The sequence below is a fragment of the Cupriavidus sp. SZY C1 genome (assembly GCF_032190535.1).
Classification (GTDB): Bacteria; Pseudomonadota; Gammaproteobacteria; order Burkholderiales; family Burkholderiaceae; genus Cupriavidus; species Cupriavidus pauculus_C.
In genome coordinates, this window is sequence record NZ_JAUANU010000022.1 from 1 (window position 1) to 45971 (window position 45971).

General features: G+C 69.1%; 44 protein-coding genes and 1 pseudogene. 18 read left to right on the top strand and 27 right to left on the bottom strand.

Annotated elements, in window-relative coordinates; translation table 11 throughout:
* Positions 1 to 224: 224 nt before the first annotated feature.
* Together QTN24_RS23900 and QTN24_RS23905 are read right to left on the bottom strand one after the other, a co-directional pair.
* Entirely contained in the window at positions 225 to 2564 is a 2340-nt protein-coding gene (locus QTN24_RS23900) for a cytochrome P450/oxidoreductase (RefSeq protein WP_313840102.1), read from the bottom strand.
* Positions 2565 to 2591: 27 nt separating this feature from the next.
* The gene (locus tag QTN24_RS23905) at positions 2592 to 3572 is read right to left on the bottom strand and encodes a tripartite tricarboxylate transporter substrate binding protein (RefSeq protein WP_313840103.1); all 981 of its coding nucleotides are present in this window, start codon (positions 3570 to 3572) and stop codon (positions 2592 to 2594) included.
* A 101-nt stretch (positions 3573 to 3673) separates the two neighbouring features.
* Between QTN24_RS23905 and QTN24_RS23910 the strand changes: the two genes are divergently transcribed.
* A complete protein-coding gene (locus QTN24_RS23910) occupies positions 3674 to 4480 on the top strand; it encodes an IclR family transcriptional regulator (RefSeq protein WP_313840104.1) in 807 nt (268 codons plus the stop codon).
* A gap of 3 nt (positions 4481 to 4483) precedes the next feature.
* Here the strand turns inward: QTN24_RS23910 and QTN24_RS23915 are convergent, their stop codons facing one another.
* Together QTN24_RS23915 and QTN24_RS23920 are read right to left on the bottom strand one after the other, a co-directional pair.
* Positions 4484 to 5191, bottom strand: coding sequence for a glutathione S-transferase N-terminal domain-containing protein (locus tag QTN24_RS23915; protein WP_313840105.1), 708 nt, complete (start codon positions 5189 to 5191; stop codon positions 4484 to 4486).
* A 161-nt stretch (positions 5192 to 5352) separates the two neighbouring features.
* A complete protein-coding gene (locus QTN24_RS23920; RefSeq protein WP_313840106.1) occupies positions 5353 to 6237 on the bottom strand; it encodes a LysR family transcriptional regulator in 885 nt (294 codons plus the stop codon).
* Between the two features lie 98 nt (positions 6238 to 6335).
* On the opposite strand from QTN24_RS23920, the gene QTN24_RS23925 reads away from it, so the two are divergent.
* Positions 6336 to 7085, top strand: a complete 750-nt coding sequence (locus tag QTN24_RS23925; RefSeq protein ID WP_313840107.1) for an SDR family NAD(P)-dependent oxidoreductase — start codon at positions 6336 to 6338, stop codon at positions 7083 to 7085.
* 152 nt (positions 7086 to 7237) lie between these two features.
* Complete coding sequence (locus tag QTN24_RS23930; protein WP_313840108.1) at positions 7238 to 8251, top strand: hypothetical protein; 1014 nt, start codon at positions 7238 to 7240, stop codon at positions 8249 to 8251.
* Here the strand turns inward: QTN24_RS23930 and QTN24_RS23935 are convergent.
* Positions 8211 to 9185, bottom strand: coding sequence for a glycoside hydrolase family protein (locus QTN24_RS23935; protein ID WP_313840109.1), 975 nt, complete (start codon positions 9183 to 9185; stop codon positions 8211 to 8213). The genes QTN24_RS23930 and QTN24_RS23935 overlap by 41 nt on opposite strands.
* A gap of 79 nt (positions 9186 to 9264) precedes the next feature.
* Positions 9265 to 11391, bottom strand: a complete 2127-nt coding sequence (locus QTN24_RS23940) for a di-heme oxidoredictase family protein (RefSeq protein WP_124686295.1) — start codon at positions 11389 to 11391, stop codon at positions 9265 to 9267.
* Between the two features lie 608 nt (positions 11392 to 11999).
* Between QTN24_RS23940 and QTN24_RS23945 the strand changes: the two genes are divergently transcribed.
* Positions 12000 to 12272 carry a hypothetical protein gene (locus tag QTN24_RS23945; protein WP_313840110.1) on the top strand — a complete coding sequence of 91 codons (273 nt, stop codon included), beginning with the start codon at positions 12000 to 12002 and terminating at the stop codon, positions 12270 to 12272.
* Positions 12273 to 12385: 113 nt separating this feature from the next.
* Here QTN24_RS23945 and QTN24_RS23950 read toward each other — a convergent pair whose 3' ends face one another.
* Positions 12386 to 13861: a sensor histidine kinase gene (locus QTN24_RS23950; RefSeq protein ID WP_313840111.1), complete on the bottom strand. Its 1476-nt coding sequence runs from the start codon at positions 13859 to 13861 to the stop codon at positions 12386 to 12388.
* A gap of 241 nt (positions 13862 to 14102) precedes the next feature.
* On the opposite strand from QTN24_RS23950, the gene QTN24_RS23955 reads away from it, so the two are divergent.
* The 3 genes from QTN24_RS23955 (at position 14103) to QTN24_RS23965 (ending at position 15649) form a co-directional block, all read left to right on the top strand.
* Entirely contained in the window at positions 14103 to 14576 is a 474-nt protein-coding gene (locus QTN24_RS23955; RefSeq protein ID WP_313840112.1) for a DNA starvation/stationary phase protection protein, read from the top strand.
* A 195-nt stretch (positions 14577 to 14771) separates the two neighbouring features.
* On the top strand, positions 14772 to 15212 hold the full coding sequence (locus QTN24_RS23960) for an Hsp20/alpha crystallin family protein (RefSeq protein ID WP_313840113.1): 441 nt from the start codon (positions 14772 to 14774) through the stop codon (positions 15210 to 15212).
* A 32-nt stretch (positions 15213 to 15244) separates the two neighbouring features.
* Positions 15245 to 15649, top strand: coding sequence for an Hsp20/alpha crystallin family protein (locus QTN24_RS23965; protein ID WP_313840114.1), 405 nt, complete (start codon positions 15245 to 15247; stop codon positions 15647 to 15649).
* A gap of 20 nt (positions 15650 to 15669) precedes the next feature.
* On the opposite strand, the gene QTN24_RS23970 is transcribed toward QTN24_RS23965, so the two are convergent.
* The 3 genes from QTN24_RS23970 to QTN24_RS23980 all read right to left on the bottom strand — a co-directional run bounded on the left by QTN24_RS23970 (position 15670) and on the right by QTN24_RS23980 (position 17432).
* Entirely contained in the window at positions 15670 to 16125 is a 456-nt protein-coding gene (locus tag QTN24_RS23970) for a DUF3331 domain-containing protein (RefSeq protein WP_313840115.1), read from the bottom strand.
* Entirely contained in the window at positions 16118 to 17128 is a 1011-nt protein-coding gene (locus QTN24_RS23975) for an AraC family transcriptional regulator (RefSeq protein WP_313840116.1), read from the bottom strand. Before QTN24_RS23975 ends, QTN24_RS23970 begins: the two co-directional genes overlap by 8 nt.
* A 148-nt stretch (positions 17129 to 17276) precedes the next feature.
* Positions 17277 to 17432, bottom strand: coding sequence for a hypothetical protein (locus tag QTN24_RS23980; RefSeq protein ID WP_172966176.1), 156 nt, complete (start codon positions 17430 to 17432; stop codon positions 17277 to 17279).
* Between the two features lie 665 nt (positions 17433 to 18097).
* Between QTN24_RS23980 and QTN24_RS23985 the strand changes: the two genes are divergently transcribed.
* Positions 18098 to 18499, top strand: a complete 402-nt coding sequence (locus QTN24_RS23985) for a response regulator transcription factor (RefSeq protein ID WP_313840117.1) — start codon at positions 18098 to 18100, stop codon at positions 18497 to 18499.
* A gap of 9 nt (positions 18500 to 18508) precedes the next feature.
* A complete protein-coding gene (locus QTN24_RS23990; protein ID WP_313840118.1) occupies positions 18509 to 19168 on the top strand; it encodes a response regulator transcription factor in 660 nt (219 codons plus the stop codon).
* Between the two features lie 22 nt (positions 19169 to 19190).
* Here QTN24_RS23990 and QTN24_RS23995 read toward each other — a convergent pair whose 3' ends face one another.
* A complete protein-coding gene (locus tag QTN24_RS23995) occupies positions 19191 to 20123 on the bottom strand; it encodes a LysR family transcriptional regulator (RefSeq protein WP_313840119.1) in 933 nt (310 codons plus the stop codon).
* A gap of 133 nt (positions 20124 to 20256) precedes the next feature.
* Here QTN24_RS23995 and QTN24_RS24000 point away from each other — a divergent pair, with 133 nt between their 5' ends.
* Both QTN24_RS24000 and nfsB read left to right on the top strand, forming a co-directional pair.
* Positions 20257 to 21264 (top strand): zinc-binding alcohol dehydrogenase family protein, encoded by a 1008-nt coding sequence (locus tag QTN24_RS24000; protein WP_313840120.1) that lies wholly within the window; start codon positions 20257 to 20259, stop codon positions 21262 to 21264.
* A gap of 69 nt (positions 21265 to 21333) precedes the next feature.
* Positions 21334 to 21987, top strand: coding sequence for an oxygen-insensitive NAD(P)H nitroreductase (gene nfsB / locus QTN24_RS24005; protein ID WP_313840121.1), 654 nt, complete (start codon positions 21334 to 21336; stop codon positions 21985 to 21987).
* Positions 21988 to 22008: 21 nt separating this feature from the next.
* On the opposite strand, the gene QTN24_RS24010 is transcribed toward nfsB, so the two are convergent.
* The 4 genes from QTN24_RS24010 to QTN24_RS24025 form a co-directional block, all read right to left on the bottom strand.
* Positions 22009 to 22737 carry a hypothetical protein gene (locus tag QTN24_RS24010; protein ID WP_313840122.1) on the bottom strand — a complete coding sequence of 243 codons (729 nt, stop codon included), beginning with the start codon at positions 22735 to 22737 and terminating at the stop codon, positions 22009 to 22011.
* Positions 22738 to 22820: 83 nt separating this feature from the next.
* On the bottom strand, positions 22821 to 22958 hold the full coding sequence (locus QTN24_RS24015) for a hypothetical protein (protein WP_172966177.1): 138 nt from the start codon (positions 22956 to 22958) through the stop codon (positions 22821 to 22823).
* Positions 22959 to 23049: 91 nt separating this feature from the next.
* The gene (locus tag QTN24_RS24020; protein WP_313840123.1) at positions 23050 to 24159 is read right to left on the bottom strand and encodes a copper resistance protein B; all 1110 of its coding nucleotides are present in this window, start codon (positions 24157 to 24159) and stop codon (positions 23050 to 23052) included.
* Complete coding sequence (locus QTN24_RS24025; protein ID WP_313840124.1) at positions 24156 to 25979, bottom strand: copper resistance system multicopper oxidase; 1824 nt, start codon at positions 25977 to 25979, stop codon at positions 24156 to 24158. The genes QTN24_RS24020 and QTN24_RS24025 overlap by 4 nt, the downstream gene beginning before the upstream one ends.
* 178 nt (positions 25980 to 26157) lie before the next feature.
* Here QTN24_RS24025 and QTN24_RS24030 point away from each other — a divergent pair, with 178 nt between their 5' ends.
* Together QTN24_RS24030 and QTN24_RS24035 are read left to right on the top strand one after the other, a co-directional pair.
* Positions 26158 to 26847, top strand: a complete 690-nt coding sequence (locus QTN24_RS24030) for a heavy metal response regulator transcription factor (protein WP_313840125.1) — start codon at positions 26158 to 26160, stop codon at positions 26845 to 26847.
* A complete protein-coding gene (locus tag QTN24_RS24035; RefSeq protein WP_313840126.1) occupies positions 26844 to 28229 on the top strand; it encodes a heavy metal sensor histidine kinase in 1386 nt (461 codons plus the stop codon). The genes QTN24_RS24030 and QTN24_RS24035 overlap by 4 nt, the downstream gene beginning before the upstream one ends.
* On the opposite strand, the gene QTN24_RS24040 is transcribed toward QTN24_RS24035, so the two are convergent.
* The 4 genes from QTN24_RS24040 to hppD all read right to left on the bottom strand — a co-directional run bounded on the left by QTN24_RS24040 (position 28204) and on the right by hppD (position 33495).
* On the bottom strand, positions 28204 to 29385 hold the full coding sequence (locus QTN24_RS24040) for a Fic family protein (RefSeq protein ID WP_313840127.1): 1182 nt from the start codon (positions 29383 to 29385) through the stop codon (positions 28204 to 28206). The genes QTN24_RS24035 and QTN24_RS24040 overlap by 26 nt on opposite strands.
* 171 nt (positions 29386 to 29556) lie before the next feature.
* Positions 29557 to 30753, bottom strand: a complete 1197-nt coding sequence (locus QTN24_RS24045; protein WP_313840128.1) for an amino acid aminotransferase — start codon at positions 30751 to 30753, stop codon at positions 29557 to 29559.
* A gap of 66 nt (positions 30754 to 30819) precedes the next feature.
* Positions 30820 to 32208: an amino acid permease gene (locus QTN24_RS24050; protein WP_313840129.1), complete on the bottom strand. Its 1389-nt coding sequence runs from the start codon at positions 32206 to 32208 to the stop codon at positions 30820 to 30822.
* 213 nt (positions 32209 to 32421) lie between these two features.
* Positions 32422 to 33495, bottom strand: coding sequence for a 4-hydroxyphenylpyruvate dioxygenase (gene hppD / locus QTN24_RS24055; RefSeq protein WP_124686316.1), 1074 nt, complete (start codon positions 33493 to 33495; stop codon positions 32422 to 32424).
* 206 nt (positions 33496 to 33701) lie between these two features.
* Here hppD and QTN24_RS24060 point away from each other — a divergent pair, with 206 nt between their 5' ends.
* Positions 33702 to 34175, top strand: a complete 474-nt coding sequence (locus QTN24_RS24060; RefSeq protein WP_313840130.1) for an Lrp/AsnC family transcriptional regulator — start codon at positions 33702 to 33704, stop codon at positions 34173 to 34175.
* Between the two features lie 136 nt (positions 34176 to 34311).
* A complete protein-coding gene (locus tag QTN24_RS24065; RefSeq protein WP_313840131.1) occupies positions 34312 to 34905 on the top strand; it encodes a hypothetical protein in 594 nt (197 codons plus the stop codon).
* A 9-nt stretch (positions 34906 to 34914) separates the two neighbouring features.
* On the opposite strand, the gene QTN24_RS24070 is transcribed toward QTN24_RS24065, so the two are convergent.
* Both QTN24_RS24070 and QTN24_RS24075 read right to left on the bottom strand, forming a co-directional pair.
* Positions 34915 to 35241: a thioredoxin family protein gene (locus QTN24_RS24070; RefSeq protein WP_124686319.1), complete on the bottom strand. Its 327-nt coding sequence runs from the start codon at positions 35239 to 35241 to the stop codon at positions 34915 to 34917.
* A 71-nt stretch (positions 35242 to 35312) separates the two neighbouring features.
* On the bottom strand, positions 35313 to 37646 hold the full coding sequence (locus QTN24_RS24075; RefSeq protein ID WP_313840132.1) for an ATP-dependent DNA helicase: 2334 nt from the start codon (positions 37644 to 37646) through the stop codon (positions 35313 to 35315).
* A 118-nt stretch (positions 37647 to 37764) separates the two neighbouring features.
* Here QTN24_RS24075 and xth point away from each other — a divergent pair.
* Positions 37765 to 38547: pseudogene (gene xth, locus QTN24_RS24080) on the top strand (exodeoxyribonuclease III); the annotation flags it as partial.
* A 303-nt stretch (positions 38548 to 38850) separates the two neighbouring features.
* Here the strand turns inward: xth and QTN24_RS24085 are convergent.
* The 4 genes from QTN24_RS24085 to QTN24_RS24100 all read right to left on the bottom strand — a co-directional run bounded on the left by QTN24_RS24085 (position 38851) and on the right by QTN24_RS24100 (position 41843).
* On the bottom strand, positions 38851 to 39456 hold the full coding sequence (locus tag QTN24_RS24085; protein WP_313840133.1) for a TetR/AcrR family transcriptional regulator: 606 nt from the start codon (positions 39454 to 39456) through the stop codon (positions 38851 to 38853).
* Positions 39457 to 39698: 242 nt separating this feature from the next.
* Positions 39699 to 40283, bottom strand: a complete 585-nt coding sequence (locus QTN24_RS24090; protein ID WP_124686323.1) for a copper resistance protein CopQ — start codon at positions 40281 to 40283, stop codon at positions 39699 to 39701.
* Between the two features lie 399 nt (positions 40284 to 40682).
* Positions 40683 to 41378: a fumarylacetoacetate hydrolase family protein gene (locus tag QTN24_RS24095; RefSeq protein ID WP_313840134.1), complete on the bottom strand. Its 696-nt coding sequence runs from the start codon at positions 41376 to 41378 to the stop codon at positions 40683 to 40685.
* Positions 41379 to 41417: 39 nt separating this feature from the next.
* Positions 41418 to 41843, bottom strand: a complete 426-nt coding sequence (locus QTN24_RS24100) for a VOC family protein (RefSeq protein ID WP_124686325.1) — start codon at positions 41841 to 41843, stop codon at positions 41418 to 41420.
* Between the two features lie 148 nt (positions 41844 to 41991).
* Between QTN24_RS24100 and QTN24_RS24105 the strand changes: the two genes are divergently transcribed.
* The gene (locus tag QTN24_RS24105; RefSeq protein ID WP_313840135.1) at positions 41992 to 42858 is read left to right on the top strand and encodes a LysR family transcriptional regulator; all 867 of its coding nucleotides are present in this window, start codon (positions 41992 to 41994) and stop codon (positions 42856 to 42858) included.
* A 3-nt stretch (positions 42859 to 42861) separates the two neighbouring features.
* On the opposite strand, the gene QTN24_RS24110 is transcribed toward QTN24_RS24105, so the two are convergent.
* Both QTN24_RS24110 and QTN24_RS24115 read right to left on the bottom strand, forming a co-directional pair.
* Positions 42862 to 44166 carry an MFS transporter gene (locus tag QTN24_RS24110; RefSeq protein WP_313840136.1) on the bottom strand — a complete coding sequence of 435 codons (1305 nt, stop codon included), beginning with the start codon at positions 44164 to 44166 and terminating at the stop codon, positions 42862 to 42864.
* A gap of 37 nt (positions 44167 to 44203) precedes the next feature.
* On the bottom strand, positions 44204 to 44812 hold the full coding sequence (locus tag QTN24_RS24115; RefSeq protein WP_313840137.1) for a TetR/AcrR family transcriptional regulator: 609 nt from the start codon (positions 44810 to 44812) through the stop codon (positions 44204 to 44206).
* A 174-nt stretch (positions 44813 to 44986) separates the two neighbouring features.
* Here QTN24_RS24115 and QTN24_RS24120 point away from each other — a divergent pair, with 174 nt between their 5' ends.
* Positions 44987 to 45751 carry an SDR family NAD(P)-dependent oxidoreductase gene (locus QTN24_RS24120; protein ID WP_313840138.1) on the top strand — a complete coding sequence of 255 codons (765 nt, stop codon included), beginning with the start codon at positions 44987 to 44989 and terminating at the stop codon, positions 45749 to 45751.
* Positions 45752 to 45971: the final 220 nt, after the last annotated feature.

Sequence of the window (45971 nt, forward strand, 5' to 3'; positions counted from 1 at the left end):
GGGGGGGGGGGGGGGGGGGGGGGGGGGGGGGGGGGGGGGGGGGGGGGGGGGTGCCGCCCCCCCCCCGGGGGGGGGGGGGGGGGGGGGGGGGGGGGGCCCCCCCCCGCGACGCAAGACGCGACCATCGCAGTTTGAACCGCTGGCCCTCACCCCCAGCCCCTCTCCCGCGATGCGGGAGAGGGGAGCAGGCACTGAGGATTTGGCAGGCCGTCAGGTTTGCGCCCTCACAACGCCAACACAATCCTCCCACCCGTCTTCGCCCGCGAGCAGCACGACATCATGCGGTCGTTGGCCTCGCGTTCGGTGCGCGTGAGCACCACGTCGCGATGGTCGATGTCGCCGGCCAGCACGCGGACTTCGCACGATCCGCACAGCCCTTCCTCGCAGTCGCTCTGCACGTCGATGTTGGCGCAGCGCAGGGCCGTCAGCAGTGTCTGGTCGGCCGGCACTTCCAGCGTCAGGCCCGAGTCCTTCAGCTCCACCGTGAACGGCTGTTCCTTTGACGGGTCCAGCGTGCCGAGCTGCGAGCTGAAATGTTCCACGCGCAGCGTGTCGGGGGGCCAGGCGGCGCAGGCGGCTTCCAGCCCCTCGATCATGCGGGCCGGGCCGCAGGCGTAGACCTGCGTGATGCCGTCGGGCGCGCCGACGATCGCGGCAAGGTCGGCGCGGCTGCCCGCGTCGCGGGCGTGTACGTGCAGGCGGCTGCCATGCAGCGCGGCCAGTTCGTCGAGCATGGCCATGGCCGCGCGCGAGCGGCCGCAGTAGTGGATCGCGTAGTCGATGCCCAGCTCGCGCGCGCGGCGCGCCATCGCGCTGACCGGCGTGATGCCGATGCCGCCGGCGATGAAGAGCGCCCGGCGGCAGCCTTCGTCGAGCCGGAAGTGGTTGCGCGGGCCCCGCACCTTGAGCCGGTCGCCAGCGCGCAGGCTGGCGTGGATCCAGGCCGAGCCGCCGCGGCTTTCCGCTTCGCGCAGCACGGCAATCTCGAACGCGCCGGCATCGGCCGGATCGCCGCACAGCGAATACTGGCGCGAGATGCCGGTGCTGCCGCATTCCACGTCGATGTGCGAGCCGGGCGACCAGCGCGGCAGCGGGCGGCCGTCGGGCGCCACCAGGCGGATGCGCAGCACGTCCTGCGCGGCCGGCGTCACCGATGCCACCACCAGCGTGCGGCCGATGTTGCCGGTGGGCTCGCCGATGCGCACCGCGTCGCGCGGCGCCAGCACGGCCGGGTTGGCGCGTTCCGGATTGCGCGCCGGGTCCCATTCGACCCACAGGTGCTCCGGCCCGCGGAACGACGTGTTCGGCACGTAGGTGAAGGTCTGCTCGGCCAGCCGCAGGTGAGGCAGGCGGCTGGTCAGTTCCTCCAGGAAGACCTGCATCTCCATGCGCGCCAGGTTCTTGCCCATGCACTGGTGCGCGCCGTAGCCAAACGTCAGCTGGTCGCTGGCGTTATCACGGTGGATGTCGAACAGGTCGGCATCGGCAAAGTGCCGCTCGTCATGGTTGGCCGACGCGGTCACGATCAGCAGCTTGCTGCCGGCCGCGAGCGGGATGCCGCCAACCTCGGTGTCCTGCGTCACCACGCGGCGCCACGCGGCCACCGAGCCGTTGTGGCGCAGGCATTCCTCTACCGCGTTCGGGATCAGCGCGGGGTCGTCGCAGATCTCGCGCCAGACGTCGGGATGCTGCAGCAGCAGCTTGATCGCATTGGCCGACGCATTGGCCGTGGTCTCGTGCGCGGCCACGATGCCGGCCATCATCATCGAGTGCAGGTAGGAATCGGTGACCACGTCGGGCAGTTCCTGCTGCTTGCGGATGCCGTACTGCATCCAGCCGGGGCCCGACGGGTCCGCGCGCATCTTGTCGAGGATGCGGCCCGCGAGCTGCCAGAAGTTGCCCACGGCATGGGCCACGGCCACCTGTTCCTCGGGCCTGGGCCGGCCCCAGGTGTTGACCGTGTGGGCGATGGAGTACTGGCGCAGCAGGTCCATGTCTTCCTCGGGCACGCCCAGGAAGTGCAGGGCCACGGTCAGCGGTACCTCCCAGAGCATCTGGTCGACCAGGTCGGCGCGGCCGTCGTCGATGAAGCGGTCGACGTACTCGCGCGCCAGCCGCCGCACCAGAGGCTCGTGGTGCATCAGCTCGGCCGGCGTGAACGGCTCCATCAGCGCGCGGCGGCGCGGCATGTGCGCGGGCTCGTCCTCGTTGACCAGCGTGCGGTTCATCGCATAGCCGTACGACGCCAGCACCGCGTTGGCGGCGTCGCCGGTGGGCGTGATTTTCTCCAGCGCGATGGCGGGGCTGAACGTGAGGTTGTCGCGGAAGATGGCCTTGATGTCGTCGTAGCGCGTGACCACCCAGTAGCCCAGCCGCGGGCTGTAGAACACGGGCTCCTGCTCGCGCGACCAGCGCACGTAGTCGGGCGGGTCCTGCTGGTAGCCGTCCTCGAACGGGTCGAACGCGGCGGCGTTGTGGCTGACCGGGCAGCCGTTGGGCGCGCGCAGCGCGGTGTGGTCGATCGGGCAGCCGGCGCGCGGCGCCGGCGGGGTGGGCTGGGTCATGCGGTACTCCAACGGCAATGCGGGGCGTCAGTCGAGCGAGATCTTCAGGTCGTGGATCAGGCGGGTCCAGCGCGCGGTCTCGCTGCGCAGCAGGTCGGCAAACTGGGCCGGCGTGTTGCCCACCGGCTCCACGCCAAAGTCCACCAGCTTCTTGTTGATGGCCGGGTCCCTGACCGCCGCCACCACCTGCCGGTTCAGCGTGCCGATCACGTCCGGCGGCGTGGCGGCCGGCACCACCATGCCGACCAGCGCCGCCGCTTCCACGTTCTTGTAGCCCAGTTCGGCAAAGGTCGGCACGTCGGGCAACTGCGGCAGGCGTGTGGCATTGGCCACGGCCAGCGGGCGCACCTTGGCGCCCTTGATGAAGCCGGCACCGGCCGCGTAGTCGACCATCATCGCGGGAATCTGGCCGGCGGCCACGTCGGACAGCGCCGGCGCGGCGCCGCGATAGGGCGCGTGCGTCATCGTCAGGTGCGCCTCGGTCTTCAGCAGTTCCATGGCCAGGTGGTGCGGGCTGCCGGCGCCGGCCGAGCCGTAGTTCACGCCGCCCGGCGTCGCCTTGACCTGCGTGATGAACTCCTGCGCGGTCCTGGCCTGCGTACCGGGGCCGACCACGAGGATCATCGGAAAGCGGCCCAGCAGCGTCACGGGCGCCAGATCGCGCGTGGGGTTGTAGGACAGGCTCTTGTACAGCGCGGGATTGAAGACCAGCGTGCCGTTGTCGGCCGACAGCACGGTGTAGCCATCGGCGGCGGCGCGCGCGGTTTCCGAGGCGCCGATGGCGGTGTTGCCGCCCGGCTTGTTGTCCACCACCACGGGCTGGCCCACGCGGGCGGACAGCCCCTGGCCGATCGTGCGCGCCAGGAAGTCGGAGCCGCCGCCGGCCGGATACGGCACGATCCAGCGGATGGGCTTGGCGGGATAGGCATCGGCGGCCACGGCTGGCGCGGCGCCCAGCGCCGTGGCAAGGGTTACGGCCAGCAGCGCGGCGGGCTGGTAGCGGGGCATCGGGTTGTCTCCTTGGTATTTGGCCGGATGGTGGTCGGCCCGTTTTGCGTAAATCATATACGCATTGCGTAATCCAGGAATGAGGGTTAACCTCCAGCCCCATGTCTACGTCCGCCGCCTCCACCCCCCGTCCCCGCGAGCGCCGCCAGCGCGTGCAGGCCGCCGAAACCGGCATGGCCGTGCTCAAGGCGCTGTCCCGCCTGGGCGGGCGCGCCAGCCTGACGGCCATCGCGGCCGAGATCGACGAAAGCCCGGCCAAGGTCCACCGCTACCTGGTGAGCCTGGTCGAGCAGGGCTTTGTGGCGCAGGAGGCCAATACGCAGCAGTACCACCTGGGTATCGAAGCGCTGCAGATCGGGCTGGCCGCGATGCGCCAGGCCGACCCGATCCGGCTGGCCGAGGCGCCGCTGGTACGCCTGCGCGAGCGGCTGGAAGTGACGTGCTTCATCACGGTGATGGGCAACAAGGGGCCGACCATCGTGCGAATCGAGGAACCGGGCCTGCCGGTGACGGTGAATGTGCGGGTGGGATCGGTAATGCCGCTGCTGTGGTCGGCCACGGGCCGCGTCTTCCTGGGCCTGCTCGACGACTCGAACGTGCAGGCGCTGGCACGGGCCGAACTGGATGCGCTGCCGCCAGCGCAGCGCGCCGACCTGGACGCCGACGACCCGCTCGGCGTGCTGCGCGAGCCCGTGCGCGCGCAGGGCTGCGCGGCGGTGCGCGATACCAACCTGAAGGGGATCAGCGCCGTGGCGGCGCCGGTGCGCGACTACACGGGCCGCGTCTGCGCGGTGCTGACCGCGCTGGGCGCCACGGGCGGCTTCGATGCGTCGCTGGACGGGCCCATCGGCCGCGCCGTGCGCGAAGAGGCGGCGGCCATCAGCACGTTGCTGGGCTACGCCGCCTAGGCGTCATTCCGGACGCTTGGGGATGTTGACCGCGCGCTGCACGGCCGGGCGCGCCTCGAAGGCCGCCAGCACGCGCGACACCTCGGGGAAGTCCTGGATGCCGACGAGTTCGCCTGCCTCGTAGAACCCCAGCAGGTTGCGCACCCACGGGAACGTGGCGATATCGGCAATCGTGTAGTCGTCGCCCATGATCCACTGGCGGCCCTTGAGGCGGTCATTCAGCACGTTCAGCAGCCGCTTCGACTCCGCCACGTAGCGGTCACGCGGACGCTTGTCCTCGTAGTCCTTGCCGGCGAACTTGTGGAAGAAGCCGACCTGGCCAAACATCGGCCCGATGCCGCCCATCTGCCACATGACCCACTGGATCGTCTCGTAGCGCAGCGCCGGATCGGCGGCCATGAACTTGCCGGTCTTCTCGGCCAGGTACACCAGGATCGCACCCGATTCCCACAGCGCCAGCGGCTGGCCGCCCGGGCCATTGGGATCGATGATCGCCGGGATCTTGTTGTTCGGGTTCAGCGACAGGAATTCCGGCGAGGTCTGGTCGTTCTTGTCGAACCGCACAAGCTGCGGCTCATACGGCAGCCCCGTTTCCTCCAGCATTAGCGAGACCTTGATGCCGTTGGGCGTGTTCAGCGAATAGAGCTGCAGGCGGTCGGGGTGTTGCGCCGGCCATTTGCCGGTGATCGGGAAATCGGACAGGGCAGTCATGTGGCGGTGTCGTTTGGGCGAAAGGGGCCATGGTAATGCAGGGTGGCGTTGTTTGCTGGGTTGGGGGGCCAAGCCACGGCGTGGCACTGCATCCGGGGTTGCTCCCCTCTCCCGCGGGCGGGAGAGGGGAGCAAAAACACCCCATTTCCTGCTGCGCCGTATTACCTTGTGCCGCCCAGTTCGGCCGCCACGAAATCCACGAAGACCCTGGCGCGCGTGGGCAGGCGGCGGCCGAAGCCGTGCAGCACTTGCAGCGGCACCGCGCGCAGCGGGGCGTCGGGCAGTACCTGGCGCAGGCGGCCGGCGGCGAGGTCGTCCTGCACGATGGTGCGCAGCAGTTGCGCGATGCCAAGCCCGTTGACGGCGGCCACGCGCATGGCTTCGCCGCTGTCGGTGTCGAATGTGCCGTCCACGGGTAGCCGCAGCCCGTCGGCGAACGTGATCGGCAGCGGCTGGCCGGCCAGCCGGTAGCGCACGTGGCGGTGGCGGGACAGGTCGGCCACCGTGCGCGGCTCGCCGTGGCTGGCCAGGTAGGCCGGAGACGCCACCAGCACCAGCGGCAGGTCTGCCAGCGGGCGCGCGTACAGGCCGCTGTCGCCGGGGTGCCCGGCGCGCAGGGCCAGGTCGAAGCCTTCGCGGATCAGGTCGACGTGCTGGTCGGTCACGCTGACATCGAGCGACAGGCGCGGATGGCGCGGCAGCAGCGTCGCCGTGATGGGCCCCAGCAGCGTCCGCCCCAGGTCGCTTGGCATGCTCACGCGCAGCCGGCCCACGGCCGCCGTCGGGCGGGCCAGCACCTCGGTGGCTTCTTCCAGCCCGCGCACCAGCGGCGCCACGCGGCCGTAGTAGGCGTTGCCTTCGTCGGTCAGCACGAACGCGCGCGTGGAGCGGTGGAACAGCCTGGCGCCCAGCCGCGCCTCCAGCCGCGAGATGCTCTTCGACACGGCCGAAGGCGTGGTACCGAGCAGCCGGGCGGCAGCGGTGAACGATCCGGCTTCCACGGCGCGGACAAAGGCAGACAGGCCGTGCAGGCGTTCCATCGACATGGATGACAAATTGGCACAAGTGATCGGTGCATTGTAGGGCTGCCCGGGCCCGGCGCGCTGCCGTAGAGTCGGCACCGTACCCAACACGGAGCAGCATCATGAGCAAGCTGGCAGGAAAGGTCGCCGTCGTCACGGGCGGCAACAGTGGCATCGGACTGGCGATGGCGCGGCGTTTTGTCGACGAGGGCGCACAGGTGGTCATCGTCGGGCGCCGCGCCGACGCGGTGGCAGCGGCGGTGGACGGGCTGGGCCCGCAGGCCGTTGGCCTGACCGGCGACATCGCCGACCTGGCCACGCACGACCGCGTGGCGGCGCTGGTGGCGGAGAAGTTCGGCGGCGCCGACATCTACGTGGCCAACGCCGGCATGAACCAGATCACGGCATCGAACCAGGTGAGCGTGGACGAGTACGACGCGCATTTCGCCACCAACACGCGGGCGGCGTTCTTCGGCGTGCAGAAGATTGCGCCGGTGCTGCGCGATGGCGGGGCGATCCTGCTGGTCAGTTCGATCGCCACCGCCAAGGTGCTGGACGGCCACGCGGTCTACGCCGGCAGCAAGGCCGCGATCGAGGCGTTTGCGCAGAGCTGGGCGCTGGAGTTCAAGGCGCGCGGCATCCGCGTCAACGTCATCAGCCCCGGCCCGGTCGATACGCCGATCCTTGGCAAGCTGGGCGTGTCGGCGGCCGACCGCCCCGCCTTCGAGGCCGCCGTGGCGGGCGCCATTCCGCTCGGCCGCCTGGGACGCGCCGAGGAGATCGCGGCGGCGGCGCTGCTGCTGGCCGGCAGCGAGGGCAGCTTCATCACCGGCGTGAACCTGCGCGTCGACGGCGGTATCGCGCTGACCTGACGCGGGGTGACGTGCGGTGACGTGGCATGACGTGCGGCGCTGGCACGATTCAACCCGCGTGACCACCCTCCATTTGGCTGTTCAATCATCTGGAGGGTAGGCGCGGCACGCCGGCGCCTTCTATCCTCAAGCTTCTTCGAACGGAGGGCAGCATGAGGATCACCACGGGGCTCTTCGGGCTCCTCGCCGGCTGCACGCTCGTGGCCGGCTGCAGCACGTCGGCACCCAAAGCGCCGACCGTGCCCGCCTTTCAGGCCGACGCGCGCAGCGGCAAGCCCAAGCGCGCCATGCAGGGCTGGATTGCCGCCAACCGGGCGTGGGGGTCGGACAAGGAGCTTGCCGCGATCCTGGCGCAGCCGGAGCAGCGCGGCGCGCGCGACGTGCTGGCCTCTGCGCAATGCTCGGAGCCCGCGCCCCGCACGGCTGCGGCGCGCGCGGCGGCGGCCAATGCATCGTCCCCGGCATTCCTGGTGAGCGGCACGCGGCTGGTCACCGATCTCTATACCAATCCCGACGACAGCCGGCCCGAACAGCGCAAGCGCGACGCGATCGACGCCAGCGGGGTGGACGTGGGCTTCTCCGCGGCGGGCTTCCGGGGCGTGCGATGCGTGGTGCTGGCACGTTACGCCGAGGGCGACGCACCAGCGCAGCCGGGCCTGCTGGCCGTGCTGGCGATCGAACAGAAACTGCAGGACGGCAAGTTCACCGACTACTTCCGCTTCCGCCCGCTGCATGTGCGCGCGGCCAACGCCACGGCCAAGACGGCGGCTGGCGGCGGCGGGCAACCGGCGCAGGTAACGCTGGCGTTCGCGCTGGTGGCGCGGCAACTGGTCGTCGACAACCAGGGCGCGGCGCGGTTTGCCGAACTTGGCTCGGCGGCAACGACCGTCGCGCGTGTGCGGCTGGACGGCGAAGCCACGACATGCGCGCCGGGCCAGTGCAGCGGCATGTCGCCGCCGGTGCCCGTGCCGGTGGCCAAGGGCACGGTGGTCGTCGCGCTGGGCGTGAGCGAGGCGGGCAATGTCGGCGACGTGGGTGCCGATATCGACCAGGCCCGGCTGGAGCAGGAAGCCATCCAGGCGGCACGCGGCACGCCGGCGGCCGCGCCGGCGACGCCGCCACCCCTCAAAACGGCAGGCTCAGGTAGTAACGCCCCAGCTCGGTGAGTTCGCCGTCGGCGCCCAGCAGGCTCGTGAAATGCGGGTCGGGGCGCCAGCGGCCCGTGAACCACGCATAGCGGAACACGTCGGGCCGCTGCTCGCAGGTGGCCACCATCTCGCGCATCTGCGCCTTCTGCTTGTCCAGCGTGTCGATCTGCGCGCCGTCGGCATTGGCGTGCCAGTTGGCAAACTCGGTCACCCAGAACGGCTTGCCGTACTTCGCCAGCCGGTCGAGCTGGCCGCCCAGCCCGTAGTCGTACCAGTGGAAGGCCAGGTAGTCGATGCGTGGGTCGCGGTTGCCGTTGGCGGCGCGGTAGGCCGTGTAGAACGCATCGAGCCAGACCACGGGATCGCTGTAGCCGGGCATCGTGCCCCAGGTGATGGCCGGGCCCACGAGCTTGACGCCGGTGCGCGCGGCGATGGCCTCGAACTGCGGCCACGCGGCGGCGGCCACGGCTGGCGTCAGGTTGGCCTGGTCGGTCAGGTTCGGCTCGTTCACCAGCAGCAGGTACTTGACCTCCGGATGCGCCAGCAGCCACGCCTGCACCGCGGTGGCGTCGAACGCGTAGTCGTTCCACAGCATCGGGATGAAGTCCATGCCGTAGGCTGCGCGCGTGTCCGTGGGCGCGGCCGGGTTCGGCCGGGGCGACCAGTTGTACCACCACGATACGCCTGGGGCCAGCGCGGCAAAGTCGGCCTGGCTGCCAAGGTCATAGGCAATGCCGCGCTTGGCGCTCTTGGTCACGCCGGGCGTGGCCGAGGGCGGCGGGGCGGGGCTGGCCGGCGGCGTGGTGGGCACCAGCGTGCCGCCATTGTTGCTGTTGCCGCCGCCGGAGTTGCCGGCCGACGTGCCGCCATCGCCGCCGCCACCGCAGGCGGCCAGCGCAAAGGCAAGGAGCAGCGGCGCGAAGAAGCGGCTGCGGAAGGGGTGGAGGTGCATGGTGGATGCGGTTGATTGACGGGTTGCGTGGCGCCCCTCGCCCGCACACGGGAGAGGGGCGCGCACAGCGCGGTGGCGATCAGAGCGACTGCAGGAACGCGCTGATGGCGTCGCGGTCGGCCTTGGGCAGGGCCTCGTAGCGGGTGCGGCTGTCGGTGGCCTCGCCGCCGTGCCAGAGCACGGCCTCGGTGATGGTGCGCGCGCGGCCGTCGTGCAGCAGGCGGACGTTGGCGTCGGCGCCCTGGACGAAGCGCAGCGAGCCCAGCCCCCACAGCGGGGCCGTGCGCCACTGGCTGGGGTAGGCGCGGCCTTCGGCCAGCGTGTCGGCCAGGCCCGGACCCATGTCGTGCAGCAGCAGGTCGCTGTACGGATGGATGGTCTGCTCGCGCAGCTCGGCAAACGGGTGCGTGTTGCCGGTCTTCATGGTCGGCGTGTGGCAGGCCACGCAACGCACCTGGGCAAACAGGTCGCTGCCGCGCGCAATCTGGGCCGGGTTCACGTCATGCTCGGGCGATACGCGCACGCCGTCCGGAAAGCCGCTGCGCAGCTTGCGCTGGGCCGGCACCGCGATCAGCGACAGGTAATGCGTCATCCGCTCCAGCTCGAACTCGCTGACCGACGTCGGCGTGGTCACGCTGTGGCAGTTGGCGGCGCCGCGCTGGCAGCCCGCGTCCGGGAACATCGGCGACGTCACGCCCAGGTCCTTGATCAGCGCGTCGGCCACCTGCTGGCGGATGCTGCCCTTCGACGCCTTCCAGCCAAAGCGGCCCACGTGCGTCTTGCCGGTCTGCGGATCGACCACGAGGTTGGCCACGCCCTTGATGCCGTCGCCGTTCGCGTCGTTCGGATCGGCCTGCGCCAGGATCGTGGTCTCGGGCACCGCCTCCAGCAGGCCCATGCCGATCACCTGCGCCGCCTGCCGCGCCGAGTAGCGCGCCGGCGCGGGGCCCTTGAACGCGAACACGGGCTTGACCAGCTCGACCTTCTCGCCATCGGGCAGCGTGCGCACCGTGGTGTCGAACGACGCCACGCTGACGTCGAAGGCCGGCGCCTTGGCGTCCTGCGCGTGCTGCTGGATGTTGTGGCCGTAGGTGGGGTCGGCGCCGGTGCCGTCGGCGTTGGCCGTCAGGAACGACATCGTGTCCAGCTTCGCGCCCAGCGCCAGCGGCTTGCTGCGGCCGTTGTTGGTGTGGCACTCGATGCAGCGCGGCTGGTTGTAGCGCGCGCCGAGCTGGCCGATGTGGGCGGTGAACACGGGGTTGTCGCGGTCGTGTTCGGAGTGCGTGCCGTCGGCAAACGACGTGTGGAACAGCCGCCGGCCCTCCACGAAGCGCTGGGTGTTGGCGATGCCGATGTTGTTGGCCATCTGCTGGAAGACGCGCATCGGCTCTTCCGAGTAGTTGTACGAGAGGCTGGCCTGGCCGCCCAGCAGCGCGTCGTCGGGCAGCGGCTCCGAGTCCAGGTTCGGCGCGATGCCGTACCAGGGCCGCATGCCCACGCCCACGACGTAGAGCTGCTCGAACGAGTAGTAGCGGCTGCCGCCGCCGTCCACCACCGGGTCGCGCTTGAGGCGCGGCGCGGGCGCCAGTTCCACCTTGTCGCCGATCTTGAGCGGGCTGTGCGGGTCGGTGCGCCAGTTCGAGTCGAACGTCATCATGCAGTCTTCGCGCGGCTGGTTCTCGCGGCAGATCGGCAGGCCGCCTTCCTTCGGGTTGTTGAACCCGTAGTTCAGGGACCAGCCGTAGTCGCGCACCGTGGGGTCCAGCACGTTGCGGAACAGGCTGAACGTGGTGCCGTCGAAGATGCCCTGGTTCACGCGCAGGTAGACCTCGATCAGCTGCTTGCCGGCCGGCACGTGGTCGCGGATCTCCAGCCCGAACGTGCGGTTCTGGAAGTAGAACGTCGGGAAGGTCAGGTAGCGGCCCGGGCCGGCGTCTGGGGCGTCCCACGCCTCGCCGCGCTCGCGCGCGTGGCGCTCGGTCGGGCGCGAGCCCATCAGCGTGACCAGCGTGCCGTCGGCCTCGCGGTACTGGATCTGCTCCATGACCGGCGTGTCGGCGCCGTAGAGCGGTTCGTAGAGCGACGGCGTGACGGTCGGGGGCGGCGGCGCGCTGGCGCTGTCGCCACCGCCGCCGCCACACGCGGCAACCGCCAGGACTGCGGCCAGCAGCAACGCCGGGCCGCGATAGTGCGCGACTTGTTTCATCGTTATTGACCCTTCTTTTTATGGGAACCTCGGGGCTCCGCTCTTGCGATGTCTTTGCCTCCCGGCCGGCTGCCCGCACGCTGGCGGTGCCGGAAAAAAGGCGCATTCCCTGAAAGCCGCGGCGATTATCGGGAGGGGGTCAAATAGATGTCAATTGTCATTATGTGGCGCCCCGGGTGACAAAATTTGCGCCCTGCGGTGACGAGGATCGTCACTGCCTTGTGCCATGCGGGCTGCAGCGCCGTCCGTGTCAGGTACATGACAGCCGGCGGTCGAAATCGGCCGGGGCGGGGCAGCGGTGACGCGCGAATTTTTTTGTACAGGGCCGTGGCGATGGCCGCGACCGTTGCGCGGATGCCGCAGGCACGCATGCACCAAAACGGGCCCACGTCACGCATGGTGGCCGGAATCGCGGGATTTGCGTCCGCCGGCGCGCGGGACAAACCAAAGGATGAGACGCCGCTACGAATCGACTAGCGGCAGGCCCCCGAGGCACGAATGCGCCGCGCGGGCGCGCGGCCTACGATGCAAAGCACGGGCCGGCAATGCGGCCCCGGCGGCCGGCCACGATGGTCCGGCCCTCCAGGCAAGTCCAACAGGAGCAGATCATGATCCGCAGACACATGGTTCCCGTCATCGTGGCAGCCGCGCTGGGCGTCGCCGGTGCGTTCGGCGCCGGCACCGCGAGCGCGGCCAGCGCGAACGACGGCGGCCGGCATCCGGCCAAGCCGTCGCATCCGTCGTACAACATCGACCAGCCGCGCGACCCGTTTACGCAGGGCGCGCGCTTCGAGGTAACGCCCGCCACGCAGGGCCGGATGATCCTGACCGGCCGCGACCTGACCGGTGTATCCGCGCCTCCGGGCGGCGCGCCGGCATGATCGCGGCATCGTTCGACGGCATCCAGGCCACGCTGGCGTGGCTTGGCGTCTGCGCCACCAGCGTCGGCATGGCGCTGGTCACGGCGCTGTGGGGCTGCGTGTGAGCGCGCGGTTCAGGCGGCTTGCACGCCGGCCTGTTCGGCCTGCGCCGCATGCTGCGGCAGGCGGACGATCATCCGGGCCCCGCCTTCCGGCGGCGACTCCGCGGCAATGCTGCCACCATGCGATTCCACGATATTCCGGCAGATCGACAGCCCCATGCCCATGCCGTCCGGCTTGGTGGTGTAGAACGCGTTGAACAGGCGGTCCATGTCCTTCGGCGCGATGCCCGGGCCGGTATCGCTGACCACCACGACCACCGATTGGTCGGGCAGGACGCGGCTGGCCAGCGTCAGCCGGCGCCGGCCGGACATCTGCGCCATGGCCTGCGCGGCGTTGACCATCAGGTTGACCAGTACCTGCTGCAGCTGCGTCCAGTCGCCGTGAATCTGCGTGGTGCCGGCGTCCAGGTCCAGCACGGCCGACACCTGGTGGTCCTGCAGCTCGCGGCGCACCAGTTCCAGCGAATCGGTCACGAGCTTGTCGACCGCAATCTCCACGTACTTGGGTTCCGATTTCTGCGCCATGGCGCGGATCTGGCGGATGATGTCGTTCGCGCGGCTGGCGTCGCGGATCACCTGCTCGATGGATTCCGTGGCCTCGCCGATGTCGGGCGTCTCGCGCCGCAGCCAGCGCAGCGCCGAGCTGCCGCAGGTGACGATGGCCGCCATCGGCTGCGTCACCTCGTGCGCGATGGACGCCGCGAGCTGGCCCAGCGTGGTCACGCGCGACACGTGCGCCAGTTCGGTCAGCGTGCGGTGCAGCGTCTGCTGCATCTCGGTGGCCTCGGTGGTGTCCATCAGCGCGCCCACGTACTCGTGCTGGTCGCCGGCCGATGCGCTGCGGCGCGCCACCACGTGCACGTGGCGGATGGCGCCGTCCGGCATCTGCAGCCGGTAGCGCAGGTCGACGCTGTCGGTGCCGCCCAGCATGGCGGCGTGCATGCGCTGCACCTCGGCCAGGTCGTCGGGGTGCACGCGCGTCAGCATCATGCCGAAGTGGGGCGGCTCGCCGCGCGGATAGCCCAGGATGCGGAACGCCTCGTCGGACCACGTCATGGCGTTGCCCGGCAGGCGCAGCGCGATACTGCCGGTGCGGCTCAGGCGCTGCGCCTCGGCCAGAAAGGCTTCGCTGCGGGCCAGCGCGGCCTCGGTGCGGCGGCGGCGCTCCATGTCGGCCAGGTTGCGCAGCGCCAGCAGCGTGGTGGTGCCGATGGCCAGCAGCGCGAAGATGAAGCGGGCCACCTGCCCATGATCGGGCTCGGCCGGGTTGGGCGACGCCACGTAGGCCACCACGGTCAACACCATGGCGGAGGCGGCCGTCACGCGGGTGGCGCCGATCGAGCCGGTCAGCGCCACCAGCAGGATCACCAGCACGTAGACCACGGCAATGGCGAAGTCCAGCGGCGTGAAGGCGTCGATCACGAACACGCACAAGGCCAGGACGCCCGCGGCGCCCATCAACAGCCGGTTCGATGCTGGGTTGTACATGCCCTTCCGCCTCTCTTTGTTGTTCTGGTTGCCATGCGCCCGGCCGGCGGCATGGATCGACGATGATACTAGCCCTGCATGACTGGTCGAGGAATCATATGAAGGTATAGGAGAACGTATGGATCATGGGGCCGCCGGGCCGGCGCGGGCGTATCTGAAACCGGTCGGCCCGCCGCGGAAACCGCCGCGCGCGGCCCGGGGCATAGTCGGCGTGTCGCCCTATCGTTCCCAAGGAGCCGTGATGACCCCATCCCCCATCGACGACGCCGGCCTGGCCGTCACCGAGATTGCCGACCACCTGAACCGCCTGCTGGCCGACGTCTTTGCGCTGTACCTGAAGACCAAGAACTTCCACTGGCACATGTCCGGCCCGCACTTCCGCGACTACCACCTGATGCTTGACGAGCAGGCGGCGCAGATCTTCGCCATCACCGACGACGTGGCCGAGCGCGTGCGCAAGCTGGGTGGCACCACGCTGCGCTCGATTGGCGCCATCGCCCGCCTGCAGCGCGTGCGCGACAACGACGCCGAGGACGTGTCGCCCAAGGCCATGCTGCGCGAGCTGCACGCCGACAACCTGCAACTCGTGGAAGCCATGCTGGACGCCCACGCGATCTGCGACGACCACGCCGACGTGGCCACCGCCAGCCTGCTGGAAAACTGGATCGACGAGGCCCAGCGCCGCGCCTGGTTCCTGGCGGAATCGATCCGGTAACGCAGCACCGGGACGGGCACCCGCCCGTCCGATGTCGGGGCGCCCGCGCGGGTCTTCAAGGGCCGCGCGCACCCCGTCTTTCTCCCTCTTGAAAACCGGCGCGGCGCCAATAGTTTGGAGTCGATCCGGCAAGGCCGGAGGCTGGCATGTGAACGGATTTGCACATGCCCTCCAATGCTGACTGGGAGAACAGACATGAACGACTTCCTCTTCGGGAACGCCCTTTTTTCCGAGATCGACCGCGTCCAGCGGCAGATGGCCGGCCTGATGGGCGGCTTCCCCTCCAGCCTCAGGGCCTCGCGCCAGGGGGCCTTTCCGCAGCTCAACATGGGCGCCACCGACGACTCGGTGGAAATCGTCGCCTTTGCGCCGGGCATGCAGGCGTCCGACTTCAACGTGTCCATCGACAAGGGCCTGCTGACGGTCAGCGGCGAGCGCAAGCCGGTGCAGGACGCCGCCGCCGAGGGCACGCGCACCTACGCGCAGGAGCGTTTTGCCGGCAGCTTCCGGCGGGTGATCGAGCTGCCGCAGAACGCCGACCCCGAGAAGGTCACGGCGCGATACACCAACGGCTGCCTGGTCGTGTCGGTGGCCAAGCGCGAGGCGTCGAAGCCGCGCGCGATCCAGGTCCAGTAACCATGTGGCGCAGTCAACGTCAGGAGAACATCATGAGCAACGCGAACCAGCTGACCCAGGCCAATCCGCAACAGCCGGCGCCGTCGCAGGAGACCGCCGCGCGGCGCGCCACGGTGACGCCGCCCGTCGACATCTACGAGGACGCGCTGGGCGTGACCGTCTGGGCCGACCTGCCCGGCGTGGCGCTGGAGAACCTGGAAGTCAAGGTGCATGACGGCACGCTGTCGATCGAGGGCGAGGCATCGGTGCCGGTGCCGCCGAACCTGCGCGTCCAGTACCTGGAGCTGCAGCAGCCGCGCTTTTCCCGCGCGTTCGCTGTGAGCCCGGACTTCGACACGTCGCGGATCTCGGCCAACCTGCACGACGGCGTGCTGAAGGTGTTCGTGCCGCGCCGCGAGGAAGCCCGTCCGCGCCGCATCGAGGTCAGCGCGGGCTGATTCTCCGCGCACGGGCCGGCTCAGCGCGCGTTCGAGCGGTAGTGGAACGCGTGGCGCGGGGCCGGCTCGGCGGCCGGCAGCTCGGGCGCCGAGGCGTCGTCCATGGCCGAGGCCAGGATCATCGCGTCGGCATTGAGCGCGGGCGGCCGGCTGCGCTGCGGCCGGAACACAAGGTCGTTGCGATCGATCGGGGCGCCGCTCAGCGCGCACTGGCCGGGGTCGCGCGCGGTGCCGATGGTCCACACCTGGGCGCCGTAGCGGCAGTGCGTGGCATCGCGCCAGCTCACCACGGCCATGGCCGTGCTGAGGCGCTCGATGATCGTCACGATCGGGGCGTGCGCGCGCGGCGCGTAGGGCTGCGGCTGCCCGCTGGGGGTGGGGTGCTGCGGGCCGAGCAGCGCGATGGTGCGCAGCCAGGTGTCGCAGGCGCTGTCGCGGACGTCTTCGGCCCGCGCGGATTGCAGCAGTTCAGCCATGGGAGCTCCCGGGAATCGAGGTGACCTTGACGCGCCAGCAGTGCGGTGTGTCGCCGACAAAGCGCTTGAAGACGGTGGTGAAGTGGGCCTGCGAGCGAAAGCCGCAGCGCATGGCCACTTCCAGCACGCTGCCGTCGCCGCTGCGCAGCAGGTCCTGCGCGTGCTCGATGCGGCGCCGGACCAGGTATTCGTGCGGGCGCATGCCCGTCGTGCGGCGGAACTGCGCCGCAAAGTACATGCGCGTCAGGCCCGTGCTGCGCGCGATGTCGGCCAGCCCGATCGGCGCGGCCAGGTTGTCGTCGATGAACGCGATGGCCCGGCGCAGGCGCCATTGCGGCAGCATGGTGACGGCCCGCGTGTTCGATTCGATCCGCTGGAAGTGGTTGGCAACCACGCGCGCCACGATGGCCAGCGCGACGCTGTCGGCAAAGATCCGGCCCAGGCCGGGGTCCTGCGAATGCGCCACGGCCAGCGCCTGGCCCAGCCGTTCGAGCGCCGGATCGGCGTGGAAGAACGGGTCGTCGAGCCGCAGGTCGCCTTCGTACGGGTGGCCGAACTGGTCGGCGTAGCAGGCGGCCAGCACCGGCTGCGGCACGAACAGGTGCAGCACGTCGGCGGCCGACGCGTAGACCGCGGCCGTGGGCGTGCCGGGCGCCGCCACGTGCACCGCCCCGGCACCGAGCCGGCCGTCGAACACCGGCATCCCGCCGCACAGGAAGCGTACCGAGCTGGAGCGCAGGTTGATCGAGATGCAGTGGCGGGTGTCATCGCCCGGGTGCGACACCATGTCGGGCGGCTCGCCCTCGCACGTCCAGCGCGATACGACGATGGTGTCCGGCCGCTGGCCGGCGGCCTCGGCATCCGGGGCCTCGCGCCAGCGCGTCTCGCGGCGCACGAACGCGGGCGCCTGCGCGGCGGCCACGCGGCACTGCAGCCGCTGCGCGGGGCGCGTGGCGTCGGCGCGGGCGGGCGCCTCCAGAACGTTGGTCGATACCTCTTTCATGGCGATGCTCCCGGATACGGAAATCGGTGGGCGGGCGTTCATCCGGCGTACTGGATGAAGGCGGTGGCGATCAGAATCAGGTTCAGCACGGCGAGGACGATCCAGCCGTACATCAGCAGCAGGCTTTCCTGGTCGTTCATGGCGGGCCTCATGCAGGAGAATGGGTGCGCCCGGCCGGCGCCGTGGCGTGGACCGGGGCGATGGCCTGCGCCCACATGCGATACACCGTCGCGCCGGCCACGCCTACCGTGGCGAAGGCAAGGACGACGGCTAGGGCCGGTATCCAGCGTTGATGGCGGTTCATGTCGGTGGCTCCCAGGGAAGCAGTCGGTGCGTTGAACGAATCCTAGGAGCCGGGCACGGATGCCCACAATCGCCGCGTAGGAGGTACGCAATCAAACGAAGGTATAGGTCTGGCCACCCGGGTGCACCGGGATGGGGCGGGGGAGAGGGCCGGCGGTTGCGATTCGGACAGGTCGGGTCTTGAGACGCCTTGCCCTCACCCCCGACCCCTCTCCCGCAGGCGGGAGAGGGGAGAAAACCACGGGCATGGAGAATCAGCCGGGGGCATGGAACTCGCCACCGGGCCTGGAACGATCGCGATGGTTTTTCTCCCCTCTCCCGCGACGCGGGAGAGGGGAGAAAAACTTCGGGATATCGAACGCGAAGCCTGATTCTGCCGATTGTGGTCTCCCCTCTCCCGCGACGCGGGAGAGGGGCTGGGGGTGAGGGCCGGCGGTTGTGATCCGGACAGGTCGGGTCTTGAGACGCCTTGCCCTCTCCCCCGACCGCTTTCCCGCAGTGCCGGAGCGCGACGAAAAACAAGCCGAGCCACCGCTCGGCGGCGCCCCGAAAACCGCCGCCGCGGCCCCGCCGCAACGCCGCCCGTCCGCCTATACGAAGGCATAGTGTTGGCGGCAGGGGTAGCTCGTTACCATGGCGCCATGAGATTGTTGTGAGGTACCGGCCTTGGCCAAGAAACAGGTAGTCGCCATCATTGACGACGATGAATCGATCCGCGCGGCGACTTCCCGGCTGGTGCGCTCGCTGGGATGGGACGCGCACACTTACGATTCGGCGCAGGCCTTTCTGGACACCGGCGGCGCGTCGCTGGTGCAGTGCATCCTTTCCGATGTGCAGATGCCCCGCACCAGCGGGCTGGAGCTGCTGCGTATCCTGAATGCCCAGGGCAGCCGGGTTCCGGTAGTATTCATCACCGCGTTTTGCACGGAAGCGATCCGCCGGGAGGCCCTGCGTGCCGGCGCGCAGGCATGCCTGAGCAAGCCTGTCGACGAGGCGGCCGTCCAGCGGTTCCTGGACGACGTGGCGTCCGGGCGGCTTCCCGCCGTTCCCCCGGCTGCCACGGAATAAAGTGAATCCATGAACAAACCGATTGCGTCGGGCGACGCGCCATCGATGGTCTACGTGGTCGACGACGACGAGTCGATGCGCCGCGCGGTGTCGATGCTGCTGCGCTCGGTCGGCTACCAGGTGAAGACCTTCGCGTCGGCCACGGACTTCCTGGCCGCGCCGCGCCCGGATGTGCCGAGCTGCCTGATCCTGGACGTGCGGCTCAAGGGCCAGAGCGGGCTGGCCGTGCAGGAGCAGTTCGCGGCCAGCAAGATGCCGATCCCGATCATCTTCATGACCGCTCACGGCGACATCGCCATGTCGGTCAAGGCCATGAAGGCCGGGGCGATGGACTTCCTGGCCAAGCCGTTCCGCGACCAGGACATGCTCGACGCCGTGGAAAGCGCGCTGGCGCGCGACGCGGCGCGGCGGCAGTCAGACGCCACCGAGGCCGGCCTGCGCCAGTGCTACGACGAGTTGACGCCGCGCGAGAAGGAAGTCATGGCCTACGTGGTGCGCGGCCTGCTGAACAAGCAGATTGCCGCCGAACTGGCGCTCAGCGAGATCACGGTGAAGATCCACCGCGCCCAGGCCATGAAGAAGATGGGCGCCAAGTCGCTGGCCGACTTTGTGCTGAAGGCCGAGGCGCTGGGCATCATCGATGCCGCGCGCAGCGGCGCCGGCGCCTAGCCGCCATCCACCGTCCGGGCCGTCAGTGCCCGGCGAACCGCGTGTGGTCCAGCATCCGGGCGCTGATGGGCAGCAGGTGCGCGCGCAGCGCCGCGTGCAGGTAGCGCACCGCCGGCGAGAACTGCTTGCGGTGCGGGCAGACCAGGTTCAGCGGCACCGGCTCGCCGGGCTGGTCGGGCAGCAGCAGTTCCAGCCGGCCCTGCGCCACGTCGTCGCTGACGTCGATCCATGACTTGTAGGCGATGCCCCGCCCGTCCAGCGCCCAGCGCCGGGCAATCTCCGCGTCGTCGCACAGCAGCGTGCCCTTGACCGTGATCTGGCGCCGCATGCCGGCGGTGGGAAAGATCCAGCGGTCGTAGACGCGCCCGCCCAGCACGTACGGCAGGCAGCGGTGCATCAGCAGGTCGTCGAGCATGGCCGGGCGGCCGTGCCGCGCCAGGTAGTCGGGCGAGGCCACGAGCACGCGGCGGTTGTTCTCGGCCAGCGGCAGCGCCACGTAGCTGGCGCCCTCGTTCACGCCGTAGCGGATGGCGATGTCCACCGGATCGCGGAACACATCGGTCACCTGGTCTGACAACGACAGCCGCAGCACCAGCTTCGGATGCGACGCCTGGAAGTCGGTCAGCACCGGCAGCAGCACGTTGCGGCCCAGGTCGGACGGCGCCGCGATCTTCAGCGTGCCCTGCAGCGCCGTGGGCTCGCCATGCATCCGCTCCCGCCCCTCCTTGAGCATCGACAGCACCTCGTCCGCATAGGGCAGGTACTGCTCGCCCTCGGCGGTCAGCCGCAGGCTGCGCGTGGACCGCGCGAACAGGCGGATATCGAGCTCCCGTTCCAGCCGCTGGATGGCCGCGCTGACCTGGCCGGGCAGCAGGTCGGCCTCGCGGGCGGCGTTCGAGAAACTGCCCAGCGCGGCCGTGCGGACGAAAAGGTGGAGGTCGTCGAGTCTGATCATTTTCACTCTGGCAGTGAAAGTCCTGCCGGATTCTCCCAGTTTTTCGGACGCGGCGCAGTGGCGATCATGCAACCCGTACCCCGCCGCCGTGCATCGGCCTGGGCGGGCGGAAAACACTATCGGAGTTGCGGAAATGAAAGCCGTTGTCTATAGCCAGCACGGATTGCCGATTGCAGACCCCGCGTCGCTCTACGACGCCGACGTCGCCCGGCCCACGCCGGGCCCGCGCGACCTGCTCGTGAAGATCGAGGCGATCGCGGTCAATCCCGTCGACACCAAGGTGCGCGCCGGCTCTCCGGCCGACCAGCCGCGCATCCTGGGCTGGGACGCGGTGGGCACGGTCGAGGCCGTGGGCGCCGGCGTGACGCTGTTCCGCCCGGGCGACGCGGTCTACTACGCCGGCTCGATTGCCCGGCCGGGCGCCTATGCCGAATACGGGCTCGTCGACGAGCGCATCGCGGGCCGCAAGCCGGCGTCGCTGTCGGCCGCCGATGCCGCCGCGCTGCCGCTGACGTCGCTGACCGCCTGGGAGCTGCTGTTCGATCGGCTGGGCGTGGCCGAAGGCGGCGGTGCGGGCCAGTCGCTGCTGATCATCGGCGCGGCGGGTGGCGTGGGATCGATCCTGACGCAACTGGCGCGGCAGCTGACCGGCCTGCGCGTGATCGGCACCGCCTCGCGCCCGGAGACCGACGCGTGGATCCGCGACCAGGGCGCGCACGACGTCATCGACCATGCCCGCCCGCTGCTGGAAGGGCTGCGCGGCATCGGCGCCCCGCAGGTGGACTACGTGGCCAGCCTGACCCATACCGACGAGCACTACGCGCAGATCGTGGAGGCGCTGGCGCCGCAGGGCCGCCTTGGCGTCATCGACGACCCCGACACGCTGGACGTGGTGCCGCTCAAGCGCAAGGCCGCGTCGCTGCACTGGGAGCTGATGTTCACGCGCTCGCTGTTCGAGACGCCGGACATGGTGCGCCAGCACGAGATCCTGAACCGCGTGGGCGAACTGGTGGATGCCGGCGTGCTGCGCACCACCAGGGGCGAGCATTTCGGTACCATCCGCGCCGACAACCTGCGGCGCGCCCACGCGCTGATCGAGAGCGGCCGGTCGCGCGGCAAGATCGTGCTGGAAGGATTCTGAGCGCGCGGCGCGCCCCGGCCGGGCCCGCCGCCGTGCCACCCATTTTCACTGTCATTCGAGGAGAGAAGCATGCAAGTCAAGGACGCCATCCTGTCCCGCCATACCGTCAAGGCGTACGAAGCCGGCCAGACGCTGCCGCAAGAGCAGGTCGACACGCTGCTGACGTGGCTGCACAACAGCCCGTCGTCGGTCAATTCGCAGCCGTGGCACTTTGTCGTGGCGTCGACGCCGGAAGGCCGCGACACCATCGCCCAGGCCGCCACGGGCACGTTTGCCTACAACCATCCGAAGATCGTCGATGCGTCGCACGTGATCGCGCTGTGCATGCGGACCGATCTGGACGAGGCGCACCTGCGCGCCGTGCTGGCGCAGGAAGAGGCCGACGGCCGCTTTCGCGCCGAGGGTGCGCGCGAAGGCCAGGACAAGTCGCGCCGGTCGTACGTCGACCTGCACCGCTACGTGCAGCGCGACATGCCGCAATGGATGGAAAAGCAGGTCTACCTGGCGCTGGGCGGGCTGCTGCTGGGCGCCGCCATGCTCGGCATCGACGCCACGCCGATGGAAGGCTTTGACGGCGCGGCGCTGGACCGGGCGCTGAAGCTGCGCGAGCGGGGCCTGACCGGCGTGGTGCTGGTGGCGCTGGGCCGCCGCAGCCAGAAGGACTTCAACGCCGGCCTGCCGAAGTCCCGCCTGCCGCGCGAAACGGTGTTCACGCACATCTGACCGCGCCGTCTGGCCAGTGCGTCAGGCGGCCGGGCCGGCGGGCTGCCACTGGCCGGTTGCCGGGCAGACATCGACCGGCCGGCCATCGCGGCGCAGTCCTGGCGCGTCGCCGGCCGGCCCGGTGGGTGCCGGATCGAACGTGACGCCCAGCGCCTGCGCGACGCGGGCATTCTCGATCGGCAATTCCCAGGTCAGGAACATCTGCGTGGTGTCCTGGCCGTCCGGAAAGTCGGCGGCGTCGAAGCCGGCGCCGCCGCGCCGGATCACGCCGTGCGGCTGGCAGGGATCGAACAGCAGCACGGTGCCGCGCCGCAGCGCGATGCGCTGGTCCAGCGCGACGAAATGCACGTCCTGGCCCTTGTCGTCGGCAAGGAACAGGTTGCAGAAGGCGGCGCCGCCATACTGGCCGCCGTCGTGGTGATACCGCGCGCCGCGGCACACCATCAGGGCCACCTCGCAGTCGTCCAGCACATCGGGCAGGCCCAGCGCGCGGGTCCAGTCCGCCACGGCCTGCACGCACTGCCGATAGTCGGGCCAGCGCAGCCGCGCGCGGGCCAGCGGCAGCACCTCCACGTCGCCGGGCTCCAGCACCATGTTCGTGGCGATCTCGCGCGCCCAGTCGGCCAGCAAGCGGGGCGGCGGCGCGGGAACGTCGACCACGCCAGCGATCACGCGCCCGCCGACACGCCGGCTGCGCAGCGCATCGTCTTGCCAGTACCACGAAACGAGGGAAGGGGAGTTGGCCTGCATGCCCGGCAGTGTAGCGCGGGCGGTGGCGCAGGCCGGGCCGGTAATCGTTACACGGCCCTGCAATCCTGAGCCGGCCGCGCGGGCTACCAGAACGTGGCCGCGTAGCCGACCACGATCAGCGCGATGGCGATCAGAAAGATGGGATGGGTCCACGTATAGCGGCGGTTGCCGCGCAGTCGCTGCATCTTCTGGTCTCGGTCCTGCACGTCGTTCTGCTGCATGAGTCCTCCTGGAAGAGTGGGCCCCGAGGGGCCGTTGCGGCAAGGACGTGCAGGATGTGTGCCAAGCGGCGCCTGGCCGCCGCTGGCCGGCTCAGAACCACATGCGGACACCCGCGACGAAGCGCGTCTCGCTGCTGCGGCCGCCGGCGGCGCGCAGCATGTCGGCCGTGTTGCCGAATGCCTGGTAGCGCTCCACGCCGACATACGGCGCGAACTGGCGGCTGAACTCGTAGCGCAGGCGCAGGCCGACCGTGCCGTTGGACAGCCCGCTGCCGGTGCCGGTGGCCGGATCGTTCTTGCCGTAGAGGTTGGCTTCCACGCGCGGCTGCAGGATCAGCCGCTGGGTGATGAGCAGCTCGTACTCGCCCGCCAGCCGCAGCGCGGTGCGGCCCTCGGTGCCGACGTAGCCGGTGGCTTCCACCTCGAACCAGTAGGGCGCCAGGCCCTGCACGCCGAAGGCCAGCCAGTTGCGCGCCGGGCGGCCGTAGCCGGCGTCGTTGCGCAGGCCGAGCTGGGTATCCCAGTAGCTGGCCACCGCATGGCCCCAGAGCAGTTCGGTGCGCGCCTCGGCAAAGCGGCCGTGCTCGACGTGGCCCTCGGCCTTGACCACGAACTTGTCGAAGCTGTTGCCGATCCACGCCTGCGCCTCGTAGGCGGCGGCGTTGCTGCCGTTGCCGTGCGTCCATTCGAGCCGGTCCACCAGCACCGACGCGAACAGATGCTCGTCCGCCATGTGCAGCGAGCGGTGCGGCCCCAGCGCGTACTGGCCGACGCCCAGGCGGTAGCCGCCCGAATAGGCGTCCGGGTCGCGCGCGTCGGGCGGGGCGCTGCCGCCCTGCATGCGCATGGCGCCATGGTCCATGGCCGGGGCTGGTGATGGCGCGGGCGATGGCGCGGGCGGTGGCGTATCGGGGCGGGGCGCGCTGGCCGGTGCCGTGTCGGCCATGCCTTCCATCTGGCTGTGGTCCATGCCGGGCATCGCCGCCGGGGCCGGCTGGGGTGTGGCGGGCGCTGCCGGCGTGGCGGCCGGCGCGTGCTGCGCATGGCCGCCGTGGCTACCGTGGCTGCTGTGGCCGCCGTGCGCGCCATGGTCGTGCTGGGCCCACGCGGCGGACGTCGCAGCGCAGGCAGCCAGCGCGGCGGCGATCCGAACGGGGCAAAGGGTGCGGAGGGTTCGGAGGGTGCGGAGGTCGACGCTCATGCCACCACCACCTCGCGGAACATGCCCGCATCCATGTGGAGCATCAGGTGGCAATGCCAGGCCCAGCGGCCCAGCGCGTCGGCGGTCACCAGGAAGCTGATGCGCTGGGCCGGCTGCACGCCAATCGTATGGCGGCGCGCCATGAAGCGGCCGTCGGGGGCTTCCAGCTCGCTCCACATGCCGTGCAGGTGCATCGGGTGGGTCATCATCGTGTCGTTGTGCAGGATCACGCGCAGCCGCTCGCCGTGGCGGAAATGGATCGGCGTGGACTTGCCGAACTCCACGCCGTCGAACGACCAGGAATACCGCTCCATGTTGCCGGTCAGGTGCAGCTCGACTTCGCGGCCCGGGCCGCGCGGGTCCAGCGGGCCGCCAATCGTGTGCTGGTCCGCCAGCGTCAGCGCGCGCCGGCCGGTGTGGCGCAGGCCGACGCCGGGATCGTCGAGGTTGGTCCGCGCCATGTCGACGCGCATGTCGGTGCTGGCGCCGTATTCGGTGCGCGCGTGGCGGGCAATCGTGCTGGGTACCTTCAGCGACGCGGGGGCGGCATGGGCGGCGTGGGCGGCGTGGGCGCCGTGATCGGCATGCGCGCTGTGGCCCGCATGGTCCATCCCGTGCATCGCCATGCCGCCCGCGCCAGCCGCACCGCCCATGCTGCCCATCATGTCGGTCATGCCGAGCCATTCGACGGGGTCCAGGGCCGGCACTGGCGCGGCCAGCCCCGGCCGCACGGCCAGCGTGCCGCGCGCAAAGCCGCTGCGGTCCATCGACTGCGAGAAGATCGTGTAGGCGTCGTCGCGCGGTTCCACCAGCACGTCGCAGGTCTCGCCGGGGCCGAAGCGGAATTCGTCCACGGTGACGGGGTCGATGTTCTGCCCGTCCACCTGGAACACCCTGAGCTTCAGGCCGGGGATGCGCACGTCGTAGAACGTGTTGCCGGCGCCGTTGATGAAGCGCAGCCGCACCTTGTCGCCCGGCGTGAACAGGCCGGTCCAGTTGCCGGCCGGCGTCGTGCCGTTGGTCAGGTAGGTCAGCGTGGCGCCGGACAGGTCTGCCAGGTCGGTCGGGCTCATCCGCATCTGGTTCCACATCTGGCGCCTGGCCAGCGCGCTGCGCAGGCCGTCGGCGGAGACGTCGCGGAAGAAGTCCACCACCGTCGGCTGGTTGTAGTTGTAGTAGTCGCTCTGGGTCTTGAGCTTCGAGAGGATCCGCATCGGGTCCTCGTCGGTCCAGTCGGACAGCAGCACCGTGTAGTCGCGGTCGGCCGCCGGGCCGTCGGTGCCCGTGGCGGGATCGATGACCAGCCCGCCGTACACGCCCGTCATCTCCTGGAAGCCCGAGTGCGAGTGATACCAGTAGCTGCCGGCCTGCTGCACCTTGAAGCGGTAGGTGAAGGTCTGGCCGGGCGGGATGCCGGCAAAGCTGATGCCGGGCACGCCGTCCATCTCGAACGGCAGGACGATGCCGTGCCAGTGGATCGACGTCGGCTCGCGCAGCCGGTTGGTCACGCGCACGGTGACCGTGTCGCCCTGGCGCCAGCGCAGCGTGGGGCCCGGCAGCATGCCGTTGACCGTGGTGGCCAGGCGCGGCGTGCCGGTGTAGTTGACCAGCGTCTCGCCGATCTCCAGGTCGAACTCGGTGTCGCGCAGCACCGGCGCGCTGCCCAGCGCGGCGGTCGCGGGCTGGCCCGGCGCCCCGGCCCGGGCGGGCAGCCCCAGCCCCGCCATGCCGGCCAGGACTCCGCCCGCGGCCAGGCCCTGGACAAAGCGGCGGCGCGGCAGGTTGGGCAGGACCAGGCGCGGCGATCCATCACGTCGCATCAGGATGTTCCTCGTGTTTGGCTCGAAAACGTGCCGCCTCGGTGGCGGGCAGGGGCAAGCGTAATGGCGGCGGACTCACCGGCAACTGACTCGAACATTACATTCCGGTAAGGTTGCTGTCATGTTGGGCGGCGTCTCGGTAGACTGCCGCCGATAGCCAATCACAGGAAGGTCGACGATGAAGTTGCTGGTCGTGGAAGACGAGCCGAAGACCGGCGAATACCTGCGCCAGGGGCTGACGGAGGCCGGTTTCGTGGTCGACCTTGTCGGCAACGGCGTGGATGGCCGGCATCTGGCGCTCAGCGAGGCGTACGACCTTGTGATCCTGGACGTGATGCTGCCGGACCTGGACGGCTGGCGCGTGATGCAGGCGATCCGCGCGGCCGAGAAGTCGGTGCCCGTGCTGTTCCTGACCGCCCGCGACGCCGTGGCGGACCGGGTCAAGGGGCTGGAACTGGGCGCCGACGACTATCTGGTCAAGCCGTTTGCGTTTTCGGAGCTGCTGGCGCGCGTGCGCACGCTGCTGCGCCGGGGCAACGCGCAACTGGCAATGGAACGCATCCAGATTGGCGATCTCGTGCTGGACCTGCCCCGGCGCCGTGCCACGCGGGCGGGCCGCCGCATCGTGCTGACCAGCAAGGAGTTCGCGCTGCTGGAACTGTTCGCGCGCCGGCGCGGCGAGGTGCTGCCGCGGTCGCTGATCGCGTCGCAGGTCTGGGACATGAATTTCGACAGCGACAGCAACGTGATCGACGTGGCCATCCGCCGGCTGCGCGCCAAGATCGACGACGACTTCGACGTGAAGCTGCTGCAGACCGTGCGCGGCATGGGCTACGTGCTGGAGGCGCCAGAAGCGGGGCCGGCATGACGCGGCGCCTGTCGCTGACGGTGCGGCTGACCGTCCTGTTCTCGCTGTCGTCGGCCGTCGTGCTGCTGGGGCTGGGCGTGCTGATCTGGCTGGCGATGGATCGGCATTTCGCCACCGAGGACTACGTGAACCTGCGCGGCAACCTGCGGCTGATCGAGAAGGTGGCACGCGAGACGCCTGCGGGCCAGTTGCCCGCCCGGCTGGGCGAGATGGTCGGCCATCATCCCGGCTTCGTGGCCCAGGTGCGGGCGGCGGACGGGACCGTGCTGTACGACAGCGGCGGTTTCGATTTCGCCCGCGCGGCGGCTGCGGCGGGCGCGGCGGCGCCAGACGCGGCCGGCGAGCAGCGGTTTGCCTGGCGCGACGGCGAGCGGGCCTATCGGGGCCTGCGGACGCGGCTCGCGCTGCCCGCATCGGCAGCCGGCCCGCTGACGGTGGTGGCCGCGCTGGACACCGAGATCCACGGCCACTTCATGCATGCCTTCGGGCGCTCGCTGGGGCTCTACATCGCCCTGGCCGTGTTTGCGAGCGGGCTGCTGGGCTGGTGGGCCGCGCGGCGCGGGCTGCAGCCGCTGCGCATGATGGCATCGCGGGCCCGGGGCGTGACCGCCAACCGGCTGGACGCACGGATGCCCGTGGAGGCCGTGCCCGTCGAAATGGGCGACCTGGCCGCCACGCTGAACGCGATGCTGGACCGCCTGCAGGCGGCGTTCCAGCGGCTGTCGGAGTTCTCGTCGGACCTCGCCCACGAACTGCGCACGCCGATCACGAACCTGCTGACCCAGACCCAGGTCGTGCTGTCCCGGCCGCGCGACGACCACAAGTACCGCGAGGTGCTGGCATCGAACGCCGAGGAACTGCAGCGGCTGGGCCGGATGGTCTCCGAGATGCTGGACCTGGCCAAGATGGAGCACGGCATCACGCTGCCGAGCGAGGAGATGATCCAGGTCGACGACGAGGTGCGCGCGCTGTTCGATTTCTACGACGCACTGGCCGAGGACCAGGGCGTGACGCTGCGGGTGGCCGGCACCGGCGCCATCGTCGGCGACCGCCTGTTGCTGCGCCGGGCGCTCAGCAACGTGCTGTCGAACGCCATCCGGCACACGCCGGCAGGCGGCCAGGTGCGCGTGGAGATCGGCGAGCCCGCCGGCCGCACCGAAATCGCGGTGGAGAACGACGGCGACCCGATCGACCCCGCCGCGCTGCCGCTGCTGTTCGACCGCTTCTACCGCGAAGACAAGTCCCGCACCCGCGCCGGGTCGGAACGCACCGGCCTGGGCCTGGCCATCACCAAGGCCATCATGGACGCGCACGGCGGCACCATCGCCGCCACCTCGGCCGCCGGCCGGACACGCTTCACACTGGTGTTTCCGGGGCGCTAAAGGGCTGGAGGTAGGACGTGGGCGGGGTTTGTTGCGGCGGAACGTCGGCCAGTTCGTAGCTCGTGCTGCGCCCGCCCGCCGGCGCCTTGCGCAGGGCGCCGCGCGCCAGAAGATCGTTGATGTCGCGTAGCGCCGTATCGGCGGAGCACTTGGCGATGGCGGCCCACTTGCTGCTTGTGAGCTTGCCTTCGAAGCCGTCCAGCAGGCGATTCAGCACCTTGACCTGCCGGGCATTGAGCGACGCCATGCCCCAGTGGTGCCAGAAACGCGCCTTGGCCAGTACCTTGTCCAGCGTCCCGTGCGCCTGGTCCACCGCCTCGTGCAGCGTGAAAAGGAACCATTGCAGCCACCGGGTGACATTCATCGAGTCTTTCTGCGTGCGTTCCAGGATGTCGTAGTAGGCGTACCGTTCCCGCTGGATCTGGGCCGAGAAGCTGTAGAAGCGCTGCGAACTGCCATCGGCGCGCGCCAGCATCAGATCCCCGACCGCGCGGGCGATCCGGCCGTTGCCATCGTCGAACGGATGCAGGGTCACCAGCCAAAGATGCGCCAGCGCGGCGCGGATCAGCGGCGGCTCCGCGGCCGGGCCGTTGATCCACGTGAGGAAGCGCGCCGTTTCGGCTTCCAGGCGCTCGGCGGGCGGCGCCTCGAAATGCACGCGCTGCCGGCCGATGGGGCCGGAAACCACCTGCATGGGGCCGGCCGAATCGTCCCGCCAAGCGGCAACGCGGATCCGCGACAAGCCCGAATAGCCCGTGGGAAACAGCGCGGCATGCCAGTTCAGCAAGCGCGTCTTGGTGACGGGGGCGTCGCTGTTGGCCGTGGCGTCCAGCACCATTTCGACCACGCCTTCGACATGGCGGTCAACAGGCGCCAGGGCGCCAATATCGACCCCGAGCCGGCGCGCGATCGACGAACGCACGGACTGCGCGTTCAGGCTCTCGCCCTCGATTTCGCTCGTCTTGACCACGTCGTCGGTCAGCGCGATGAGGCACGCCTGATCGCGCAAGCCCATGCCCAGGTCGGCCAGTCGACCGGCCAGCAGGCCCTGGGCACGACTGACGGCGGCCATGGGCTCCGCCAGGGCCGCGAGGTCATACCGCCAGACCGGCCAGTCAGGGTCTTCCCAGATGTACTTGTATTCGACGCGATTCATGCGGTGATTATCGGCGCTATTCGCCGCAGCCACAAGTTATTCGACGCAGGATTTGCGGTGATTGGCGGGTCTATTCCCCGCAAATGGTCTTTGCATCACACAAAATCGTGGCTGCCGGCCAAAAAAATAGCCACCCGAAGGTGGCTACCTGTCTGCCGAAGGCCGCGGCCGTCAGCCCTTTAGCACCTCGCCGATCGCGTTGGCGACCACGCCGACGTTGCGCTCGTTCAGCCCGGCCACGCACATCCGGCCCGAGCGCAGCACGTAGACGCCGTGCTCGTTCTTGAGGCGGTCCACCTGCTCGGCCGACAGGCCGGTGTAGGTGAACATGCCGCGCTGCTTGATGTAGCGCGACAGCTTCTCGCCGCTCACGTGTTCGCGGAGCTGGTCGTGGATCGCCTGGCGCATGCGCGCGATGCGCTGGCACATGGCAGCCAGTTCGTCTTCCCAGCTCTTGCGCAGCGCCGGCGTGGTCAGTACGCGGGCGACGACGCGGGCGCCGTGGGTGGGCGGGTTGCTGTAGTTGGCGCGCACGGCGCCGGTAAGCTGGCCCAGTACGCGGCTGGCTTCGTCGGGGCTCTGGCAGATCACGCTCAGGCCGCCGCAGCGTTCGCCGTACAGCGAGAAATTCTTCGAGAACGAGTTGGCGACCAGCGCCGGCACGTTCTGGCGGGCCAGTTCACGCACCGCGAAGGCGTCGTCGTCCAGGCCGGCGCCAAAGCCCTGGTAGGCCATGTCGACGAACGGCAGCAGCTTGCGGGCCTTGAGCACGCCGATCACCTGGCGCCACTGGTCCTCGTTCAGGTCCACGCCGGTCGGGTTGTGGCAGCAGGCGTGCAGCAGCACCACGTCGCCCTGCGGGATGGCCTCGATGGCGGCCAGCATCGCGTCGAACTTCAGGCCGCCGGTCTCGGCGTCGTAGTACGGGTAGGCGTTGACCTGGAAGCCGGCACGCTCGAAGACCACGCGGTGGTTTTCCCAGCTCGGATCGCTGATCCACATCTGGGCCTTCGGGAAGTAGCGGCGCAGGAAGTCGGCGCCCACGCGCAGCGCGCCCGAGCCGCCCAGCGTCTGCACGGTGGCGATGCGGCCTTCGGCGCGCGCGGCGCTGTCGTCGCCAAACACCAGCGCCTGCACGGCCTGGCGGTAGCCGGGGATGCCGGCCATCGGCAGGTACGGGCGCGGGCCCATGTCCGCCAGCAGCGCGGCCTCGGCCTCCGCCACGGCCTGCATGACCGGCAGGCGGCCTTCGTCGTCAAAGTAGATGCCGATGCTCAGGTTGACCTTGCTGGTACGCGGGTCCTGCTGGAAATCCTCGTTGAGCGAGAGGATCGGGTCACCGGGAAAGGCTTCGATGTGTTCGAACATGGGATGCGTCTGGCTACGGGTTCAGGGGGCGGCGGCCCGCGATGCCGGCGGGCCGCGCAACCGTCTTTACTGGATCTGGGCGCGCGCGGCGGGCAGGGCCGACCCGGCGTTCTTCTGCCGGAGGCGATAGCTTACGCCAAGAACCAGCAGCCAGACCGGAATCAGGTAGACCGACAGCCGCAGGCCCGGCGTCAGGAACATCACCACGAGGATGCCCGCCAGGAACGCCAGCGTCAGGTAGTTGGTCAGCGGATAGCCCAGGCTCTGGAAGGCCGTGGTCTTGCCCTCGGCGCGCTTGGCGCGGCGGAACATCAGGTGGATGACGCTGATCATCGCCCAGTTGATGATGAGCGCCGAGACCACCAGGCCCATCAGCATCTCGAACGCCTGGCCGGGCATGAAGTAATTGACCAGCACGCAGATGCCGGTGGCCACGGCCGATACGGCCAGCGCCGTCAGCGGAATGCCGCGGCGGTTCACGTTCAGCAGCGCGCGCGGGGCATTGCCCTGTTGCGCCAGGCCCAGCAGCATCCGGCTGTTGCAGTAGACGCCGCTGTTGTAGACCGACAGCGCGGCCGTCAGCACGACGATGTTGAGCACGGTGGCGACGATGTCGCTGTTCATCGCGTGGAAGATCAGCACGAACGGGCTGCCGCCGGTGACCACCTTCTGCCACGGGTACAGCGACAGCAGCACGGCCAGCGCGCCGACGTAGAAGATCAGGATGCGGTAGATCACCTGGTTGGTGGCCTTGGGAATGCTCTTGCCCGGGTTGTCGGCTTCCGCGGCGGTGATGCCCACCAGCTCCAGCCCGCCGAACGAGAACATGATCACGGCCATCGCCATCACCAGGCCGCCAAGGCCGTTGGGGAAGAAGCCGCCGTGCTGCCACAGGTTGGCCACGCTGGCCTCGGGGCCGGCGCCGCCGGACACCAGCAGGTAGCCGCCGAAGCCGATCATGCCGATGATGGCCGCCACCTTGATGATCGAGAACCAGAATTCCATCTCGCCAAACGACTTCACGCTGGCAAGGTTGATTGCGTTGATGATCAGGAAGAAGGCCAGCGCCGACACCCACGTGGGGATGGCCGGCCACCAGTACTGGACGTAGATGCCCACGGCCGACAGCTCGGCCATGCTCACGAGGATGTAGAGCACCCAGTAGTTCCAGCCCGACATGAAGCCGGCAAAGTGGCCGCAATACTTGTTGGCGAAGTAGCTGAACGAGCCCGCTACCGGTTCGTCCACGACCATCTCGCCCAACTGGCGCATGATGAAGAAGGCGACGATGCCGGCCAGCGCGTAGCCCAGCAGCACGGACGGGCCGGCTAGCTTGATGGTCTGGGCGATGCCCAGGAACAGGCCGGTGCCGATGGCGCCGCCCAGGGCGATCAGCTGGATGTGACGGTTCTTCAGGCCGCGCTGGAGCGCGCCCTGGTTGTCGGGTGCATGCATTGGAGTTGTCTGTCCTCTACCCATTCTTGTGGAATGGCTGGCGCCTCTGTGGGATGGGCGCTTGGAAAAAGCGCCGGCGCGGGTAACGCCGGACGCAGGGGTGCGCGCCGGCGAAAACCCGAGAGTTTACCGGCACACGCTTGGAAAAACAGGAAAAACGGGCCAACCGGGACGGCCCGGCGCGGATGCGGGGCCGTCCGGGTTACCTGAAGGTCACACCTTCAGCGTGCCGCGCTCGATCTGGTCGCGTTCGAGCGATTCGAACAGCGCCTTGAAGTTGCCTTCGCCGAAACCGTCGTCACCCGAGCGCTGGATGTACTCGAAGAACACTGGGCCCAGCACGGTCTTCGAGAAGATCTGCAGCAGCAGGCGGGGCTTGCCGCCTTCGGTCGTGCCGTCCAGCAGTATGCCGCGGGCCTTGAGCTGGTCCACGGGCTGGCCGTGGCCGGGCAGGCGGGTCTCCAGCGCCTGATAGTAGTAGTCGTTCGGGGCCGTCATCAGCTCCACGCCTGCCAGTTGCAGGTTGTCGATGACCTCGATCAGGTTGTCGACCGAGAAAGCGATGTGCTGGATGCCCTCGCCGTTGAAGGCCATCAGGAATTCCTCGATCTGGCCGGCACCCTTCGACGATTCCTCGTTCAGCGGAATGCGGATCTTGCCGTCCGGCGCGGTCATCGCCTTCGACGCCAGGCCCGTGTACTCGCCCTGGATGTCGAAATAGCGGATTTCGCGGAAGTTGAACAGCCGTTCGTAGAAGTTGGCCCAGTAGGCCATGCGGCCACGGTAGACGTTGTGCGTCAGGTGGTCGATCAGCTTCAGGCCGTGACCCTTCGGATGGCGGTCCACGCCCTCGATGAATTCGAAGTCGATGTCATAGATCGACTTGCCGTCCTCGAACCGGTCGATCAGGTACAGCGGCGCGCCGCCGATGCCCTTGATGGCCGGCAGGCGTAGTTCCATCGGCCCCGTGGCGATCTCGATCGGCTGGGCGCCCAGCATCAGCGCGCGGTTGTACGCCTTGTGCGAATCCTTGACGCGGAACGCCATGCCGCAAGCGCTGGGACCGTGCTCGGCCGCGAAATAGGCGGCTTCGCTGTGCGGCTCGTTGTTCACGATGAAGTTGATGTCGCCCTGGCGGAACAGCACCACGTCCTTCGAACGGTGGCGCGCCACCAGCGTGAAGCCCATCTTCTCGAACAGCGGCTCCAGCACGTTGGGCGTGGGCGAGGCGAATTCAACGAACTCGAAGCCCATCAGTTGCATCGGATTTTCAAACAGGTCGGCCATGGTCTCAGCGCTCGGGGGCGGGCTAGGGGGATGGAAATAATATTTCGGTCAGGCTGCGGCGCGAGTGGCTTGTGAGACGCTTGGCGCGCCGCGCAACGTGAGGAAATTGTAGAACTCGCCCCGGTAAATAGGATTTCGTTAGGGACGCAGGGAAACCCTGAGATATGAGATAAGATTTCGTCAAATTGCCATTTGAGGAAATCGAAATGCAGCGAACCGAGCTGGATCGCATCGATCGCCGCTTGCTGGCCGAACTCCAGGAACACGGCCGCGCGTCGAACCTGGAACTGGCCGAGGCGATCAACCTGTCGCCCGCCCAGACCCTGCGCCGCCACCGCCGCCTGGAGGAGGGCGGCATCATCAAGCGCTACGAAGCCCGGCTGGACAGCACCGCCCTGGGCTTCGGCGTGACCGCGTTCATCCACGTGACGATGGAGCGCGGCCACATCCGCGACCTCTCCAGGTTCAAGAGCCTGGTGGCCGAACTGGCGCAGATCCAGGAGTGTTTCTCCGTGACCGGCGACATCGACTACGTGCTGAAGGTGGTGGCCAAGGACCTGAAGTCGCTGTCGGACTTCCTGCTCGACACGCTGATGCGCATCCCGGGCGTGAGCGGCGTGAAGTCCAGCGTCTGCCTGGACGAGATCAAGTGTACGAGTGCGATGCCGCTGGATCCGTAATCCGGTGTGTCATCGGAGAACGCCCGCCTTAGGCGGGCTTTTTTGTGGGTAAGGGTCATAAATCGTAAAACTGCGATGTAGCTGAGAAACGCCCCGTGCTAGAGCTGGCCGTTCCACGAGCAACGGAGCGATCTGAATGAAGCGTACGCCCACCTGCCCGGCTTGTCGTCCACACGGACTGGCCTTCAACGGCTGTTCGCCGAGTTTCGCCTTCTCCCTGCTCGCCTTGTTCGCCACCTTCGGCAACCCCGTGGCCGCCCACGCCACGCCGCCGCAAGCCGTGGTCGAAAGCTGCTTGATGGGCGCCCCCGCTGCCGACGGTATATCGATCTCTGTCAATGCGCCTGGACACCAATCCATGGAGCAGCGGGGCCAATACCTGCTGGTCTGGCCGGAGGAAGCGTTTGGCACGCGCATTGGTTATGCCACCGATGAGAAAGGCGGGAACGATTACATCTTTGCCGGTCCTTATCGTGGCTACATTCGCCGTGCCGTGGCGCTGACAAAGTGGCGTCCCGAGCGGCTGGAAGTGCCGCTGCTGGCTACTTATGGCGTGGTCCGGCAGGGCAAGCACCGCTATGTCTGTGTGACCGAGGCCAATGGCCAAGGCACGGCCGCGTTTGTCGTGGCCGGTTATATCGGGCGGATGCCGCCGGCCAAAGGCAAAACGATGCGGCTCTACTACACCGTCGCGGACATCAAGACGTTCAAGGCGTTTCCGCCCAAGTGAAGGTGGGATTTACTGATCGATCTTCCGCATCGCCGCCGTAATCTCGGCCGTGGCGTCCGGGCGGACCAGGCGGGCGATTTCCTGGCCGTCGCGCAGGAAGATCAGCGTGGGCCAGAGCTTGACGCGGAACGAGCGGCCCAGGGGGCGGCCGCTGCCGTCTTCCACCTTGATGTGGCCGATGCCGGGATGGTCGCGGAACGCGGCTTCGATCAGTGGCTGGGCGCGCTGGCAGAAGCCGCACCAGCCGGTGCCGAATTCCAGGATGGTGGCGCCGGGCAGGGCGTCGATTTCGGCGCGGGTCGGTTCAGGCGTGGTGAAGCTGTGGGTCATGCTCATCGGTCGGGGCTCCGTTCGGCGGGCGATGGACACTGCGCTGACATGCGATTTCCGCGCCAGCGGCGCAACCGTCATTCTGCCAGCGACGGCGCGGGCATGCTGCGCGGCGCGGCGGTAAGAATTTCCCACCATGCCGGCAAAAGCGCCTGTATCTCGGCGCGCGCGTAGCGGTCGTCGATCAGCCAGACCACGCCGCGGTCCTGCTGGGTGCGGATCACGCGGCCGGCCGCCTGCACCACCTTGCGCAGGCCGGGGTACAGGTAGGCGTAGTCGTAGCCCTGGCCGAACACGGCGTCCATGCGCTCGCGCAGTTGCTCGTTGACCGGGTTGATCTGCGGCAGGCCCAGCGTGGCCACGAAGGCGCCGATCAGGCGGTCGCCGGGCAGGTCGACGCCTTCCGAGAACACGCCCCCGAGCACGGCGAAGCCGATGCCCTGGCCGCCGGGCGCGAAGGCGTCCAGAAAGGCGGCCTGTCCGGCCTCCGACATGCCGCGCGCCTGCGCCCAGGTCGGGATGTCAGGATGGGACGCCGCCAACAGCGCGGCGGCCTGCTGCAGGTAGTCGTGGCTGCTGAAAAACGCCAGGTAGTTGCCGGGGCGCGCAGCGAACTGCTCGGCCATCAGCTTTACGATGGCCGGCAGCGACCGCTGCCGCTGGGCATACCGCGTGGAGATATGGCGCGCCACGTGCACGTCGAGCTGGTCGGCGCGGAATGGCGATGGCACCTCGACCCACACGGCACTGGCGGGCAGCCCGAGCAGGTTGCGATAGTAGTCGGCCGGCTGCAGCGTGGCCGAGAACAGCGTGGTCGAATGCGCGCCCGCAAAGCGCGGCGCCAGGTACGGCGCGGGCAGCAGGTTGCGCACGCAGAGGTCGGCGTCCACGCCGGCCCGCTGGCGCGGCGTGCGCGTGATGTCGAACAGCGAATGCTGGCCGCCGTACTCGGTCAGTTGCTCGGCCAGCCGCAGGAAGTGCATCGCGTCGAAATAAAAGCGTTCCAGCGTGGCGTCATGGCGCTGCGGATGCTCGCTCATGTCGTCGATCACGGCCGTGCAAAGCTGCACCAGCGCCTCGACGAACGCGGCCGGCTCCTTGTCGCGGGTCTCGTAGGCGGCGTCGCCTGACTTGGCCAGCGCGTTCCACTGCCGATAGACGCGGTCCATCGGCCGTTTCAGCGCGGCCGGCGCGGATTGCCGCACGCCGCGGAACGCCGCATGGTCCAGCGTGGCCGTGTACATGCCCCGGCCGCGCTCGACCAGGTTGTGCGCCTCGTCCACCAGCACGCTCACGCGCCACTCGTTCATGGCTGTCAGCATGTACAGCAGCCCGCTGCGGTCGAAATAGTAGTTGTAGTCGGCCACGACGAGGTCGCTCCAGCGGATCATCTCCTGGCCCAGGTAATACGGGCAGACCTGATGCTGGCGCGCGATCTCGCGCAGCGCGGGCCGGTCCAGCAGCGGCGCGTGGCTCGCGGCGTCGCGGGCGGCGGGCAGGCGGTCGTAGAAGCCTTGCGCCAACGGGCAGGATTCGCCATGGCAGGCCAGGTCCGGGTGCTCGCACGACTTGTCGCGCGCGGTCAGCTCCAGCACGCGCAGCGGGGTGTCGTCGGCATGCTGGCGTAGCTGGCGCGTGGCGTGGAGCGCGACGGCCCGGCCCGTGGAACGGGCGGACAGGAAGAACACCTTGTCCAGGCGCTGGGTCGGCATGGCCTTGAGCGCCGGAAAGACCGTGCCGATCGACTTGCCGATGCCGGTGGGCGCCTGCGCCAGCAGCGTCCGCGCCGACGCGTTGGCCTTGTAGACCGATTCGGCCAGCAGCCGCTGGCCCTCGCGGAACGTGCCGTGCGGAAAGGCCAGCGACTGCAGCCCCGCGTCGCGGCCCTCGCGATGGGCGGCCTCGCGTTCGGCCCAGTGCATGAAGCGCCGGCAACTGTCCTCGAAGAACGCGCGCAGCGCTGGCGCCTCGTAGCGCTCTTTCAGCACGCGCTCGCGCTGGCTGACGATGTCGAAGTAGACCAGCGCCACGTCGATATGGTCGAGCTGGCGCGACTGGCAGAGCAACCAGCCATAGATCCTGGCCTGCGCCCAGTGCAGGGCCTGGTGATTCTGCGGAATCTCGACCTTCTCGCCGCGCACGGTCTTGATTTCCTCGACGCGGTTGGCCACCGGGTTATAGCCATCGGCCCGGCCGCGCACGCGCAGTCCCTCGAAATCGGCGGCGAGCGATACCTCGGCCTCGTAGCCGGGGCCGCGCCGGGCCGTCACCACGCCATGGCCAGCCACGCCTTCCTGCCCGGTGGGCGACGGCGTGAAGCGCAGGTCGAGGTCCCCGGCCTTGGCCGTGAACTCGCACAGCGTGCGCACGGCGACGGTATAGCGGGGTGGCGGGGCAGAAGTGACGGACAAGGCGCTGAAAGGATGAAAATCGCGGGACTGTATGAATATACAGTGATCGGACACCGACAGGAAATCCGCGCCGACGAATCTAAGATGAAGCACCGACCCGGCCAGGAGGACCCGCCCGATGCATTCGCTCAAGATTGCCACCTTCAACATCAATGGCGTGCGCACGCGCCTGCAGTCGCTGCTGACGTGGCTCGAACGCGAGGCGCCCGACGTGGCCTGCCTGCAGGAGCTGAAGGCCGTGGACGAAGGCTTTCCGATCGACGAGATCCGCGCGGCCGGCTACGGGGCGATCTGGCACGGCCAGAAGTCGTGGAACGGCGTGGCGATCCTGGCCCGGGGCTCGGACCCGGTGGAAGTGCGGCGCGGCCTGCCCGGCGCGGAAGACGACACGCAGAGCCGCTACCTGGAGGCCGCCGTGGAGGGCGTGCTGATCGCCTGCCTGTACCTGCCGAATGGCAACCCGCAGCCGGGGCCGAAGTTCGACTACAAGCTGGCGTGGTTTGAACGGCTGATCCGCCACGCCCAGGCGCTGCGCGACAGCGGCCACCCTGTGGTCATCGCCGGCGACTTCAACGTGGTGCCGACCGACGACGACATCTACAACACGCGCTCGTGGCTCAAGGACGCGCTGCTGCAGCCGGAAAGCCGCGAGTGCTACCGGCGGCTGCTGGCGCAGGGCTGGACCGACGCGCTGCGCGCCCGGTATCCCGACGAGAAGGTCTACACGTTCTGGGATTACTTCCGCCAGCACTGGCAGACCAACTCGGGGCTGCGGATCGACCACCTGCTGCTGAGCCCGGAGCTGCACATGCGCGATGCGGGCGTGGACAAGTGGGTGCGGGGCGAGGAAAAGGCGAGCGACCACGCGCCGGCGTGGGTCGTGATCGACGTGCAGGGCGGGGCGGGGGAGGAGGCGGTCGGGAGGAAGCCGGCGGCGAAAAGGACGGCGGCAGCGAAGAAGGGGGCAGCAGCGAAGACGGCGGCAGCGAAGAAGGTCCCGGCAAGGAAGGTCCCGGCAAGGAAGGCGGCGGCGAAGAAGGTCCCGGCGAAGAAGGCGGCGGCGAAGAAGCCCGCGGCCAAGCCGGCGTCCGAGGCAAAAAAAACCGCCGGGAGGACGACCCCGGCGTCGGAGAAAGAGGTGACGCCCGTCGCGAGAGCAAGACGGCGGGCGTCGGGCGCCTGAACCGGGGCGCCCTGAAATCGTTCAGGCGGGCACCGGCTCGCGGTGGGCCACCACGCAGAGCGATCCGCGCACCGCGCCCAGCAGCATGTCGGCCGCGGCATCGAGCCGGTCCGTCGAGCCCGACATCCGCGCGGTGATGATGCCGTTCTGGATCGCGCCATACAGCACCTTGGCCAGCGCCGGCGGCGGCACCGGATACGGCTGGCCGCTTTCGATCTCGGTCCGGCGCAGCAGGTTGGCAATCCAGGTCTCGTTGGCCTGGAAATGCTCCTGCAGGTACTTGCGGATCGAATCGGGCAGCGCCAGGACCTCGGCGGACAGCATGCCGGCCAGGCAGATCTGGTTCAGCCCGATGTCATTGCGCAGCGGGCCAACGTAGCGCTCGGCCTGCTCGATCAGCGGCGCCGACGTGTCGATCGCGGCCAGCCGGGCCTGCGAGCGTTCGCGGTACAGGCGCACCACCTCCAGCACCAGGTCGTCCTTGGCCGGGAAGTAGTAGTGGATGCTCGACGTCTTCACGCCCACCAGCTCCGCCAGGTCGCGGTAGCTGAAACCGTTGTAGCCCCGTTGCCGGATCAGCACGGAGGCGTGCTCGAGCAGTTGATCACGTACGGAATGCGTCTTCATTTCGGTTGCCCGCGCCAGCGTGGCGCCGGACCCTCCTGTTATCGGTGCGTCGGCATCCTGCCCGGGGGGCAGGCGTCAGACGGTCATCGTCTGCGCAACCAGCGATAGGACTGCGCCGCTGGCGAGGCAAAGCACCACCCAGCCGCCCAGGATCAGGGCTGTGTCACGCAAGGTCATGATGTCACTCCAGAATTCGATGCCGGCGGCGTCCCGGGTTTGCCCGGGCGCCACCGGCGCGGGGATCAGGCCAGCGCGCCGTCGGTGTAGACGTCGGTCGAACGGGCGCCGTCGAAGTACGGGTTGCGCGGACCGTTGCCACGGGCGCCGTCCAGATACGGATCGACCTTGCGGGCCGGGCTGGCGGACACACCCTTCGTGTCCAGGCCGGCCACGGTGCGGGCACCGTCGGTGTACGGGTCGAACTTGCCGATCTTGGCGCCGTCGGTGAACGGGTCGGCCTTGCCGATGCGGGCACCGTCGGTGAACACGTCGCGGCTGCCCACGGCGGCCACCAGGCCATCGCGGTTGGTCACGCGGGCACCTTCGGTGAAGACGTCGCGCTGGCCGATGCCGGCCACCAGGCCGTCACGGTTCGTCACACGTGCGCCGTCGGTGTAGGCATCGCGGGTGCCGATGCGGGCGCCTTCGCTGAACGAGTCGAACTTGCCTTGGCGGGCGCCGTCGGTGAAGGCGCTGCGCGGGTCGTTGACGCGGTAGCTGTAGCCGTAGACTTCGCCGGCCTTCTGCACGGCGGGGGCGGCCTGGGCGGCGCCAGCAACGAAAGCGGCGGCGAGGGCGGCGGCGGTAACGATGGTCTTGACGTTCATGATGCTCTCCTTTGCTCGGGCCGGCGATCCTGGTTCAGGGGCGGGTCGGGGGCCGATGTCTGTTTGGCGATATCGCGATCTTTCTTTGTTGCTATCTACTGATAGGTAGATGGCGGGGGCTAAAAAAAAGACCGCTTCCGGTACTGACTATCCAACCTGTGATGCTTGGCTTCGGCGCTGTTCGCTTTGTCTTGCTGCGGCAGTGCGTCGTCCATGGCTCGAATATTATCTACTACTAGATAGATAAGCAAGGGAAATTTGGAGAAATTGCGATTTACTTCTGGAGGCCTGCCTCTAGACCCTTCACTGGCCCATCGTAAAACTTTGAATTCAAAAAAGAAAAAACGTCGGCACCGCTGACGCGATGCCGACGCTCCGGCTTCCGGGGTCGCCCGGGCTCTAGCGCTGGCCGATCGAAAAAGCGATCTCGCCGACACCTTCCACGCCGCCAGTCACCTTGTCGCCGGGGTTCAGCGCGCCCACGCCGGCCGGCGTGCCGGTGAAGATCAGGTCGCCGGGCTGCAGCGTCATCGCTTCGGAGATATAGGCGATGACGTCCGCCACCGCCCAGATCAGCTCGTTCAGGTCGCCCTGCTGGCGGGGCTCACCGTTGACCTTGAGCCAGATCGCGCCCTGGGCCGGATGCCCGATGGCGGACACCGGCTGCAGCGGGCCGCACGGGCCCGACGCGTCGAACGACTTCGACCAGTCCCACGGGCGGCTCATCTTCTTGGCCACGTCTTGCAGGTCGCGGCGCGTCAGGTCCACGCCCACGCCGTAGCCCCAGACCAGGTCCAGCGCCTGCGCCGGCGTGACGTTGGCGCCCGGCTTGCCGATGGCCACCACCAGTTCGATCTCGTGGTGCAGGTTCTCCGTCAGCGGCGGGTAGGGCACCGTGCCCTCGGCAGCCACCACGGCGTCGGCCGGCTTGGTGAAGAAGAACGGCGGCTCGCGGTCCGGGTCCTTGCCCATCTCGCGGGCGTGCGCGGCATAGTTGCGGCCCACGCAGAACACGCGGCGGATCGGAAAACGGGTCTGGCTGCCGGCCACTGCAACGCTCGGCTGCGGCGCCGGCTGGATGACGAAATCGGTCATGGTCTCGCTCGGTGGAAGAAATGGTGGGCTGACGGCCGGTTACTTGGCAAACACCTGGCTCATGTCGCCGAATGCCTTGAATTCCAGGGCGTTGCCCGACGGATCCAGGAAGAACATCGTCGCCTGCTCGCCCACCTGGCCTTTGAAGCGCACGTGCGGCTCGATCACGAAACGGGTGCCGGCGGCGCGCAGCTTGTCGGCCAGCCGCTCCCATTCGTCCATCGGCAGGATCGCGCCGAAGTGGCGGACCGGCACGTCGTCGCCGTCGACGGCGCTGGTGGCGCGATGGCCGCACTCGTCGGGCGACAGGTGCGCCACCACCTGATGGCCGTAGAAGTTGAAGTCGACCCAGGCATCGGAACTACGGCCTTCCGGGCAGCCGAGCAGGTCGCCGTAGAACTGGCGGGCCGTCGCAAGGTCGTGGACCGGAAAGGCCAGGTGGAACAGGGGAATGGCGGCAGTCATGGCTTTCTTTGGGGGTGTGGAAAGAACTGTCGTTGATTGTAATCAGCAGAACTCGTAATATGAAACGAATGATTTTCTGACTGAGCATCGAAATTTTCGATGCCTGGCGCGCCGCCCCCTCCGCCATCCACACCGCCGCCCCCGCCCCGTGCTCCGTTATTTCAAAACCTTCCTCGTCGTCGCCGAAACCGGCTCGTTCTCGGCCGCCGGCGCGCGGCTTGGCCTGACCCAGTCAGCGGTCAGCACCCAGATCCGCCGGCTGGAGGAAGACCTCGGCTGCACGCTGTTCGACCGCTCCGGCAAGTCCGTGACGCTGAGCGACGAGGGCCAGCAGGCGCTGGCCGATGCCGCGCGGATCGTGGCGCTCTATGAATCGATGAAAGGCGCGCGGGCGCAGCGCGATACGGCCCCGCTGGACCTGGGCGCCGTGTCGACGGTGCAGTCGAGCCTGCTGCCGCGCGCGATGCAGCGCTTTCGCCAGGCGCATCCCGACACGCACGTGAACATCGTGCCGGGCATGTCGACGCAGTTGCTGACACAGGTCGATGCCCGCGAGCTCGACATCGCCGTGCTGGTCAAGCCCCGGCTGGGCATCCCGCCCGAACTGAAATGGGTGCCGCTGATCCACGAGCGATTCGTGGCCGTGGCGCCGCCGGGGTCGCCGGACACGCTCAAGGCGCTGCTGGAAACCGTGCCGTTCATCCGCTACAACCGCCATTCAACCGGCGGCCAGCTGGTGGACCGCTACCTGCGGCGCCACCGGTTCTGGGTGCGCGAGGGCATGGAGCTGGACGAGCCGGCCGTGATCCTGCAGATGGTCAGCGAGGGGCTGGGCTGCGCGATCATCCCGTCGGCACTGGTGCCGCTGCGGCAGACGCCGAACATCGTCGAGGTGCCGATGCCGGGCCAGCCGCTGTATCGCGAGATCGGCGTGCTGGTGCGGCAGTCGGCGCTCAAGCGCGCGCCGGCCGCCGCGCTGATCGACGCCTTTGCCGCGGTCAGCCGCGATCTCTAGCGCTTACGCCTGCGCGGCGCGCACGGCCGGCTCGGGCGACTTGCGGCGCACCATCAGCGCCAGCAGCGCGGCCAGCAAGCAGGCCGATCCCGCCACATAGAGCGCCGGGGAATAGGTCAGCCACAGCGTGCGCGACAGCCCTGCGCCAAATGCCGCCGTCGCCGCGCCGATCTGGTGCGCGGCAAAGATCCAGCCGAACACCATCGGCGCGCGCTCGCGGCCGAACGTGCTGCCGGCCAGCTTGATCGTCGGGGGAACCGTGGCAATCCAGTCCAGGCCGTAGAACATCGCAAAGATCGACAGGCCGTAGAGCGTGAATTCCGAATGCGGCAGCCAGAACAGCGACAGGCCGCGCAGCGCGTAGTACCAGAACAGCAGCTTGCGGCTGTCGTAGCGGTCCGACAGCCAGCCCGACAGGATGGTGCCGACGAAGTCGAACGCGCCCATCATCGCCAGCGCCGATGCCGCCGGCACCGCCGACATGCCGAAGTCCGCGCACAGCGCGATGAAGTGCGTCTGGATCAGCCCGTTGGTCGACAGCCCGCAGATGAAGAACGTGCCGGCCAGGATCCAGAACGTCTGCGTGCGGGCGGCCTCGCCCAGCACGACGAACGGGCCCTTCCAGGACATCGGCACGGCCGCCGGCCCCGGGGCGGGCGCGGCCGGGGTGGCCGGTACCTCGCCGAATGGCGCCAGGCCCACGTCGGACGGCCGGTTGCGCATCAGCCCCAGCACGACCAGCGCCAGCGTGCCGCACGCCGCCAGCACCGGCAGCACGGCCACGCGCCAGCCCATGTGCTCGATCAGCCAGGCCGCCACGGGCAGGAAGGCCAGCTGGCCGGTGGCCGAACTGGCCGTCAGCAGGCCGATCACGAGCCCGCGCCGCGCCGTGAACCAGCGGTTGGCGACCAGCGCGGCCAGCACCAGCGCCGTCAGGCCGGAGCCAACGCCGAGCATCAGCCCCCAGGCCAGGAACAGTTGCCAGAGCTGGGTTGATACCGTGGCCAGCGCCATGCCGCCGGCAATCAGCGCCAGCGCCGCGCAGACCACGTTGCGAATGCCGAAGCGCTCCATCAGGATCGCGGAAAACGGCGCCATCAGGCCGAACAGCGCAAAGCGGAAGGCCAGGATCGACGAGACCTGGTCGGTGCTCCAGCCCATCTCGGCGGTCAACGGTTTCAGGAAGGCGCCGGGCAGGCCGAGCGCGGCGGAAGTGGTCAGCATCACGCAGAACGTGAGGCTGGCGACGATCCAGGCGTAATGGACGCCGCGCCGGTCCAGCCGGCGGGAAAGGGCTTGCGCGAACATGGGGCTCCGGGAGGGGTGAGGGCTCAGGAAAGAGAAGTCAGGCGGCGGCGGGCACCGGGTTGGCCAGCAGGGCGGCGCGGGCGGCGTCGAGAATTTCGTCGGACAGCGCGTCGCCGGCCGTGGCGCGCGCCAGCGTGATGGCGCCGACCATCGTGGCCAGTTCCAGCAGGGCGGTGCGATGGGCGGCGTCGGCCGTGTCCGGCTGGGCCGGGGCGGTCGATTTCCAGGCGGCCAGCAGTTGCCGGATGCCGTCGACATACGCCTGCCGCACGGGTTTGCCGGCCGGTTCGCGCGCCACGTCGCCAACCAGGGCCGACGCGGGGCAGCCATGCCCCGGCGCGTCGCGGTGCCGCTCGTGCAGGTACGACGTGACCAGTGCCTCGCGGGCGGCGCGCGGGCTGCCGGCGTCGGCGATCCGCTGTTCCCACACCGCGGCGGAATCGCTGAACGCCCGCGCGCAGGCGACGGCAGCCAGGTCGTCCTTCGACGCGAAGTGACCGTAGAAGCCGCCGTGCGTCAGGCCCGCATCGGCCATCACCTGTGCGACCGATACGCCATGCAGGCCATGCTGGCGGAACAGGCGGGCTGACGAAGCCTCGATGGCCGACCTATGCTGATCGGCAACTGCCCGCGATGCGCGTGCCATATCCGTTCCTCCCCCCGATGCAATCGTGCAGATAGAAAAAATTGCGCTTGCCAGGATTTTAGATGACATCCATACTTTATTCAATAGATGTTGGTCGTCATCCAAATGACTCGATGGCCGGCCAGCGTCGACACCCCCGTTGAAACCTCTGTCTCATCCAAAGGAGAACCTGCCATGTTCAAACTGTTCGATATGTCCGGCCGCGTCGCGGTGGTTACCGGATCCACCAAGGGAATGGGCCTGGAGATGGCCAGCGCGCTGGGCCAGGCCGGTGCGCGCGTGGTTGTGTCGGGCCGGGCGGCCGATGTGTCCGAGCAGGTGGCGGCCGGGCTGCGCGAGCAGGGCATCGACGCCACGGGCATCGCCTGCGACATCGTCGATCTGGCCAGCGTGCGCGCGTTTGCCGACCAGGTGCTGGCCAAGTTTGGCCGCGTGGACGCGCTGGTGCTGAACGCGGCCGGCAGCACGGCCGTCGGGTCGATGCTGGGGCAGGGGCCCGAGCAGTTCGACGAGGTGATGGCCGGCAACGTGCGCGGCAACCTCGTGCTGGTCAACGCGCTGGCGCCGCAGATGATGGAGCGCAAGGACGGCTCGATCACGTTCATGTCGAGCATCGCCGCGCGCCGCGGATCGGCCATGCTGGCGCTCTACAGCATCTCCAAGGGCGCCACGGACCTGGCCATGCGCAACCTCGCGCAGACGCTGGGACCGTACAACATCAACGTCAACAGCATCAACCCCGGCCCGGTACGCACCGATTTCTCGCGCGACGCGCTCTGGGGCGACCCCGAACGCGAAAAGGCCCTGTCTGCCGGCATCCCCCTGCGCCGCATCGCCGAAGCAGTCGACGTGGCCGGCCTTGCCCTGCTGCTGGCCTCGCCGGCAGGCCGCTATATCTCCGGACAGACGATCGGGGTGGATGGCGGGGCTACGGCTTGAGGTAAGGGGTTTCAAGCGGCTACGGTTTCTCCCCTCTCCCGCGCGCGGGAGAGGGGTTGGGGGAGAGGGCGTCGAGGCTCTGCTTGCCGACCCGTCGCATATAGCGCCGCGGGGGGGGGGGGGGCCCCCCCCCCCCCCCCCCCCCCCCCCCGCCCCCCCCCCACCCCCCGCCCCCCCCCCCCCCCGGCGGCCCCCCCGGGGCGCCGCGCCGCGCCCCCCG

Coding starts and splice junctions, on each gene's coding strand:
- QTN24_RS24085 (WP_313840133.1), bottom strand. CDS start 39,456: ATGAAGACGCATTCCGTACGTGATCAACTGCTCGAGCACGCCTCCGTG.
- QTN24_RS24045 (WP_313840128.1), bottom strand. CDS start 30,753: ATGTTCGAACACATCGAAGCCTTTCCCGGTGACCCGATCCTCTCGCTC.
- QTN24_RS24020 (WP_313840123.1), bottom strand. CDS start 24,159: ATGAGCGTCGACCTCCGCACCCTCCGAACCCTCCGCACCCTTTGCCCC.
- QTN24_RS24110 (WP_313840136.1), bottom strand. CDS start 44,166: ATGTTCGCGCAAGCCCTTTCCCGCCGGCTGGACCGGCGCGGCGTCCAT.
- QTN24_RS24100 (WP_124686325.1), bottom strand. CDS start 41,843: ATGACTGCCGCCATTCCCCTGTTCCACCTGGCCTTTCCGGTCCACGAC.
- QTN24_RS24050 (WP_313840129.1), bottom strand. CDS start 32,208: ATGCATGCACCCGACAACCAGGGCGCGCTCCAGCGCGGCCTGAAGAAC.
- QTN24_RS23945 (WP_313840110.1), top strand. CDS start 12,000: ATGATCCGCAGACACATGGTTCCCGTCATCGTGGCAGCCGCGCTGGGC.
- QTN24_RS23960 (WP_313840113.1), top strand. CDS start 14,772: ATGAACGACTTCCTCTTCGGGAACGCCCTTTTTTCCGAGATCGACCGC.
- QTN24_RS24115 (WP_313840137.1), bottom strand. CDS start 44,812: ATGGCACGCGCATCGCGGGCAGTTGCCGATCAGCATAGGTCGGCCATC.
- QTN24_RS23920 (WP_313840106.1), bottom strand. CDS start 6,237: ATGTCGATGGAACGCCTGCACGGCCTGTCTGCCTTTGTCCGCGCCGTG.
- QTN24_RS23970 (WP_313840115.1), bottom strand. CDS start 16,125: ATGGCTGAACTGCTGCAATCCGCGCGGGCCGAAGACGTCCGCGACAGC.
- QTN24_RS23940 (WP_124686295.1), bottom strand. CDS start 11,391: ATGAAACAAGTCGCGCACTATCGCGGCCCGGCGTTGCTGCTGGCCGCA.
- QTN24_RS23910 (WP_313840104.1), top strand. CDS start 3,674: ATGTCTACGTCCGCCGCCTCCACCCCCCGTCCCCGCGAGCGCCGCCAG.
- QTN24_RS23900 (WP_313840102.1), bottom strand. CDS start 2,564: ATGACCCAGCCCACCCCGCCGGCGCCGCGCGCCGGCTGCCCGATCGAC.
- QTN24_RS24070 (WP_124686319.1), bottom strand. CDS start 35,241: ATGAGCATGACCCACAGCTTCACCACGCCTGAACCGACCCGCGCCGAA.
- QTN24_RS23955 (WP_313840112.1), top strand. CDS start 14,103: ATGACCCCATCCCCCATCGACGACGCCGGCCTGGCCGTCACCGAGATT.
- QTN24_RS23975 (WP_313840116.1), bottom strand. CDS start 17,128: ATGAAAGAGGTATCGACCAACGTTCTGGAGGCGCCCGCCCGCGCCGAC.
- QTN24_RS23905 (WP_313840103.1), bottom strand. CDS start 3,572: ATGCCCCGCTACCAGCCCGCCGCGCTGCTGGCCGTAACCCTTGCCACG.
- QTN24_RS23950 (WP_313840111.1), bottom strand. CDS start 13,861: ATGTACAACCCAGCATCGAACCGGCTGTTGATGGGCGCCGCGGGCGTC.
- QTN24_RS23925 (WP_313840107.1), top strand. CDS start 6,336: ATGAGCAAGCTGGCAGGAAAGGTCGCCGTCGTCACGGGCGGCAACAGT.
- QTN24_RS24090 (WP_124686323.1), bottom strand. CDS start 40,283: ATGAACGTCAAGACCATCGTTACCGCCGCCGCCCTCGCCGCCGCTTTC.
- QTN24_RS24030 (WP_313840125.1), top strand. CDS start 26,158: ATGAAGTTGCTGGTCGTGGAAGACGAGCCGAAGACCGGCGAATACCTG.
- QTN24_RS24035 (WP_313840126.1), top strand. CDS start 26,844: ATGACGCGGCGCCTGTCGCTGACGGTGCGGCTGACCGTCCTGTTCTCG.
- QTN24_RS23995 (WP_313840119.1), bottom strand. CDS start 20,123: ATGATCAGACTCGACGACCTCCACCTTTTCGTCCGCACGGCCGCGCTG.
- QTN24_RS24095 (WP_313840134.1), bottom strand. CDS start 41,378: ATGACCGATTTCGTCATCCAGCCGGCGCCGCAGCCGAGCGTTGCAGTG.
- nfsB (WP_313840121.1), top strand. CDS start 21,334: ATGCAAGTCAAGGACGCCATCCTGTCCCGCCATACCGTCAAGGCGTAC.
- QTN24_RS23965 (WP_313840114.1), top strand. CDS start 15,245: ATGAGCAACGCGAACCAGCTGACCCAGGCCAATCCGCAACAGCCGGCG.
- QTN24_RS24015 (WP_172966177.1), bottom strand. CDS start 22,958: ATGCAGCAGAACGACGTGCAGGACCGAGACCAGAAGATGCAGCGACTG.
- QTN24_RS23980 (WP_172966176.1), bottom strand. CDS start 17,432: ATGAACCGCCATCAACGCTGGATACCGGCCCTAGCCGTCGTCCTTGCC.
- hppD (WP_124686316.1), bottom strand. CDS start 33,495: ATGGCCGACCTGTTTGAAAATCCGATGCAACTGATGGGCTTCGAGTTC.
- QTN24_RS24120 (WP_313840138.1), top strand. CDS start 44,987: ATGTTCAAACTGTTCGATATGTCCGGCCGCGTCGCGGTGGTTACCGGA.
- QTN24_RS23930 (WP_313840108.1), top strand. CDS start 7,238: ATGAGGATCACCACGGGGCTCTTCGGGCTCCTCGCCGGCTGCACGCTC.
- QTN24_RS24040 (WP_313840127.1), bottom strand. CDS start 29,385: ATGAATCGCGTCGAATACAAGTACATCTGGGAAGACCCTGACTGGCCG.
- QTN24_RS23935 (WP_313840109.1), bottom strand. CDS start 9,185: ATGCACCTCCACCCCTTCCGCAGCCGCTTCTTCGCGCCGCTGCTCCTT.
- QTN24_RS24060 (WP_313840130.1), top strand. CDS start 33,702: ATGCAGCGAACCGAGCTGGATCGCATCGATCGCCGCTTGCTGGCCGAA.
- QTN24_RS24000 (WP_313840120.1), top strand. CDS start 20,257: ATGAAAGCCGTTGTCTATAGCCAGCACGGATTGCCGATTGCAGACCCC.
- QTN24_RS24065 (WP_313840131.1), top strand. CDS start 34,312: ATGAAGCGTACGCCCACCTGCCCGGCTTGTCGTCCACACGGACTGGCC.
- QTN24_RS24025 (WP_313840124.1), bottom strand. CDS start 25,979: ATGCGACGTGATGGATCGCCGCGCCTGGTCCTGCCCAACCTGCCGCGC.
- QTN24_RS23990 (WP_313840118.1), top strand. CDS start 18,509: ATGAACAAACCGATTGCGTCGGGCGACGCGCCATCGATGGTCTACGTG.
- QTN24_RS23915 (WP_313840105.1), bottom strand. CDS start 5,191: ATGACTGCCCTGTCCGATTTCCCGATCACCGGCAAATGGCCGGCGCAA.
- QTN24_RS24010 (WP_313840122.1), bottom strand. CDS start 22,737: ATGCAGGCCAACTCCCCTTCCCTCGTTTCGTGGTACTGGCAAGACGAT.